Source organism: Lactobacillus sp. ESL0703 (assembly GCF_029433435.1).
GTDB lineage: Bacteria > Bacillota > Bacilli > Lactobacillales > Lactobacillaceae > Lactobacillus.
The window spans coordinates 346029-403699 of record NZ_JAQTIB010000001.1 but is presented as its reverse complement, the minus strand read 5'-3'; the positions used below and the strand labels follow the sequence as shown (position 1 = coordinate 403699).

The window sequence follows — 57671 nt, the reverse complement described above, 5'->3', positions numbered from 1 at the left end:
GCGCGCACGATTTACGAACAAATTCCAATTCCTGATAGAAGTGCCAAAGTTAACTTTTTGCTGGGAATTACGGTTTTAGAAGATGACCGCAAAAAGGCCCAACAATTTATGCAAATAGCGAAAAAACAGGACCCTAAATATTATCAGCAAGCACTCGACCAGTACGCATCAATTCTTAAATTAGTTGAGGATAACGGTAATGACTGAATTTGTAGGCAAGATTAACGGTATTGTTTTTGAAAATAATCAGGACCTATACAAAATTCTTGATGTGACAATTAACGGTAAGTTAGATGATTACGACCGTGATGAGATTAAAGTCACTGGCAATTTTGGCGAGGTACAGATTGGCGGGACCTACCAATTCTCAGGCAAATTGGTGGTTCACAACAAATTTGGATTGCAGTTCCGCTGTGATAGCTACCAGCAGGCCTTACCACATGAAGAGGGAAGTTTAAGCCGCTACTTGAGCTCAAATAAGTTCCCCGGAATTGGTAAAAAGGCTGCTAATACAATTATTGCTGAACTGGGCGTTAATGCCTTGGCAGTACTCAAAGAAAATCCGGCTAAGATTGCGACGCTGCCTTTGACCCAGAAGCAAAAAGATAGTTTGCTTGCTGGCGTGAATTCAATGGATTCTTATTCAGAGATTATTTTGAAGCTGACGCAATTTGGCTTGAATAAAAAAGTCGCCAGTCGTCTATATCAAATTTATCATGGTGAAACGTTGACCAAGCTGCAGGAGGATCCGTATGCTTCAATTGATGAAGTCACAGGTTATGCCTTTAGGAGTGCTGACCGCATGGGGCAAGAACTGGGGATTTCAGTTGATGACCCACGCAGAATTAACGGTGCAATTTTTCAGGTTTTGCTTGATGAGTTAAGTAAAGCCGGGAACACCTATATTAACTTAGCCCAATTATTGACGGATACCAGCAAGCTTTTGCAAATCAATCAGTTTGATCCAATTGCTAATTGTGTGAATCAGCTCCAGCATGATGGCAAGGTAGTTGTTTCTGGTGAAAATGCGGCCTTGCAAAATATTGCCCAAACAGAAAATGATATTGCCTTAACCATGAAAAACTTGATTGAACGACGCAATGAGCAGGATGAAGATGAGCAATACAGTGATCGCGCGGTTAAAAAAGCAATTAAAAAGGCCGAAAAAGAATTAAAAATTAAGTATGACGATACGCAAAAAGCGGCCATCAAAAACGCTTTAACTAATCCGATTTCAATTTTGACAGGTGGACCTGGTACTGGTAAAACGACAATTATTAACGGAATTTTATTGGCTTTGCGTGATCTGGCAGAGATACCTTCTTCTGCTCTATACAGCAGTGATCCGCCATTTTTATTAGCTGCTCCAACCGGTCGTGCCGCTAAGAGAATGGAAGAGATCACGGGCATTACTGCTAAGACAATTCACCGCATGTTAGGAATGGGAATCGGCGAAAATGATACCGCTGACCTCAATGAACTTAATGGTGAGATTTTAATCATTGATGAAATGTCGATGGTTGACATGTTCTTGTTCAAGCAGCTTATTTCTAGTATTAATCAAACTAAGCACGTTGTCTTTGTTGGTGATAAAGATCAGCTGCCGTCAGTTGGACCGGGGAATGTCTTCAGTGATTTAATTAAGTCGCAAGCATTACCAACAACTGTTTTAACCCAAATTCACCGCCAGGGGGATGACTCAAGTATTATTACCTTGGCACATGATATTAATGAGGGCACCGATCAAGATGCCATGTTTCAAAAAACCAAAAATTATTCGTTCATTTCTTGTCCGCCGCATGAGATTGGCCATGTTGTCAGTCAAATTGTTGAGCGGGCCTTGCAAAAGTTTAATCCGGACGACATTCAGGTTCTTGGCGCAATGTATCATGGTGAGGGCGGCGTCACCAACCTGAACAATTTAATCCAGGAAATCATGAACCCAGCGAAGCCTGATAGCAAGTATCTTGAAGTTCATGATGAAATCTTTCGGATTGGCGACAGAATTTTGCAGCTGCAAAATAATCCGGAAAAAGATATTTATAATGGTCAGATTGGGAAAATTATTTCACTTGATACCAAAAATTCTCAAAAATGTATGACAGCAGACTTTGATGGGCGCGAAGTTAACTTTAGTAAGAAGGATTTGTTTGACCTAACGCGGGCTTATGCCATTACAATTCATAAGTCGCAGGGGTCAGAATTTCCGTTGGTCATTTTAAACTTAACGATGCAGAATTATGTGATGCTTAAGCGAAATTTGTTATATACGGCAGTGACGCGGGCAGAGAAGAATTTGGTTTTGGTTGGTGATCCGCGTGCCTACGTAATGGCACTCAATACTTCGGGTAATGACCGCAAAACGGGTTTGACTGCCAAATTGCAAAAGTTACTTGGACAAGAATTAGGTAAGGATGAAGTCGTTGATGAATTAGCGCCAGCGGCGGAAACTAACGGTGAACAGAATAAGCAGCCGCAAGATTATATTTTGACGCCAGAATTGATTTATTCTGGTGAAATTGATCCGATGATTGGGATGCAGGGCATTAAATTAACATCACGAACATAAAAGAGGTAAATAATGGTAAAAGAATTAGCGAACCAGTTACAACTTAACCAAGCAATTGGCGATTGGGTGGCAGCACACACTGGGGTGACAGCTGTTAGCAGTGACACTTTGGAGGTGGCAACAACGGCGATCGACTCTTATGGTGATACAGTATATTGTTTCGTCCAGCAAGTTGGAGAGCAATATATAGTCACCGATGATGGTCGGATGCTGTTTAAACTTGATCCTGGGATCGGTGATGCAGATTTATATGAAGCAACTGCTGAAATTGCTTTAGGTTCAGGTTATGATTTTAATGAAGAAAATTGTGAAATTTCTGTCCAGGTTGAACAAGAAAATTTGGCTCAGGCAATAGTTAAGTTAGCTCAGCTGCAAGTTGCAATTTCATATTTAGGTTAAAAAGTGGTGACCATTCAGGTTGCCATTTTTTGATTGGTTGCGGTTACCTTAATTCTTCTACTTGACATTTATACTAGAAGGGGCAAAATTAATTTTATGAAATGGGGTAATAAAAATTAAAAAACAGAAAATTGGGTTGGTATCACTGACTCTTTTATCATTAGGCTCGATTATTGGCTCGGGTTGGCTATTTGGTGCCGGAGAAGGTGCGCATTTAGCGGGACCCGCGGCCATTTTTTCTTGGTTAATTGGTGCAGTTATCATGGGCTTTATTGCTATTGTGTATACTGAAATGGGCACCATGTTTCAACAGAGTGGGGGCATGAGCCGCTTTGCCCAATACACGCATGGGTCACTGCTTGGCTTTATTGCGGCATGGGCTAATTGGGTTTCGCTTGAAACGATTTTGCCGATTGAGGCTGTGGCGGCAGTCCAATATTTGAGTTCTTGGCCATGGCCGTGGGCGAGAAGTTTTCACCAATTAATGCATCACGGACAAATCACAGGCATTGGCTTGTTAGTCGTTTTTGCTTTTATGGGGATTTTTACCTGGATAAATTATTATTCCGTTAACTTGATGGCGCGCTTTTCTAATACTATTACGTGGTTTAAAATTATTATTCCAACGTTAACCTTTATCTTGTTGTTGGTGTCAGGCTTTAATGGTCATAATTTGGCATTAACGACAACTAATTGGTTTCCTAACGGGACAGCGCCAATTCTGACGGCAACTACTAGTGCGGGAATTATTTTTTCTTACGATGCCTTTCAGACGGTTATTAACCTTGGCAGCGAAATTGAAAATCCGCAAAAGAATATGCGACGGGCAATTATTATTTCGCTAGCAATCAGTGCCTTGCTATATACATTGTTGCAATTCACTTTTGTAGCCAGCATGCCGCATCATTTAATTCAGGTAAAAGGCTGGTCAGGAATTAATTTCAGTTCACCATTTGCCCAGTTAGCAGTGTTATTGGGGCTTAATTGGTTGTCAATTTTGCTCTATATTGACGCCTTTGTTTCCCCATTTGGGACAGGAATTGCTTTTATGGCAACTACGAGTAGATCACTTGCCGCAATGGCTGAGAACAAGCACTTGCCAAAATTTTTGACGAAGCTGGATTCTAAATATCACACGCCGCATAAGGCAATGCTGGCAAGTTTAATTGTTAGTATCATTCTGGTAACCTTATTTCCTAATTGGGGGCAATTGGCAAGTGTGATTGCTACCTCAACGTTAATTGCATATTTAACCGGTCCGGTTTCAACAGCGGCTTTACGTAAGTTGGCGCCTAAGTTTTACCGTCCGATTAAGTTACGTAACTTAAATATCTTAGCACCGGTAACCTTTGTGTTAACTAGTTTGGCAGTATATTGGGGACAGTTCCCAACTACTTGGGAAGTAATGTTAGTCATTTTGGCTGGCATGCCAATTTATGCTTACTATGAGTGGAAGAACAATGACCACCAGTTTAAACAGGCGCTGCAGGGCAGTTGGTGGCTCATTAGTTATTTGATAGTTATGGCAGGATTATCCATCTTGGGCGCCAAGGAATTTGGCGGCTTAAATTGGCTGCATTATCCTTGGGACTTGGTAATCGTTGCTTTAATTAGTATTGGCTTTTACTATTGGGGCGTCCGCAGTGCTTATGCTGGGCCCGATTTGGAAGAAGCAGCTAAAATTAACCAAAAGGCCCAAATAGAAGAATAAATAAAAAACATTATCGTAATTACTAGTTACGATAATGTTTTTTTACTTTAATAAATTAAAATGGCTGACCTTTAGTTTTAAATTAAAAGTGCGCTGATTAATTTCTTCACCATCCACTTGAGCAAACTCCTTTTGTTTGGTTTTAACAATGATTTCCTTGGCTTCAATATAATGAAATTGGGGATCGTTGATGTGCGAACCATCCTTGAGCAGGTGATAGAGCAGCTTAAGCAGTTTAGGGATACTGAACTTTTCAACGACAATCGTATCAATACGGTGGCTTGTCAGACTGGCACTTGGCAATAGCGGGAAGCCGCCGCCGAAGTATGGTTGGTTAGTTGTTGTCACTAAAAAGGCATCATCAAATTGCATTTTTTGGTTAGCACTACGAACTTCAATGCTAAAAGTATCTTGACTGCGTAATGCACGCAAAATGTTGGCGCCGTAAATCAATTTGCCTTCATGTAACTTATTTAGCATTTCTTTTAATTTAGAATGATTACTAAAATGATTAACAGAAGCATCAAAACCGATGCCGAAGCTGTTGGCAAAATAACTTGGCTGATCCTTATATCCAGCTAATTGAAATTTACCGCAGTCAATCTGCAGGGGCACAGGGCTTTTTTGTAAGCTATGCAATAATTTTTCTGGATCAGTTGTTAGTTCAGCCGCGCGGGCAAAATCATTGCCGGTACCAGCAGGCAAATAGGCAAACGGCGTCTCAGGATTAGCGGAACGCTTGATACCATTTAGTACTTCGTTGAGCGACCCGTCGCCGCCGATAATTAGTAAGACATCTTCAGCTTCATGCTTTTGATTACTGTAATCTTGGGCTAATTTAATTAATTCACCAGCATAAGTGCTTTTTTGAAAGCTAAAATTAATGTTGGCATCAACTAATAGTTGTACGAGGCTAGTAAAACTTTTCTTGCCTTGGCCATTACCAGCTGTTTCATTAACTAGCAGGTGTAATTTCATTTTATTACTCATCTTTATATACTAAAAAAGCCCCTTAGGGCTTTTTATTATTTCTTTTCAATAATCATTGGCAGGATCATTGGCCGTCTTTTGGTTCTTGAATATAAAAAGTCAGAAAGATTTTCAACAATTGCCTTACGGATAACACTGTCCTTAGGATGATCGGTCTTATCCATTTCTGATTTAAGCACATGGTAAATGTGCTTCTGAGCCTGACTAATCAGGTCCGTTGATTCACGCATATAGACAAAACCACGACTTAAAACATCGGGTCCAGCGAGAACGCGCTTGTGCTTGTAATCAACAGTTGCTACAGCTACCACGAGACCTTCTTCAGACAGAACTTGGCGGTCATGAACCACGACATTGCCGACATCAGCAGTACCTGACGTATCAACATAGACATCGCCTGCTGGAACATGACCAGCAATTCTGGAACCTTCTGGACTAAAGCAGAGCACCTCACCGTTTTCCAAAACAAAAGTATGGTCTGCAGGAACCCCAGCAGCTTGCGCCAATTCTGTATGAATAACTTGCATACGGTATTCGCCGTGAACCGGAATCATATATTGTGGATGGGTCAAGCGCACCATCATTTTTAGTTCTTCTTGACCGCCGTGTCCGGAAGTATGCACGTTGTTAACCCGGCCGTGAACAATATTAGCTCCGCCTTCCATCAACTTGTTAATTAAGTGGTTAACACTCAAAGTATTACCAGGAATTGGATTAGAGGAGAAGATAATTGTATCTCCCGGCTGCAGACTAATTTGTCTGTGGGTACCGTTGGCAATCCGCGAGAGGGCAGCTAATGGTTCTCCTTGCGAACCGGTACATAAAATCATCGCCTTATCAGCAGGAGTGTGGTTAATTTCATTGGCATCAACAATCAGGCCCTCAGGAACATTTAAGTAGCCGAGGTCAATCCCGTTTTGCACGCCATTTTCCATACTACGACCGAAGATAGCGACTTTACGTCCCGTGTCAATTGCAGCTTGAATGGCTGTCGATACCCGATAAAGATTGGAAGCAAATGTGGCAAAGATAATTCGCCCATGAATTCCAGTAATAATATCGTGCAGTGACTTAGCCACAAACCGTTCGGATTTAGTAAATTGAGTAACTTCCGCGTTAGTTGAATCGGAAAGAAGGGCTAAAACTCCTTCTTTGCCTAACTTAGCCATCTTTTGGAAGTCTGGTGCTGGTTGGTTCATTACGGGTGTTAAGTCGAACTTAAAGTCCCCAGTAAAGACAACTGCACCTAGTGGCGTATGAACAGCAATTCCTAATGTATCAGGAATTGAGTGGGTAGTCCTAAAGAACTCAACAGATAACTTCTTGAATTTTAGAACAGTATCTTCATGTTCTTCGTGAAGTTCAGTAGTTCTTAGAATACCGTGTTCTTCAAGCTTGCCCTTGATTAAGGCCAAGGCAAATGGGGTGGCGTAAACCGGAATTTCTGGAATTTTTTCTAGTAAAAAGGGAATACCGCCAATGTGGTCTTCGTGCCCGTGACTGACAACTAATGCCTTGATTTTTTTGCGGTTCTTAACTAAGTAAGAATAGTCTGAAATGACATAGTTGATTCCTAATAAATCATCTTCTGGAAACTTAATCCCACAATCCATGATGACAATTTCATCTTGGTATTGGACACAGTACATATTTTTGCCGATTTCATGCAACCCCCCGATTGCAAAAACGGCAACTTCATTATTTTTAATGCGCACGGAAAACTACTTCTTGTTCTCAAACGACGTTAATTTAAAATCAGCGTGTTCTTTTTCGTAATCTAATGAATTACCTGCAAGTTCTTGGATGAGTTCAATGTTGTAGGGGGTATTTTCCTCAACCAATGTTCTGGCACTAACCAAGTTGTCAGCTTCCATGTAAAGAGTTTCGGTTGTTTCTCTTCTTGGGTTAACAACCTTGTCTTTTTGATACAAAACTTTGTAGATCATCTTTGTATTCTCCTATTCAGTTATAAAAACGTTCTTAAGATGAATATTTATGAAAATATTCAATAGCTAATAAAAATTCTACCATAATTGCAATAGCAAGTATAGAAACAAGTTCCAATTAATTAAGCAAAAAAGCCGTCAAACAGGCATTGGCGGCTCCTTGTCTTTTAACTTAACTAATAAATAACAACTGTATCTTCATCTAATTTAAATGGATCTTGCTTGTCGATACGGTCATAAAAGAGGTGACCGCGTAAGTGTTCAATTTCGTGGGAAGCAACAATTGCTGGGTAATCCTTTAAGCGGATTGTCTTTTCTTCACCGTCAACAGTGTAGTAATGAATCTTTAACTTATCAGGACGAGGAACATAACCATCGATTACCTTGTCAACACTGAGGCAGCCTTCGCCTTCACTAAGGCAAGCTTGGCGAACAGATTCAGACAAAATTTCAGGATTGACGAAAGTCTCCTTAAAAATAATTTCGCCTTTTTCATTTGGCACAAGCAAGGAAGCCATTTGGACACTTTCACCAACTTGCGGTGCAGCAAGACCAACGCCAGCACGCAATTGGTGCTTTTTGGCAATCTTAGGATCTTGCGAATTAATCAGGTATTCCATCATCTCGTCAGCTAACTTGCGATAATGGTCACTAAGCGGAAAACTCAACGGTTGCGCTACTTTACGCAATACAGGATTACCATCGCGGGTAATATCTTTCATTAAAATCAATTAAATTCACTCTTTCATCTAAAAGTTCTATATCTATTTTTACCATAAATCTGGTTTAATTGTCTGACTTTTATTCTATACTATTTTTCAATTTTGAAAAAGAGGGATAAACGTTGACCTGCATATACTTAGGTGGTAAAATCAATGAGCGTAACTACACAGATATTAAAAACACTTCGATCAGCATGTTTTTTAGCGTGCCGCCGAAACTGTGACCAAGTCACAGTTTTTTTATTGAGGAGTGGAGGAGGAATACTTTTGTCAGAAAAAAGAAGAGACGATATTAGAAATATAGCTATCATAGCCCACGTTGACCATGGTAAGACTACTTTGGTTAACCAATTATTGAAGCAATCCGACACTCTGCCTGAGCATATGGCTTTGGAAGACCGGGCAATGGATTCAAACGATATTGAACGTGAACGTGGTATTACTATCTTATCTAAGAATACTGCAGTTAAATATGGTGATACAACCATCAACATTTTGGATACGCCAGGACACGCCGACTTCGGTGGTGAAGTTGAGCGAATCATGCACATGGTTGATGGGGCATTACTTTTGGTTGATGCCTACGAAGGTACAATGCCGCAGACTCGTTTCGTATTGAAAAAAGCTTTGGAAGCTGGTGTTAAGCCAATCGTTGTTATTAACAAGATTGACCGTCCTGGTGCTCGTCCGAAGCAAGTTATGGATGAAGTATTGGAACTCTTTATCGAATTAGGTGCCAATGATGAACAGCTTGACTTCCCAGTTGTTTATGCTTCAGCTTTGAACGGTACTTCTTCATATGAAGCTGACCCAGCAACCCAAAAAGAAACAATGGATCCAATTTTTGATACCATTATCAAGGCAATTCCAGCTCCACTTGACAACATTGATGAACCATTACAATTCCAAATCACAATGCTTGATTGGGATGACTATGTTGGTCGAATTGGTGTTGGTCGGATTTACCGCGGTCAAGTTAAAGTTGGCGACAACATCACCGTGATGAAGCGTGATGGCTCAACCCAAAACTTCCGCGTTACTAAGCTCTTTGGTTTCTTCGGTTTGAAGCGTAATGAAATTAAAGAAGCTAAAGCTGGTGACATTATTGCCATCAGCGGAATTAACGATATCTTCGTTGGTGAAACAATTGCTTCAGCTGAGAATCCAGAAGCATTGCCATTACTTAAGATTGATCCACCAACTTTGCAAATGGACTTTGTTGCTAGTGATTCACCATTTGCCGGCCGCGAAGGTGACAAGGTTACTCCTAAGAAACTAGAAGACCGTTTGATTAAGCAAACACGGACTGATGTTTCTTTGAAGGTTGAACCAACTGACCAAATTAACGCTTGGACTGTTTCTGGTCGTGGTGAATTGCACTTGTCAATTTTGGTTGAAGAAATGCGTCGTGAAGGCTTTGAATTACAACTTTCACGGCCAAAGGTTATTTACCGTGAAGTTGACGGTACAATGTGTGAACCATTTGAAGCTGTTCAAGTTGATACTCCAGACGAATACGTTGGTTCAGTTATTGACTCATTGTCACAAAGAAAAGGCGAAATGCAAAACATGACCTCAACTGGTAATGGTCAAACTCGTCTTGACTTCTTAGTACCATCTCGTGGCTTAATTGGTTACAACAACGAATTTATGTCACAAACTGGTGGTTATGGTATCATGAACCACAGTTTTGATTCATACAAGCCAGTTGTTAAGAACTGGGAACCAGGCCGGGTAAACGGTGCCTTAGTTTCAATCAGTCAAGGTAAGTCAACTACTTACTCATTGCAGACTGTTGAACAACGTGGTCAATTGTTTATCGGTGCTGGTGTTGAAGTTTATGAAGGAATGATTGTTGGTCAATCTTCTCGTGATCGTGACATCGCAGTTAACGTTATTAAGGGTAAGAACTTAACTAACACTCGTGCTGCTGGTAAGGACCATGCCGCTGCTATTCATGCACCTAAGAAGTTAACTTTGGAAGAAGCAATTGAATTCTTAAATGAAGATGAATATTGTGAAGTAACTCCTGAATCAATCCGTCTTCGTAAGAAGATCTTGAACACTTCAGAACGTCAAAAGGCTGACAAGAAGCGTAAACGTAACTAATTAAAGTTTAATAAATTCAAAAAAAGAGCATTCACTTGATGAAGTGGTGCTCTTTTTGCTTTATAATAAAAACAGGTTTTTTACCCTAAAGGAGAGGCTATCCGTGCGTGAAAAAATACACCATTTAGATTACAAAATTTTAGTGCCATATTTGTTGCTGATTGTCATTGGGATCATTATGGTTTATTCGGCTAGTTCTGATATTTTGCTGGTAAATGGTTTTAAGCCATCAGTTTATGGTGTCAGACAGGCAGAATATGCGATTGCGGGATTAATTTTTGCCTTCTTATTTTTTAAATTAAAACTTGAAAATGTCAAGAGTGCTAAGTTTGTTGAGTGGTTTTTAGGCATTAGCACGATCATGCTGCTTTACTTAATTGGTTTAAAAGTTATTAAGGGTTCAGCTGCCGCCGTTAACGGTGCCGTTGGCTGGATTGATCTGAAGGTTATCAAAATCCAACCGCTGGAAATTGCCAAATTAGCTCTCGTAGTTTACCTTGCGTTTATTTTAGACAGGCATGATGGTGCCTTTCGGCGCGGCCATATTATCGAAAATTTATCGCGGCCGGCAATATTAGCTGGAATTATGATGTTTTTGGTATTACTTGAACCTGATTTTGGGGGGACGGCAATTTTAGCAATGATCGTAATTGTGCTGTTTTCCATGTCGGGGATGCCTGCTAAGACAGCACTGATCTGGTTAATTGGCATTGGTGTCAGCGTCTTTTTGCTGGTAACATTGGTTGTTCATTGGAATCCTAAATTTTTGCAAGATAGCTATCAGTATCAACGGTTTATGTCCTTTCTGCACCCGTTTCAGCTGCAGCAAAAGGGTGGCGCCCAGCTGGTTAACTCTTATTATGCAATTCATAATGGTGGTCTGTTTGGTGTAGGTCTTGGCAACAGTATGCAAAAGCGTGGCTATTTGCCGGAACCATATACAGACTTTATTTTGTCAATTGCTGCTGAAGAACTTGGCGTAATTGGTGCAATCGTAATTGTAGGTCTGCTCTTTTACTTAATGTGGAGCATTATGGAAGTGGGCATTCATGCCGATTCGCAATTTAATGCCTTAGTTTGCTTTGGTGTAGCTACAATTATTTTTACGGAAACTTTATTTAATGTTGGTGCGGTATTAGGGCTGCTGCCGATTACTGGGGTTACCTTGCCGTTTATTTCTTATGGTGGGTCGTCAATGATTGTCCTTTCGGCATCAATCGGTTTAGTGCTCAATGTGGCAGCTAACGAACGAATGGAAAAGGAGAGTGAAGAATGAGTGTTAATCAGGACTTACAAGACACCCCGATAACTAAGAGACAGGGCCTAATTGTCTACCTTGATTCAGCTAGTAACCAGTACAAGCTGCGGCACTATGGCGATATTGTCTATTTTTCTAAAAAAATGTGTTACTGCGTTTTATATACCGATCAAAAAGAAATCGATCAGGTAATGCAAAAGTTAACTGCACTTGATTTTGTTAAAAAAGTTGAAAAATCGAGTGAAGAAAATTTGGATTTGTCCAGCAGTCATATTGAACAACAAATTACAGAGATGGCTCAGGCCGCAGAAGATAAACTATTAAAAGAACAGGAAAAACTAGAACATTTATCATGAGAATTATTTCTGGCAAGTATGCCAAGCGCAACTTATTTACGTTAAAAAGTCAAAAGACAAGACCAACCAGTGATAAGGTTAAGGAATCACTGTTTAATAGTTTGGGGCAATTTTTTTCAGGTGGACAGGTGCTGGACCTATATGGCGGCAGCGGTGCCTTGGGCATTGAAGCCGTATCGCGCGGCTGTGACCATGCAACAATCGTTGATATTAATTATGCAGCGGTAGAAATTATCCGTAAAAATGTTGCGCTCACTAAAGAAGAAGAGCGGTTTTTAATTTATAAGATGCCCAGCAATAATGCACTTAAAAAGTTGGCTCAGGATAAGCAGCAGTTTGATTTGGTATTTTTAGATCCGCCTTATGCTAAACAGCAAATTGTCAAAGATATGCAAAAAATGCTGGCATTAGATTTATTAACGCCAAATGCGATAATTGTCGCTGAAACTGATGATGAAACTAGGTTGGGCGATATTGCCGACTTTACACTGCTTAAAGAGCATCATTTAGGCAAAACAATCGTTCGCTTCTATCGGAGGGCAGAGTAATGACAGTTGCGCTATTTCCAGGGAGTTTTGACCCGATTACGAACGGCCATGTTGACGTTGTCAGACAGGCTGCAGGGATGTTTGACAAGCTGTATGTGGTCGTAATGACTAACACTTCTAAAGAATATTTATTTACTGTTGATGAGCGGGTTGCCTTTGCCCAAGATGCGTTAAAAGACTGTCCAAATGTTGAAGTCTTGAAAAGACCGGAAGACTTAACAGTTAATGTTGCGCGTGAGTTACATGCTCAAGCGATTGTTCGCGGTGTCCGCAACAGTTCCGACTTTTTATACGAGCAAGAAATTGCGGCAATGAATAAAAAAATGGTACCAGAAGTGGCGACAGTTTTGTTATTTACCAAGCCAGAAGATAGTTTTGTTGCCTCGAGCATTATTAAGGAAGTTGCTCATTTTCATGGTGATATTAGTGCTTTTCTGCCTCAAAAGGCAGCTGAGGCCTTAAAACAAAAGTTGGGATAATTTATGGCACAAGAGCAGCAAAACAAGCGACAGGGTAAAAAACAGGCACGAAATTGGCTATTATTCATTATTGCCTTGGTTTTAGTAATTGTTGGTTTAAGTTGGCCAACGAATTATTACTTAGAAATGCCGGGACAGGCGATTTCTACCGGTCAATTTGTGAAAAGCAAGAAACCTAAGCCTAATAATCTATATTTGGTGACGGTAAGTGAAACCAGTCGGCCGGCGACGGTTTGGCAATATTTATGGAGCTACACGCAAAAATATACAACGCGAATACCAAGTTCAGAATTATTGGGCGGCGAAACTAACAGCCAGTATGAGGAACTGCAAAACTGGTACATGGAAACCAGCCAGCAAAATGCAATTTACTATGCTGCTAAACAAGCAGGCCTAAAGCCCCGGCTGGATTACAAAGGCGTTTATGTAATGCAGGTGCAGAAGCATTCGAGCTTTAAGAATAAATTGCAAGTCGGTGATACGGTTCTAGGGGCTAATGGTCATCGGTTTAAGTCAACTGAAGAAATGATGCGGTATTTACAAAAGCAGCCGCTTCATGCGCGAGTTAAGATTATGGTATTGCGTGAGGGTAAGCAGCAGTTTTTTACCGGTAAGATTGTGAAAGTTGCGGGAACCGGTAAGCCGGGAATTGGTATTCAGCTGGTTGAACATGTTCAGGTCACTACGAAACCGCGATTAACCATTAATGCGGGCGAGATTGGCGGACCATCTGCTGGGTTAATGTTTACTATAACCAGTTATGAGACGTTTACTGGGCGCCAATTGGCACGGGGGCATAAGATTGCCGGTACAGGGACAATTGCTCCGGATGGCAAAGTTGGCATTATTGGCGGTGTTGACAAAAAAGTTGTTGCCGCGGATAAAGTTGGCGCTGAGGTTTTCTTTGCTCCAACGGATACAACAGGTGTCAAAAAATCGGCAAGTAATTATGCAATTGCCAAGAAGACTGCCCGGGCAATTCATTCAAAGATGAAAATTGTTCCGGTAAGAACGTTCACTGATGCCCTCAATTACTTAAAACAGAATTATTAATTAAAAAAGTCCAGAAAAATTTCTGGGCTTTTTTCGTATTTAATAATTGAGGTGAAAAACGTGAACTGGGAACAAATCAAAGATTTTATTTTAGACCACAAGCAGTATTTTTTAGTTGGCTTAGTTGTTATTGGAATTGTTCTTTGGACTCATCAGGGCAGCAGTCAAAATGATACTGCCACTGAATTTACTGAAGAGCAACATTCAGCGCAAAAAGAGACACCAGCTAAAGAAACGGCTAATGAAGTTAGTAGTAAACAAGATCCAGAGCCAGCAAAAGCTAAAAGTGTCACCTGTGATATTTCGGGAGCGGTTAAGCATCAAGGTGTCTATACTTTGAAGTCTAGTGCAAGGCTGCAGGAATTAATTGAAGCGGCTGGGGGCACTACAAATAATGCAGAGTTAAAGCAGGTTAATCGTGCCTTAATTTTACAAGATCAGGATAAGGTCCATATTCCTTATCGGGGCGAAAAAATTAAGGCTAATGAAATTGTAACTTCGGTAAGTGGTAGTTCGGCTGCAACTCCAGCAGATGGCACGAGCAGCACAACTTCTGCAGCCGATGCTACTGACCATGCAAAAGTTAATTTGAATACAGCCGATGCTCAAGGATTACAAAAGCTTAATGGAATCGGGGAGAAGAAGGCGGAACAGATTATTGCCTACCGACAAAAAAACGGTAGTTTTAAGAAAATTGAAGATTTAAAGCAAGTTTCAGGAATTGGTGATAAAACTTTTGCGGCGCTTAAAGACCAGTTGGCAGTCTGAACTGCTAGCTCCCGGCTTTTTCTTATTGTTGGCATTACTAGGCGTTGATTTAAGTTTTGGTATTTATCAGAGCCACGGTTATTTACAGCAGTTAGTTTGTATTTTATTGGCAGGTTATTTGGTCTGCCTACTTTTGAAAAAGTTTGGTCGCTTGAAGTGGCTTGTTGTTGCCTTTTTGGTAATTGGGACGATTAATGTTGTCTTACATAACCATCAAACTCATTTTACGTTGACGGAAAACGCGATAATCAAAGTTTATCCCGATCAAATTAAGGTTGATGATGATTGGCTGTCTGGTATTGGCCATGTGAAAACCGGACAAATTCTGGTTGCGGGAACAGCAACTAAGCAGCAGCTTAGGCAGCTTAATCAGGGAAAGCCGGTATATCTATCTAGTTTAGTAGGTGATGCTAAGTCAATTGAACCAGCGACTAATTATGGTCAATTTAACTTGCGGCAATATTATGCTGGTAAAAATATTTGGCAGCAGGTTAAACTTAAAAGTTGTCAAATGCAGGTTCGAGCTGGCAGTTGGAGCGATTATTTTCATTACTTAAGGTTTAAATTGCAGTCTTATTTTCAAAAAATGCCCCGAATTTTAGGATTTTTTAGCAGCGAATTAATATTAGGAGAAAATTCCAACCAGGATAATCAGCAAATTTTAAATAATTACCGTGATCTGGGAGTAATCCATATTTTAAGTATTTCGGGTCTGCATGTTGGTATCTATGCGTTGGTAATTAGCACACTTTGTTATTATCTAAAATTTACCGAAGAAGAGACCTTTGGCTACTGCCTGATTATCTTAGTGGCTGGGGTATTTTTAAGTAATGGTCAAGCTGGTTTTGTACGTGCTAGTCTAACTTATCTGTTAGGGAAAATATTCAGTTTCAAAGGTTGGCAAATAAAGCATTTTGATTTGTTAGGCTTAACTTGTCTGGTGCATTTATTGCTCAATCCACGTTTAATGATGGGCACTAGCGCCATTTTGACTTATACGCTGGCTTTCGGGTTAGAGATGACTGATAAAATGCCGAACTTGAAGCAGTCAGCAATGCTTAATTTATTATTAACTCCATTATTGCTGGTTTATTTTTTTCAGTTCAATCTATTAACAGTTCTTTTTAACTTGTTAGTTGTACCATATTTTAACTGGGTAGTAATGCCGCTAACATTTATTAACTTAGTGGTATTTAGCTGGAATCAGCATCTGTCTACAATATTTGAGCATCTTTTGAATTACGGCGAACAGATAATTGGTAAATTATCGGCAACCAAAATTGGTTTATTAACTTTTGGCAAAATTAATTGGTGGCAGTGTCTCTTTTTGTTGATTTTAACAGCAGCCTTATTAATTAATATTAATGAAAAAGGACAAATAATTAAATTAAGCCGTAATTTAGCAATTGGACTTGGCGTAACTTATCTATTGTTGCTGCTTACGATTCATTTTCCGCTTACTGGACAAGTAACTTTTATTGATGTTGGGCAGGGGGATAGTATTTTAATTACAACACCGCTTTGGCGGCGCGTATACATGATTGATGTGGGTGGCAAATTAAATTTTGGCGGTAAAAAATTAAAGCCGCAAGTCAATAAGATAACCATTCCGCTGCTTAAAGCTGAGGGCATTAGTCAAATTGATGGGCTCTTTGTTTCGCATCAGGATGCCGATCATGTTGGTGATTTAGGGTCGCTCTTAGAACAAGTAAAAGTCAAAAAGTTATATATGGCGCAAGGATTAATTAATAATCCGTCTTTTCAAAAAAGAATTAATGGCCGAATTACTCGCGAGCAGATTGGACAATTATTGGCAGGGATGACGGTTAAGGGACCAGTGACTTTTCATGTTGTGTACCCGTTTAAACCGGGATTAGGAACCAATGATGATTCGCTATCCTTAACCTTTACATTGGCACATGAAAGTTGGCTTTTTACTGGCGACTTGGGTCAGGCTGGTGAACAGAAAATTATGTCTAGGTATGGCCTTCATGCTGATTACTTTAAATTAGGACATCATGGCAGTAGGACAGCATCTAACCCGGAATTTTTACAGAAATTACACCCAGCAATGGTCTTTATTTCTGCTGGTCGAAATAATCGTTTTGGCCATCCGCATCCAGAGACTTTGGCGACATTGCAAGCGCAACATATACCATGGGCTTCAACTCAAGACTGTGGTATGATTACATGGACTTATGGCATAGCTAAGCCTAAACTAACACGTTTTATCACGGTGAATAACAAATGACATTACTTTCTTTATTTAAAAATTCCAACAGCAATAATCTGCAAACCTTAATCTTGGGTGAAGATAGCTTCTTAAATGATTATCTGGCCCGTTCTTATACGCATGAAGAGCGTTTTAATGACTTTGAACGGGTTAATGTTGATTGTGAAGGTGAAGGCCTTGATGAATTAATTGCAGACTTAACTGAATCAAGTTTATTTAGCCAGCAAAAAATCATCACGGTCAAAAACCCGTTCTTCTTGACGGCAAAAGCACCTAAAAAAGTGCAGAAGCAGATGGATCAATTGCAAGAAATCTTTGCAAATTTACAGCAGTTGGATGACATTGTTGTGCTGGTGGCTTCTTATGACAAGGTTGACCGTCGTAAAAAGTTAACTAAAACAGTCATGCAGCAGTTCAACGTTGTTGAAACCAAGGTCAAAACATACGAGGTTGCTGCAGTAACTAAAAATTTGATTGCCGCAGAAGGTTACCAAATTTCGCGCACAGGCTTGCAATTATTACTGCAGCGCAGCGATCAGGTTTTGGACACGATTTTAGGTAATTACAATAAACTGAAAATGGTTGCGGTTGATGGGAAAATTACTGAACAGGCAATTGCGCAGAATGTTGACTTATCGCTTGCGCAAAATGTTTTTGCCATTTTGGAGTCCGCATTAAAGCATAACTACCAAGAAGCGATTAGCCGGCTTGATAACCAGCTGCGTGAAGGGAGCAATCCAATTCAATTATTAGCCGTTTTTGAAAATCAGTTAGAATTAATTTTAGCTGCAAAAATTTTACAAAAGCGGGGAAGAAGTGAGGCTCAGATTGTTAAGGCACTTGGCGTTCATCCTTACCGCGTAAAGTTAGCTCTAGGTAATCGTTTAGCACTTGAAGACCTAATGCGTTTATTGGAAGAGGCAATTAAGCTAGACTTTAATTATAAAAACGGTCAGTATCATGAAGATAACTTTCTGAAATTATTTATTTTGAATGTATAAAAAAAGACAAGAACCAAAATGGTCCTTGTCTTTTTAATTGTTAGTCAATAAAAATTAGGCTAACTATTTAGCCAATTTAGCCAAACGACTCTTGTCACGGCTAGCCTTGTTCTTATGAATAAGACCCTTTGAAGCGGCCTTGTCCAAAGCACGAGCAGCAGCAATGTGTAATTCGGAGGCGTCTTCAGCACCGGCTGCTTGAGCAGTCTTGAACTTCTTAACAGCAGTTCTTAACTGGTTCATTTGAGCGGCGTTACGCTTTCTAGCAGCATCTTGAGTTTTAACACGCTTAATAGCTGATTTGATTTGTGGCATGAGATTCACCTCCATTGATCGTAATTTTACTTAATTGATTATACTGGAGAATAATCGCAGATGCAAGATAATTTATACTTGCTTTTTAAAAAAATAATCTGTATTATACTATTGTTGTGAACCGTTAACGCTGTTTGCACGCTCACACCTGACGGTTAACGTTGTTAACGGCAATTATTTTAGTGAAAGGTGAAAAAATATTATGGCAATTTCAAAAGCTGAAAAAGACGAAATCATTAAGAAGTACGCAACTCACGAAGGCGATACAGGCTCAACTGAGGTTCAAGTTGCAATCTTGACTACAGATATCAACAACTTGACTGAACACATGAAGAGTCACTCACACGATCACCATTCTTACGTTGGTTTACTTAAGAAGATTGGTCACCGTCGTAACTTACTTCGTTACTTACAAGATAACGACATCAATCGTTACCGTGAATTAATCAAGAAGTTAGGTTTACGTCGTTAATTGCAAATATGATAAAAAAGTCAGCTCGTTTCGAACTGGCTTTTTTATTTTTGTCATCATTACTTTTTATGCTAAAATTAACAAAGATACTTTTTACGTTGTGATCGCTATGATCCATAAAATAACAACTGAATAGAAATAGAAAAGGAAGTATAATGGCTGATCAAGTTAAAATAATGATTTTGAGCGGCGTCCGTGAACAAGGAAAAGACATGTTCGCTGTTCAAGTCAACGATGAAATTTTTGTCCTTGATGCAGGATTGAAGTATCCTGATAGTTCTTTGTTTGGAATCGATTTGGTTATTCCAGATCTTGATTTCTTTGAGCAGTATGGCGATCAGGTTGTCGGCATCTTTTTGACGCACGGACACGCTGATTCTATTGGTGCCTTACCGTATATTCTGCGAGACTATGATATTCCAGTCTTTGGCTCACAATTAACAATTGAACTTGCTAAGATCAAGGTTAAGCGGGTTAATAAGCGTTGTAAGAATAGCTTGTTCCACACAATTGATGCGGAAACCGAAATTGATTTTAAGAATGCGAATATTTCGTTCTTCCATACAACACACTCAATTCCAGATTCATTAGGGATCGATGTTCATACACCAGCCGGTGAAGTTGTTTATACGGGAGACTTTAAGTTTGATCCGTCAGCAGCGCCAAATTATCGCACTGATATGGATCGACTCGCTGAAATTTCGCAAAAGGGTGTTTTAGCGCTTTTAAGTGATTCGTCGAATGCAGAAGCTTCATTGCCAAATGTTTCTGAACAAAGTATTGGCGACTACGTTACCAATGTCTTTCGTAATACTGAGGGACGCATTATTGTTGCTGCCAAGGCATCTAATATTATTAGAATGCAGGAAGTGTTTAATGCCGCTCAAAGAACTGGCAGACGCGTGTTATTAACTGGCCGTGATGTAGCTAAGATTGCTCGAACAGCAATGGAATTAGGTTACTTAAAGGCGCCTAAGGGCTTATTGATGCGGGTCAAAGACCTGAAGACAACTCCTGATAATAAGACGGTAATTTTAGAAACCGGCCAGATGGGTGAGCCGCTTAATTCTTTACAGAAAATGGCGCAAAATCGGCACAGCATGATTACAATTCATCAGGGCGATTTGGTCTTTATTTCGACAACACCGTCTCACGCGGTTGAAACAACACTCGCTCAGACAAGTGATATGGTTTACCGCGCTGGGGGAACTGTAATTCAATTAGGTCATGCCAAGCATACTAGCGGTCATGCGACTGGGCGCGACTTGCAGTTATTAATTGACACCTTAAAGCCGAAATTCTTAATTCCAGTAATTGGTGAATATCGCTTGCTTGAAATTCACAAGGATTTAGCAATAAGAACTGGCTTGAAGAAAGAAAATATTTTTATTACTAAAAATGGTGATTGCTTGAGCTACGACTTTAAGCAAAAGAAATTGTACTTAACTGACCCAGTACCTGGCGAGGATACAATGATTGACGGTTCAGGTATCGGGGACGTGGGCAACATCGTTTTGCGCGACCGGGAAGTATTGTCTGACGATGGTATCTTTATTGCTGTTGTTACAATTGACCGCCGCAAGAAGAAGATTATTGCCGAGCCCCAGGTTACCAGCCGTGGATTTGTCTATATTAAGGCTAATCGTAAGCTAATGCATGACAGCATTGAGTTAATCAAAGAAACCATCAACAATAATTTCGCTCATAAAAAGTTTGATTGGACCGAGATTAAACAAGATGTTCGTAACGACCTTGAGAAGTTTCTGTACAAGCAGACTAACCGTCGGCCTGTTGTCCTTCCAGTTGTGATGGAAGTTAATCAAAATCGTCATCGAGCAATGCAAAAGCGCAATAATAAGCAGGATGCCGAACAACCAGCACCAGCTAATAAAAAGTCAAACCAAAAAGCTGAGCAAAAGGACTAAAGATGACCTCATTGAGTCAACAGAATTTAATTAATTTAGCCCAAAAAAGCGCTGCAGCTGGTGACTTTGAGCAAGCAATTCAATACTTGGAAGAAGCATTGCGCAGCGGCCGAACAACTGAACTAGTAACAAATCTTTGCGATTTATACTTAAAGGACGGGCAAGAATATGCTGCTTTTGCGTTAATTAAAGAAGAACCTGATCTTTTTTCTGACCAAGCCATTTTTGCGGAGTACAGTAAAGTTTTACAGGCAAATCATTTTTTAATTGAAGCACTCGAAGTCCAAAATTTAAGTAAAAATAGGGTGAAAATTACCGTTGCGCCAATTGCTCTAGCTCAACAGCAAGAGGTAATGCAAAATTTTAAGCAAAAAAAGCAGGTTACCCAGTTTGATTATGAGCAGTTATTCAAATTGGATTTACCTAATTTTGTTAATTTTGCTCAAAGTCTTTTGCTTGATCCGAGCTTAAACTTTGCCGTGAGGATTGCTTTGTGCGAAGATTTAGTTCGTCTTGGCGTCAAGGATAAAATCCGGGTCTTGGTCTTAGGCCAGACTGAAGAATTTATTCCCCAAGAGACTGAATTACTAGAAAAGGGTACAGTTTACCACGAAATTATTTCGGCAATTGGCTCGCGATATTATCATCGCCCCAATCAATTACCAACGGTTTTGGGTGAAGTAAACTTGATTTTAGGCAGTCTTTATCCTAAACTAGCTAAGTACGTTGATGAGCCAGACAGCTTTGCTAGTGATCTTGCATCGTATATTGAACATCACGATGGTCGAGGTCACCACAAGCTGTTTGAGCAAATTTATGCTAATTTGCCTAAATAATTTTGAATAAAAAGACTTTACTTTTCGAAAGTATTTAGTATAATAGCAAAGGACGTTTTCATTAGGCATGGCTCTATGCATTAAAATACTAGGCATTTGCCAATGAAAGTAGTACAATATTCAACAGAGAATTATCCGTTACTTACTCAACGGACTTCTTGCAAAATTACAGGAGGGTCATTTTAATGGCAGAAAAAGAACATTACGTTAGAACGAAGCCACACGTAAACATTGGTACTATCGGTCACGTTGACCATGGTAAGACCACTTTAACTGCGGCTATTACTAAAGTTTTATCAGAAAAAGGCTTAGCAAAGGCTGAAGATTATTCAGAAATCGATGCTGCGCCAGAAGAAAAGGAACGTGGTATTACTATCAATACCGCCCACGTAGAGTACGAAACTGAAAATCGTCACTACGCTCACATGGACGCTCCAGGTCACGCCGACTACATCAAGAACATGATTACCGGTGCTGCTCAAATGGATGGTGCTATCTTAGTTGTTGCCGCAACTGATGGTCCTATGCCACAAACTCGTGAACACATTTTGCTTGCTCGTCAAGTTGGTGTTAACTACATCGTTGTCTTCTTAAACAAGACTGACTTAGTTGACGACCCAGAATTGATCGACTTAGTTGAAATGGAAGTTCGTGACTTGTTAACTGAATACGATTACCCTGGTGACGATATTCCAGTTATCCGTGGTTCAGCTTTGAAAGCTTTACAAGGTGACAAGGAACAACAAGACGTTATCATGAAGTTAATGGACACTGTTGACGAATACATTCCAACTCCAGAACGTCAAACTGACAAGCCATTCTTAATGCCAGTTGAAGATGTCTTCACTATTACTGGTCGTGGTACTGTTGCTTCAGGTCGTATCGACCGTGGTACTATCAAGACCGGTGACGAAGTTGAAATCGTTGGTTTGGTACCAGAAGTTCTTAAGTCAGTTGTTACTGGTTTGGAAATGTTCCACAAGACTTTAGACTTGGGTGAAGCCGGAGATAACGTTGGTGTATTGCTTCGTGGTATTGACCGTGATCAAGTTGTTCGTGGACAAGTTTTGGCTGCACCTGGCTCAATTCAAACCCATAAAGAATTTAAGGGTCAAGTTTATGTTTTGAAGAAGGAAGAAGGAGGACGTCATACTCCATTCTTCTCAGACTACCGTCCACAATTCTACTTCCACACCACTGATATCACTGGTGAAATCGAATTGCCAGAAGGTACTGAAATGGTTATGCCTGGTGATAACACAGAATTTACTGTTACTTTGATTAAACCAGCTGCCATTGAAAAGGGTACTAAGTTCACTATCCGTGAAGGTGGTCGTACTGTTGGTGCTGGTCAGGTTACTGAAATTCTTGACTAGTTTCTAAAGAGACAGTTAAAAAAGATGTACTTCTTCATAGAAGTACATTTTTTTTGTCTAAATTTGTTTTTTGCGCGCGTTTAATGTAAGATAATTTAGTACGCAACAAAGCGATCGAACTCGACATTGGAGGTATTTAATTAATGTCTGTAAAATGGAATAAGACCGGTAAGACTACCGGAGAACTTACTTTTGATATTTCTCAAGCTGAGGTTAAGCGTGGCTTGGATCAAGCTTTTAAAAGAGTAAAGAATAGTTTACGTGTTCCTGGCTTTAGAAAAGGTCATGTTTCTCGTGTTATTTTTGACCAATACTATGGTGAAGAAGCATTATATGAGAATGCTTTGAACCTTGTTTTGCCAGAAGCATATTCAGCTGCTGTAGAAGAAGCTGGTATTGCTGCTGTAGGTCAACCAGAAATCCAACCTTTAGCAATGGATGCTGACAAGGATTGGACAATGAAGGCTATTGTTTCAGTTGAACCTGAAGTTGAATTAGGCGACTACAAGGGTATTGAAGTACCTAAGCAAAACACACGTGTTTATGCTAAGGATATTGATGCTGAACTTGAAAAAGACCGTGAAAAGAACGCTGAACTTGTTCTTAAGAAGGGTGCTTCTGAAAAGGGCGACACTGTAACAATTGACTACAAGGGTACAATTGACGGTACTGCCTTTGATGGTGGTTCAGCTGACGATTACTCACTTGAACTTGGTTCTAACACATTTATCCCTGGCTTTGAAGATCAACTTATTGGTCACGAAGCTGGTGATGATGTTGACGTAGTAGTTACCTTCCCAGAAAACTACGGTGCTAAAGATTTAGCTGGTAAAGAAGCTCACTTTGCAACTAAGATTCATGAAATCAAGTCAAAGCAAATGCCTAAATTAGACGATGAATTTGCTAAAGACGTTGATGATTCAGTTGAAACTCTTGATGAATTAAAAGATAAGATCAAGAAGAACCTGAAGGAACAAAAAGAAAATACTGCTAAGGATGCTATTGAACAAGCAGCTATTGAAGGTGCTGTAGCTAACGCTACAATTGACGAAATTCCTGATGCCATGATTCAAGAAGACGTTAATACCCAAATGAACCAATACTTGGGCAACATGCAACGTCAAGGTATTAGTCCAGAAACTTACTACAAGTTAACTAATACAACTGAAGATCAATTGCGTGCTCAATTCAGCAAGGACGCTGCAGAAAGAGTTAAGACTAACTTAGTTCTTGAAGCAATCGTTAAGGCTGAAGATCTTAAAGCTTCAAAAGAAGAAATTGACAAGGAAGTCAAGGATCTTGCTAGTGAATACAATATGGATGAGAAGACTGTCCGTGGTACTTTGACAGATGAAATGCTTGCTCATGACATTAATGTTCGCAAAGCCATCGATCTTGTAGCTGACAACGCTAAACAAGTTGCTAAGTCTAAGATTAAAGAAGACGACAAGTCTGACAAAAAATAGAATTTAATTTCTAACAAAAAAGGTGGTTTGTGATAAACCACCTTTTTTTATGTTCTACAAGCAAATAGTTCTGGTACTTTTTAAAATTTATGATACCCTTATTCTTGTAGATTACAGGAGGAATAGTATGGCAACACAGTTTACTGATCAGGAAGAAATTAAATGCTCTTTTTGTGGTAAAACACAAGATCAAGTTAAAAAGATGATTGCTGGCAACGGCGTATATATCTGTAATGAGTGTGTTGATTTATCTAAGAAGATTATTGACGAAGAGTTAAAGTCGGACTCACTAAAAAAAGCCCATGACCTGCCAAAACCAATGGAAATCAAGAAACAACTTGACCAATACGTGATTGGGCAGGAGCGGGCTAAAAAAGTTCTGTCAGTGTCTGTTTACAACCATTACAAGCGAATTAGTCAAATGGATGTTGATTCATCCACGGAACTACAAAAATCAAATATTGCCTTAATTGGGCCAACTGGCTCTGGTAAAACCTATTTGGCCCAGACCTTGGCCAGAATTTTAGATGTGCCCTTTGCAATTGCTGACGCAACTACATTAACCGAGGCAGGTTACGTCGGTGAAGATGTCGAGAATATTTTACTTAAATTATTGCAAAATGCTGATTACGATATTGATCGGGCAGAACGCGGCATTATTTATATTGATGAAATTGATAAAATTTCTAAAAAAGAAGAAAATGTTTCAATTACGCGTGATGTCTCCGGTGAAGGCGTACAGCAATCATTACTGAAAATCTTAGAAGGAACCATTGCTTCGGTTCCACCACAAGGTGGTCGTAAGCATCCACAACAAGAGATGATCCAGATGGACACCACTAATATTTTGTTTATTGTTGGTGGTGCCTTTGACGGCATCGAACAAATTGTTAAGAATCGTTTAGGTAAAAAGATTATCGGCTTTAGTGCTGAAAATGAACTTAATCAGGCGCAAGATGACGCTTGGACGCAGCATTTGACAACTGCTGACCTGGTTAAATTCGGCTTGATTCCAGAATTTATTGGTCGAATTCCGATTATTGCAACTTTAGACAAGCTCAATAATTCTGACTTAGTCCGGATTTTAACAGAACCAAAAAATGCGTTGGTTAAGCAATATACCAAGTTATTAGCACTTGACCAGGTAAAATTGAAGTTCACCGACGGTGCATTAGAAGCAATTGCTGACATGGCAATTGAACGCAACATGGGTGCCCGGGGTTTACGGACAATTATTGAAAATGCAATGATGGGTATCATGTATAAGACGCCAAGTGAACCAGATATTGAAGAAGTCGAAGTTACTAAGGACGTCATTACACATAATGCCGAGCCTAAGGTAACTCGCCGAGCAGATGACGATGAAATGAAGGTAACCGTAAATGATCATTAGAAGTAGTGATTATGCGATTAGTGCTGTTCGTGAAGATCAGTATCCCAAAGATAATTTGCCTGAAATTGCACTTGCGGGCCGATCTAACGTTGGTAAATCAAGCCTTATCAATTCGCTGTTAAACCGAAAAAATCTTGCTAGAACTTCATCACAACCGGGTAAAACGCAAACGTTGAACTTTTATATTGTCAATGAGGAATTTTATCTAGTTGACGTTCCCGGTTATGGCTATGCGAAAGTTTCAAAATCGCAACGAGCTAAATTCGGTGAAATGATTCAGGATTATCTTGAAACACGAGAGAATTTAAGGGGCTTAGTCATTTTAGTTGATTCGCGTCATGAACCAACTAAGGATGATATTGCCATGTATAATTATGCGCAATACTTAAATTTACCGATTTTATTAGTTTGTACAAAAATTGACAAGGTCAAAAAAAATCAAGTTAACAAGGTACTTGCTAACTTGAAAAAGACATTGGATTTATCCTATGACAATGTTACTGTTCTGACATACAGCTCAGTTAAAAAACTGCATGTTAAAGAATTAAGTGACTGGATTGAACAACATTTACAGTAAATAAAAATGACTCTAATTAGAGTCATTTTTATTTATCTTCAGTTTTCTTTTTAGTGTCTTTAGCTAATTTTTTCTTTTTATCTTCCGGTACAGTTGCAAACTTATCGAATAATCTTTCTAATTCATCTTGTTTTTTAAAAGTTAAGCCCATAAGTATCTTCCTTTCATTATGCTCATTATAATAAAATTTGATGAAGAGGGCTAGTATTAAATTATATTATTTTAAATAATTTTAATTATGTAAAATATATAGTGAGGATAGAATAAAACCGATTTCAGTTGAGTTATGTTAAAATTAATAATACACTTTGGGGGAGTGATTTTTTGGCGACAGAATTAATTGAAAATAAATTGAAGTTATTACCCGCGCAGCCGGGCTGTTACTTAATGAAAGACATCAACGGGACAGTTATTTATGTCGGTAAGTCAAAAAATTTAAAAAATCGGGTACGTTCATATTTTAAAAGCAAACAAGTTGGCCGGCGTGCTGAATTAGTAAGAGAAATCCGTGATTATGACATTATTACGGTGTCGACTGATAAAGAAGCATTTTTACTTGAAATTACTTTAATCAAAAAATATCAGCCTTATTATAATGTGCAATTAAAGCAAGGCACAGGTTATCCCTATATCGAAATCACCAATGAGCGTGATCCGCAGACGAAGTTGACGAGTATTGTTCGGCGCGATGGGGGCTATTATTTTGGCCCGTATCCTAATGTCTATGCTGCTCAGGCAACTTTGAAATTCATTCAAAAAGTTTTCCCGCTTAGGCACTGTCATGGTAAAGAGGGGCGGCCGTGTCTGTACTATCACATGGGGCAATGCTTAGGCGCCTGCTTTAAGACTGTACCCAAGGCAACCTATGATGCCCAAATTAAGAAAATCAAAAGTTTTCTTAATGGTGATATTGCCGCGGTTAAGCAGGACTTGAACCAAAAGATGCTGGAAGCATCGCAGAATCTTGAGTTCGAGCGGGCAGCAGATATTCGCGATCAGTTAAAATATATTGAAGAAACCGTTGAAAAGCAAAAAATTATCTCGAATGATAATAAGCAGCGCGATATTTTTAATTTTTACGTTGATAAATCTTGGATTTCGATTCAGATTTTCTTCTTGCGACAGGCAAAATTATTACGCCGCGAAACGCGGATGTACCCGTTAACAGATACCAGTGATCCAGAGGATACTTTTGCATCGTTTATCGTGCAGTTTTATGGCCAAAAGAACCGGATTTTACCAAAAGAAGTACTGGTACCCAAGGGACTAGATAATGAAGCACTGGCCGAAGTGTTGACCGTACCGGTTAGAACACCGCAGCGCGGACAAAAGCGGGCGCTATTAGATATGGCTAAGGATAATGCCAAATTAAAGCTAGACGATAAATTTAGGCTGTTAGAATTAGGTAATCGTAAGACCAAGGGGGCACAAAAAGAAATTTTTGCGTCATTAGGTTTACCCTATGGCCACGTTATTGAAAGTTTTGACCACTCACACATTCAGGGAGCTGATCCAGTCTCGGCGTTAGTCGTATTTAAGGATGGTGAGCCTGACAAAAACGCCTACCGGAAGTATAAGCTCAAGGGGGAAGTTGAACACCAAAATGGTGGCGATGAAGTCAGAAATACGCGTGAAGTTGTTAGACGCCGCTATGGAAGGCTGTTGCGTGAACACCAGAAGATGCCAGACCTAATCCTGATGGATGGGGGACAAATTCAAGTTGAGGCGTGTGAAGACGTTCTGCGTAATGAGTTAAACCTTAACATTCCGGTTGCTGGGATGGTTAAGGATGATAAGCACCGCACCAACCACTTGCTTTTTGGCGATCCAATCAATGGCGTGCCCTTAAAGCTGATCCCGCTTGATCCAAAGTCGCAGGGCTTTTACTTAATGACTAGAATTCAGGATGAAGTCCACCGGTTTGCGATTACCTTTCACCGTAAAACGCATGCCAAAAATGCTTTGTCGAGTAAATTAGATTCAATCAAAGGAATTGGTCCCAAGAGTAGAAATAAGTTGCTGCGGCAGTTCGGTTCTCTTAAAAAGATTAAGGAAGCATCAATTGATGAATTACGAGCTGTTGGCCTGACCTTGCCGCAAGCGCAAACAGTTAAGTTAACCCTGTAATTGTAAAGTTAACGGGTGATAACAGTGGTTTTTATGTTATAGTAATGTATTAGAGTTTAGAAGACGGAAGGAGAATTGACATGCCTACATTTGTCGATCAAACTAAGATTGAAGTCCAAGCCGGTAAAGGCGGCGATGGCATGGTTGCTTTCCGCCATGAAAAGTACGTTCCAAATGGCGGTCCAGCCGGTGGTGACGGCGGTCGTGGCGGCAGTATTATTTTTGTTGCGGATAGCGGATTAAGAACGTTGATGGATTTTCGTTATCGGCGGAAATTTAAGGCGGAGTCCGGTGAAAATGGACGCATTAAGTCCCAATATGGGCACGGTGCAAAGGACCTATACTTAAAGGTACCGATTGGTACAACAGTCTATGACTTTGATACCAATGAAGAAATCGGTGATTTAACCGAAAATAAGCAGGAATTAGTTGTTGCGCGCGGTGGTCGCGGTGGTCGCGGTAATATTCACTTTGCTACAAGTGTCAATACGGCACCGGAAATTGCTGAAAACGGCGAACCAGGAGAAGACCGTGTCTTGCGGCTAGAATTAAAAGTGTTAGCCGATGTCGGTTTAGTTGGCTTTCCATCAGTTGGTAAGTCGACCTTACTATCGGTTGTCACTAAGGCTAAGCCAAAGATTGCAGCCTATTCCTTCACTACATTAACGCCTAATTTGGGTATGGTTATCTTGCCTGATGGCCGTGACTTTTCAATGGCTGACTTACCCGGCTTAATTGAGGGTGCTAGTCAAGGTGTTGGTTTGGGAATTCAATTTTTGCGCCACATTGAGCGAACTAAGGTCATTTTGCACCTCGTCTCAATGGATCCAGCTAATGGCCGTGATGCAATGGCTGATTACAAGGCGATTCGCAAAGAATTGTTAACCTATGATGATAGTCTTGAAAACAAGCGGGAGTTAATTGTTGCTTCGCAGATGGACATTTCTGGTTCAGATGAAAAGCTTGCTGAATTTAAGCAAAACTTGCAAGAGGCAGGAATTAATGAACCTGTTTATGCAATTTCGAGTGTGGCTCATCAAGGCGTTGACGTCTTGATGCAGGATACCGCCACAATAGTTGCTGAAGTTGAAAAGCAGCAGGCTGAAGAAGCTCCTAAGCAGGTTGAGGAAACCAAGGAATACAAGTTTACTGCTCCTAAGAAGAATGAATTTACAATTGAAAAACTTGAAGATCATGTCTTTGAGATTAAAGGTGAAAGTTTGCTTCGGTTGGTTGAACGTACCAATATTGATCACCATGATGGGATTATGCGGTTAGCTCGTAAGCTGAAGAATTTAGGGGTTGATGACGCTTTACGCGAAAACGGAGCTGTAGACGGCGATGACGTAATAATTGGTACATTCAATTTTGAATTTGTCCAATAGAATCATTAAATAGAAAAGTTTGACAATATGACAAAAAATCGGTTTATTACAGGATATTCTGGACTTAGAGCATTGGCAGTGATTGGCGTGATTTTATATCACCTGAATCCTAATACTTTCGTCGGCGGTTATCTTGGGGTGCCGATCTTTTTTGTGTTATCGGGATATTTAGTCACGGATCATATGTTTAAGGCGTACCGTGAGCAGGGGTATTACGATCAACGCAAATTTTATTTAGGTCGGATTAAAAAATTATACCCGCCGTTAATTGCTGTTTTGTGGTTATCGGCCGCTTATATCTTTTTGTTTCAACGCAATTTACTAGTTAAATTGGCCCAAATTGTGGTAGCTAACCTGCTAAATGTTTATAATTTTTGGCAGATTTTAAATGGTCAAAGTTATTTTGAGCGGTTTGCTACTAATGAATCACCGTTTACGCATTTATGGACAATGTCAATTAACGGACAATTCTATCTTTTATGGCCAATCGTAATTTTTTTGCTAGTTAAATTCGCTAAAAAACGCAAAACAAGTTTTTGGATCTTATTCGGTGTGTCTCTTGCTTCAGCGCTAGAGATGGCAGTGATGTATCATAGCGGTGTCGACATTAATCGAATTTATTACGGTACAGATACGCGCTTTTTCTCGTTAGGGTTAGGTGCAGCTTTGGCAGTAATCTGGCCAATGGAAAAATTACGCAAGAATGTTACTAAGGTTGACACTTGGCTGCTCGACGGCGTGGGTTTAGTATCATTATGCGGTTTGATTTGGTTATTCTTTAGTTCACAGATGAATCCAGAACAAGCATTTCCTTATTACGGTGGGATGCTATTATTTACGCTGTTAACGACTATCTTGGTCGGGGTTATTGCTCATCCTGGCAGTCATTGGAATGAGTGGCTGACCAATCCTGTGTTTAATTGGATTGGTTCACGCAGTTATGGAATATACCTCTACCAATTCCCCGTGATGATTTTCTTTGAAGACAAGGTAACCAACATGGCGGATCATGTTTTTCTGTATCCGCTAATTGAAGTGATTTTGATTTTACTGTTAAGTGAAATTTCTTACCGCTTAATTGAACAGCCGCTAGGCAAAATTACGTGGGTAAAATTTAAGAACTACTTTAGACAATTATTTAAAAAGTCAACCAAAAATTATTTAGGTAAATTACAGGCAATTGTTGGTTATTTGTTATTTTTAATTGGTACCACAGGAATTTTGGTTTCACCAGCAGTCAAAGCGCAAGATTTTAATAAATCACAATTGGCGACCCGGATTAGGGCAAATCAGGTACAACAGAAAAAAGATAATCAAGTTTTAATTACTAAATTGCAAAAAGCCAAGAAAAAAACGCGGCAAAGGACTAAACTAGTTAATGAGGCACAACGTACGGCAAAAAGTCATCCAGTTAACCGGTCATTCAAAAAATATGGCATTTCACAAATAGACCTACAATTAGCACAAAAGGTGCAGTTGACGGCGATTGGGGATTCCGTAATGGCGGGTTCAAGCAACATGCTTGCGCAGTTGATGCCTAAGGCAGTAATTGATGCTGCAGTCTCACGTCAATTAAGTGTGGCTACGGGCTTAATTAATCAGTATCAGTCCCAAAAGGCTTTAGCTAATAATGTTTTAATTGGCCTTGGGACTAACGGACCATTTTCAATGGGTGATTTAGACCAATTAATGAAGCAGATGGGACCCAAGACGCAAGTCTTTTGGATTAATACGCACGTGCCAGCTAAGCCATGGCAAAATCAAGTTAATAGTTTGCTGAAAACGGCAGTTAAAAAATATCCGAATTTAATTATTATTGATTGGTATAATTATTCAAAGAAGCATTCCAACTGGTTTTATCAGGATAATACACACCCAACACCAGTAGGATCAAAGTATTATAGTGTTTTGATTGCGAAGACAATTGTCAAGCACGCAAGATTTTAGAACGGGAAAGATATGGAATTACAATTTCTAGGTACAGGAGCGGGCCAACCGTCCAAAAAGCGTAATGTTTCAAGTATTGCACTGAAGATGCTTGATGAAATAAATGAAATATGGTTATTTGATGTTGGGGAAGCTACGCAGCACCAGATATTGCGGACAAATATCCGTTTACGCAAGGTAACTAAGATTTTTATTTCACATAATCACGGCGACCATATTTTTGGGCTGCCAGGCTTGCTTGCTACTAGATCCTTTCAAGGTGATGTTGGGCCACTGACAATTTATGGTCCAAGTGGGCTAGAACAGTTTGTGCGCACAGCTTTGCGAGTATCACGCACTAAGGTTACTTACCCAATTAAGTTTGTTGTTTTAGACCAGGGCGGCTTGATTTATCAAGGCCAGGGCTTTAAGGTTTATGCTGAAAAGTTAGTCCACCGTGTGCCTAGTTTTGGCTATCGGATAGTTGAAGATTCACATCAAGGTGAACTTTTAATGGATAAATTAGCGCAATATAATGTGCCAAACGGCCCATTACTTGGTAAACTAAAGAATGGTGAAAAAGTTTCGCTGGCTGATGGTACTGTTTTGGACGGTAAGGACTTCCTCGGTCCTGATAAACCTGGTAGAATAGTAACAGTTATTTATGATACTCGTTCAACACCAACAATTGCTAAATTGGCTCAGAATGCGGATGTTTTAGTCCATGAATCAACGTTTGCCGGCAATGAAGCTGACTTAGCGCATTCTTATTATCATTCAACTGCAGTTGAAGCAGCCAAAATTGCGCGCGATAATGGTGTCAAGAGTTTATATTTGAACCATATTTCGGCAAGATATTTGGGTGCTAAGGCTAAGAATTTAGAAAAGCAGGCACGAAAAGTATTCCCGAATACTAATTTGGCTAATGATTTTGACCGAGTAGAGATTCCAATGAAAGGTGAAAACAATGAGTGATTCGTTAAGAAATAAAGTAGTAGTTGTAACTGGTGCTTCTAGCGGCATTGGCCGTTCAATTGCATTAGAGAGTGCTGGCCGCGGGGCAACGGTCATTTTGATTGCCCGCAGTCGCAGCATGGATAAGCTTAAGCAGATTGCTGCTGAGGCACGGGAACTTTCTGGCGCGGCATCCTATACTTTCCCTACTGATATGGGGAATAATGACCAAATTGACGCTACTTTTAAAGAAATAATCAAGGTAACTAAGCACATTGATTATTTGGTTAACTGTGCAGGCTTTGGCAAATTTGAGCAATTTGTTGACACTGACCGGCGAGAAACAGCAGCGATGTTTCAAGTTAATGTCTTGGGATTAATGTACTTTACCAGACTAATTGGTCGGGTGATGATCGAGCAAAAGACCGGTCAAATCATTAACTTTGGTTCAATTGCGGGTAAGATTCCAACAGCTAAGTCTGCCGCATACAGTGCAACCAAAGCGGCGGTTATCCAATTTTCTAACGTTTTACGGCTGGAATTGAAGCCATTTGGTGTCAAAGTCATGACTGTTAATCCGGGACCTGTTTATACTAATTTCTTTAATATCGCTGATAAGAGCGGTAAGTATGCTAAAAGCGTAGAAAAATTCATGCTTGATCCTGATGACGTCGCTTGGCAGGTTGTCCACTACTTTGGCAGTAATAAGCGTGAACTTAATTTACCACTTAGCCTAGCCGTTTTAGCTAAACTATATAATCTGTTCCCAACGATTGGTGATAGTTTATCTTTAAAATATGCTTCTAGAAAGTAGGGCCTAACATGAAAGGCAAGATGCAACAGGCCAAGTTAGTTTTTAGTTTAGTTCTAATTCTATTGGCTGTAATTTTTGTTGTGCTTAATACTAAGCCAGTCGCAATCAATTTTGGCTTCTTTGATGTCAAATTGCCATTAATTATTGTACTAGTAGTTATGATAATTATTGGAGTTTTAATTGGTTGGTTCTGGGGGTCAAATAAACATAATCAAGCTAAGAAAAGCTAATAAATCTTGATTTATTTATCATTCAATAGTATCATTAACACACGTGAGGTAATTTAGGCACTTTTATTAGTGTCCTAAAACTTAAATCTACAATAAAGGAGATCAATTTAAATGGCAGTTCCTAAGAGACATACTTCTAAGCAAAAGAAACGTTCACGTCGTGGCCATATCAAGTTAGCTGTTCCAGCAATGCATTATGATGCAACTACTGGTGAATACCGTTTGAGTCACCGCGTTTCACCTAAAGGTTATTACAAGGGTCGTCAAGTGGTTAACGAAACTAGCGCTAGCGACAACAACTAATTAAAGGACACCGAAATTTTGGTGTCTTTTTTTTGCCCAAATTTTGTAAAAATGATAGAAAGAAAAAATTATGAAATTAGTATTTTTACATTCTAGTGATATCCATGGGTATTTACTGGCAACAGATTATCAAGATAGGGCTAATTATCATGCTCCCTTTGGTTTGAGCCGGGTTGCCAGCGTCATTAAAAAAGAGCAGGCTAAATACGGTGCTGAGCACGTGATTGTTACTGATGCGGGTGATTGTCTTCAGGGAGCGCCATTAGCGTCGTATGTCCACGCTGCAGGGACAAAGGATGCCCTGAAAGAGTACACTGCTAGCTATAATGCCATTGGGTATGATGCGCGCGTTTTAGGAAACCATGACTTTAATTACGGCCAAGATTACTTGAAGTATTATCTTGCGCAAAATACGGCGCCAATGTTAAATGCTAATATTTTAAATGAGCAGACTGATGAACCTGCCTTTGGGCAAGCTTATCGCATAATTGAAAAGCAGGGAATTAAGGTCGGCATAATTGGCATTACGACTCAATACATTCCCCATTGGGAACCAGATGACCATCTTACCGGTCTGAAATTTGCTTCAGCTTTTGCGCAAGTTAAGCACTACGCCCAAATTTTGCGGCCACAAGTTGATGTCTTAGCAGTTGTTTATCATGGTGGTTTTGAAAATGACCCGCAGACTGGCAGTGAACTCCTGCCGCATAATGGTGAAAATGAGGGTTACCAGATCCTAACCCAAATTCCCGAAGTTGATGTCTTTTTAACTGGTCACCAGCACCAAAAAATGCAGCTGGTAGCTAAGAAAACGGCGATTGTGCAGCCGGGTTATCGCGGCGAAGCTGTTGGCAAGGTCGTGCTTGATATTGACGAAGCAACTAAACAAATCACGTCAATGACAACTGAATTGATTACAACTAAGGATTACGCAGAAGATCCGGCTATTACTAAGCTGACTAAACCGTTAAATCAGGCAACGCAAAATTGGTTAGACAAGCCAATTGCCACATTAAATGAGCCAGCGCCAATTGGTAATGCTACTAGAGCAAGGCTAGAAGGAGCGCCATTTATCAACTTGCTGCAGTCAATGCAGCTGCATTTTACCGGTGCTGATATTTCGGCAACCGCAGTAATGAGTGAGACTGCCAAAGGCTTTGGTAAGCAAGTTACGATGCGCGATTTGGTGCTTAATTATCCGTATTCTAACCAGTTATGTAAGGTAAAATTAACCGGTCGTGAGTTACGCCATGTAATTGAGCATAGTTTGGCATTCTTAACCAAAGATGCCGCAGGTAAAGTTGGATTTTTACCAGAAAAACAGGATTTTCTCTTTAACTTTGATGTTTTTTATCCTGTAAATTATGAAGCCGACATTGCACGGCCAGTAGGTCAACGGTTGACCAAACTAGAATTAAATGGACGCCCGCTTCAGGACGAACAGACTTATTACTTAGCCGTTAATAATTATCGTGTGATGGGCGGCGGCTTTTATCCTGAATATAGCCCCGATAAAATTCTTGAAATTTCTGACAAAGATTACGTGCAAATGTTCCAAGAGTTTTTGACAAGCAACAAAGTTAAAGTTGATTCGCAAACTAATTATCATTTTTATTAAACATAAAAACCGCTAGCCAAAACAGCTAGCGGTTTTTAAATTCAAAATTATTTAAGCTTGGTAAAATTGCTTTTATCTTTACTTGAATGAGCGGTAATTGTTGGTATGATTGCCGCAAATAAAATACCGAAGATTACGCCAACGATGACGGCATCTTGTAAATTAAAGACGTTCTGTGTTAATGGTGCGGCAATAAAACCCACGATTAACATGTAGATAACGCTCCAACAGATAGTCACGATATAACGACCCATAGTAGTACCCTCTTTCATACATAGTAGAATTTTAGCAAAGTTCATGTGCTTTTTCAAACTAAAAAGTTAGTTTTTGGTATACTAATTTTAGAAGAAAGGTGGCTCTCAAAGATGAAAATCGCCGCATTACAAAATATTAGCACGTTTACGCTGCTGGAAAGTCCCACTAAAGTTAAAGATTTACTGCAAACGGCAAAAGCTCAGGGCTATGAGGCTGTTGCACTAACCGATATTAATTTTACTTATGGGTTGGTTAATTTTTATGAATTAGCCCAAAAAGTCGGGATTAAACCGCTGCTGGGAATGCAGCTGAGGCTTAATGGCCTAATTGACAGTGCCCACCAATATGATCTAATTGCGCTGGCAAAATCAGACGCTGGTTATCGTAATCTTTTGCGGTTATCGAGTGCAATTAACTTGTTAACGGAAAACGGGACTAACCAAAAGATACTGACGTTAACTGAATTAAAAAAATATTTAGGTGAATTGGTCTTGATTGTACCTGCTAATACAAATAGTGAGCTGGTCCACTTACAAGAAGAGCAGGAGCAGTTAGGGACTGAGTTTATCCGGCAGCTGCTCAAATTAGTGCCGCAATCTAGTTCATTATATTTAGGTGTATATGCCGCGCACCATCAAGAAAATTATCTGGCTTACGTCCAAACTTTGGCAAGGCAATTTGAACTATCCTTGGTCAGTGTAGAAGATACCCGTTATCTAAAGCCTAATGACCAGTTCCTGAGTAAGACATTGCAGGCAATTAAATCAGGAACTGTTTTGCAGGATACCGAAGCGCTGGCTAAGCAGAAAGGGTCGCATTTTTTAGCATCAACGCAAGAGTTGAGTAATCGCTATCATGAAATGGATTTGGATGAGGCATTATCTAATACTTGGCAGATTGCCCAAGAATGCAATGCCAAGGTGGTTTTTCGCACGCCGGTTTTGCCGCGATATAAGCAGCAGCAGTTCCCAACTTCAAAGGAATATCTAAATTATTTAGCCCAAAAAGGATTACAGGAACGGTTCTTAAATCGCCAAGTTCCGAATGATTATCAAAAGCAATTAAATTACGAATTAGGGGTCATTGACCAGATGGGCTTCAATGATTATTTCTTAATTGTCTGGGATGTAATTAATTATTGTCATCGCTCAGGAATTACGACTGGTCCAGGTCGTGGGTCAGCTTGTGGGTCGCTAGTATCTTATTCCTTACGGATTACAGAAGTTGATCCTATTGAGTATCATTTATTATTCGAACGTTTTTTAAATCCAGCAAGGCACGAAATGCCGGATATTGACTTGGATATTCCAGATAATCGCCGTGATGATGTGATTAAGTACATGTTTCAAAAGTATGGCATGGATCATGCGGCGCAGATTCTGACATTTGGGACACTGGCTGCTAAGCAGGCATTGCGTGATACGGGCCGCGTGTTTGGTTTAAGTGAAGCTGAATTAAATAAGTGGTCGAGCAGTGTGCCTTTTGCTAAGGGAAAGATTACATTGCAGGAAGCTTACCAGCAATCAACGAAAATGCGGTTATTAGTTGAGGCTAGCCCTAAAAATAAATTGCTGTTTCAAACGGCTAGTGGCTTAGAAGGTCTGCCGCGGCATTATTCAATCCATGCTGCCGGACTGGTAATCAGTGATAAATCAATTGCGGGAATTTCTGGTTTGCAGACAGGACAATTGGGGATTCCTGTTACCCAGCAGACTAAAAAATATGTAGAGGCGCTGGGTTTATTAAAAATTGACTTTTTGGGCTTGCGTAATTTAACCATTCTGGGTGATACCCTCGAGTTAATTGCACGTCAGGGTAAAAAAATTGACCCTAACCAAATTCCGTTGGATGATTTTCAGACAATGAGAGCCTTCCAAGAGGGGAACACTGACCTAGTCTTTCAATTTGAATCAGGTGGAATTAGGCAGGTATTGCGAGAATTGCATCCAGATAATTTTGAAGATTTAGTAGCTGTGAACGCACTCTATCGTCCGGGTCCAATGCAAAATATCCAAACTTTTATTGCCCGTAAAAAGGGGAAGCAAAAGGTTACTTATCCTGATCCAACACTGAAAACAATTTTGGCACCAACTTACGGTATCTTGGTCTACCAGGAGCAAGTTATGCAGACGGCACAAGTTTTGGCAGGCTTTTCGTTAGGCGAAGCCGATATTTTGCGGCGGGCAATGTCTAAAAAGAAGCAGGATGTCATTGAGCAGGAGCGGACAAAGTTCATTGCTGGCGCGGTTAAAAAAGGTCATGCTAAAGAAGTAGCCGAGCGCGTTTACAATTATATTGAACAGTTTGCCAATTACGGCTTTAACCGGTCACATGCGGTAGCTTATACTAAGATTGCCTTTTGGCTGGCGTATTTAAAAGTTCATTATCCAGCTGAGTTTTATGCGGCGATGCTTAATTCCAATAGTGGCAGTCGCCTGAAACTAAGTGACTACGTGATGCGTGCCCAAGAAGCCGGTACTAAGATTTTGCCGCCTGATATTAATCATAGCAGCTTAGATTATCAGGTAATTAATGGCAAAATTCTGGTTAGTTTAAAGGCAGTTAAGGGTGTGCGGTTAGATTTACTAACGGAAATTATTCAGCTTAGGAAGCAGAAGCCATTTACGTCGCTTGATGACTTTTTGCGCCGAATTGATGTTAAGTTTATTAAGGTAAAGGTTATTCAGGCGTTAATTCAGGCTGGGTGCTTTGACCATTTGTATCACAACCGCAAGGAGTTATTGGCAAACAGTCAGGAAATTATTGAAAATGTTCAATTAACGGGACAGAATTTGGCGCTTTCCGAAAGTTTAGGCGGGGTGCCAATGAAGGAAATTCCTGAAGCTACCAAAGGGGAACTAGCAGAAATGGAGAATGAGGTACTCGGCTTTTCAACAATGACCTCGCCGCTAGTTGCCGCGCAAAAATATGCCGAACAGTTCAATGCTCGATCACTAAGTGACTTTGCGATTAATGATACGGGGATTGCTGTTGGTAAATTAATGACCCTCAAGTTAATTAGAACGAAAAAAGGCAGCACGATGGCTTTTGCCAGTTTTGCGGATTCAACCAGTCGGCAGGAAATTGTGATTTTCCCTAATATTTATGAAAAAGTGCAAGATAATCTCAAGGAAGGCAATGTTTATTTGCTCGGGATTAGAATTCAAAATGACCGCTATGATTCAAGTAAAAAACAGTATATTTTAACCAATTTAAAGACGATTAATTTTAAAGGCTAAATTATTTTTTTGCGCAAACCTTAACAATTAAGCTTTGATAGCGCTGACATTTTAAAAGGCTGATAAAGCGGGAAAAATAATCGTTTTTTGTGAGATTTTTTACCAAAAAAATGTTAAAATCTAAATGATGTGAGAAATTACACAATAAATCTTGATGAGGTGAATTCATGAAACGAATTGGTATTTTAACCAGTGGCGGGGATGCTCCCGGAATGAACGCGGCCATTAGGTCTGTAACTAAGACCGCAATTCATAATGGACTCAGCGTCGTTGGTATTCGTTATGGTTTTGCTGGGTTAGTTGCGGGTGATTTTATTCCGCTTACTGCGGAAGATGTTGACCACAAAATAAGTTTAGGTGGCACATTCCTTTATAGTGCTCGCTACCCTGAATTTGCACAACAGGAAGTGCAACAAAAGGGTGTTGAGCAGCTAAAAAAGCATGGAATTGATACTGTTATCGTTATCGGCGGTGACGGTTCATATCATGGTGCATTAGCCTTAACTCGTCTCGGTATTAATTCAATTGGTCTTCCGGGAACAATTGATAACGATATTCCGTACACTGATTATACGATCGGTTTAGATACCGCATGTACAACTGCGATGCAAGCAATCGACAAGATTCGCGACACTGCTAGCAGCCACCACCGTGTGTTCATTGTTAATGTGATGGGCCGCGATTGTGGCGATATTGCGATGCGTGTTGGCCTAGCCAGTGGTGCTGATGCAATTGTGATTCCTGAACGTGAATATGATGTTCAGAAAATTGCTGAAACACTCAAGCGCGGTTTTGCAGACGGTAAAGACCATGGTATTGTTGTGTTAGCTGAGGGCGTAATGAATGCCAATGACTTTAAGACTGAACTCTTAAAGTATGGTAATTTTGATGTTCGAGCTAATATTATTGGTCATATGCAACGTGGTGGTTCGCCAAGCGTTGTTGACCGAATTAATGCCACAAAGATGGGCAATTATGCGGTTAAGTTACTTCTTGATGGTCAAGGCGGTTTAGCTGTCGGCATGGAGAATAACGAATTAAGTACGCATAACATCCTTGATTTGTTTGATGAAAAACACCACAGTGATGAAACACTGCTAGATATAAATGAAGAAATGACTAAGTAATTAGCCGATTTTTGGGGAGATTTTTACATAATGAAGAAAACTAAAATTGTTAGTACGTTAGGGCCAGCTTCAAATGATATTGAAACAATCACAGCTTTAGCTAAAGCTGGTGCGAATGTATTCCGGTTTAACTTCTCGCACGGTGACCATGCAGAACACCTTTCACGGATGAAGATGGTTCGTCAAGTTGAAAAAGAAACTGGCTTAGTACTTGGTATTTGTTTGGATACTAAGGGTGCTGAAATCAGAACCACTGACCAAGAAGGCGGCAAATTCACCATTAATACTGGTGATGTTATCCGTGTTTCAATGGATGATTCCCAAGAAGGTAATAAGAACAAGATTCATGTTACTTATGAAGGTCTTTTCGATGATACTCATATTGGCGGCCACGTTTTAATTGATGATGGGTTAGTTGACTTATTGATTACCGATAAGGATGATGAACATCGCGAATTAGTCTGTGAAGCACAAAATACTGGTGTAATCGGCTCAAAGAAGGGTGTTAACGCACCTGGCGTTGAAATTCGGCTTCCAGGAATTACTGAAAAAGACGCTGACGATATTAAATTCGGTTTAAAGCATGGCATTAACTTCATCGCTGCTTCTTTTGCTCGTAAGGCTCAAGACATCTTAGATATTCGTAAATTATGTGAAGATGCTGGTTGTGACTACGTCAAGATTTATCCTAAGATTGAATCTCAAGAAGGTATCGACAATGTCGATGAAATTTTACAAGTTTCAGACGGTTTAATGGTTGCTCGTGGCGACATGGGAGTTGAAATTCCATTTATCGATGTTCCATTTGTTCAAAAAGACTTGATTAGACGTGCTAATGCACTTGGTAAGCCAGTTATTACTGCTACCCAAATGCTTGACTCAATGCAAGAAAACCCACGTCCAACTCGTGCTGAAGTTTCAGACGTAGCTAACGCTGTTCTTGATGGTACTGATGCCACCATGCTTTCCGGTGAATCTGCTAACGGTCTTTACCCAGTTAAAGCTGTTAAGGCAATGGCAGAAATTGATGAAAGAACTGAAGAACAATTACTTAAGCGTAATACTTTGGCTTTGCAACGTTTTGAAGAATACAAGGGTTCAAATGTAACTGAAGCAATCGGTGAATCAGTTGTTCGGACTGCTCAAGAATTGGGCGTTAAGACAATTATTACTGCAACCAACTCAGGTTATACTGCTAGAATGATTTCTAAGTACCGGCCAAACGCTGATATTTTAGCTTTAACCTTTGATGAAAAGATTGAACACTCATTAGGTATTACTTGGGGTGTTCAACCAATGTTAACTGAAAAGCCAACATCAACTGACGATATGTTTACAGTTGCTGCTAAAGTTGCCAAGGAACAAGGTTACGTTAAAGATGGTGACTTGGTAATTATTGTTGCTGGTGTTCCAGTTGGTGATTCAGGTACAACTAATTTGATGAAACTGCAAATTATCGGTAACAAGTTAGCTCAAGGCTTAGGTGTTGGTAATGGCTCTGTTGTTGGTAAGACAGTTGTCGCAAACAGTGCCGAAGAAGCCAACAGCAAGGTTAAGGAAGGCGACATTTTAGTTGCTAAGACTACAGACCCTGATTACATGCCAGCAATTAAGAAGGCATCTGGTTTAGTAGTTGAGGCATCTGGTTTGACTTCACACGCTGCGGTTGTTGGTCTGTCACTTGGCATTCCAGTTGTTGTTGGGGTTACTGACGCAACAGAAAAGATTGCCAGTGGTATCACCATTACGGTTGATGCACGTCGTGGTGCCATTTACCAAGGTGAAATTTCTAACCTGTAATAATGCTTAAAATTAAATAAAATAGTCAGCTTGAGTGCTGGCTATTTTATTTTGCACGATTTTCTTTTATACTTAATAAAGATAGAATTATGTAAAATTAGGAGAAGTGACTATGTTAGGCACGATTGAAACAGGTAAAGTAATTGATCAAAATGAAGACGCGTATTACGTGCAAATTGACGGCATTACTTATGAATTAAAGCGTAAGGAAATTACCCAAGAGGAAAAACCAAAGATTGGTGATGAAGTTCGCGGCTTTTTGTATGATGATAAGCAGCACAATCGTGAAATGACACAGTTTTTACCATTTGCGCAGAAAGACCAGTATGGTTGGGGCAAGGTTACTGAAGTCAAGTATAACCTAGGTGTTTTTGTCGATATCGGTTTGCCGGATAAAGATGTCGTTTTGTCGGTTGATGACCTTCCTTTTGATAAGGATCGCTGGCCTCGCAAAGACGATCAGCTGTTAGTTCATTTGATAACTGACGAGAAAGACCGTGTTTGGGCCAAATTAGCTGATGAAAATATTTTTGAGCAATTGTCAGCACATTTTCCTAATGATATGGAAAATAAAAATATCTTTGGTACGGTTTATGCTAGTCGGGAACTAGGTGCCTTTGTAATTACTAAGGAATATTACCTAGGTTTTGTCCATTCATCACAGATGGCGCGGCCATTGCGGTTAGGTGAACAGTTTAAGGGTCGTGTTGTTGGCATTAGTCAGTATGGCCGGCTTAATTTGAGTAGTTTACCGCGGGCTTTTGAAGAAATTGACGATGATGCCCAAATGGTCTTGATGAGTTTGCGCCGAATGAAGACGAAAACCTTACCGTTTTACGATAAGTCCGATGCCCAAGAGATCAAGAATTACTTTGGCATTTCTAAGTCTGCTTTTAAACGTGCTTTGGGCCACCTATTAAAGGGAAGATATATTACTGAAGACAAGGTTAGTGGAACAATCAGCCTAGTCAACGATCCAAATGATGACCAAAATGAGTAAATTGCAGGAACAGATTGAAGATTATTTACGTTATAGTCAAATTGAACGTGGTCTGAGTGCCAATACGATTACAGCCTACCGCCAAGATTTAACGGAATTTCTTGCTTTTTTAACGCAGGAAAATTTCACATCTTGGCCAACTAAGGCATTAGATATTGATGCCTTTTTGGCCCAGCAGCGCGACTTGAACAAGGCGACTAGTTCGATTAGCCGGATGATCTCAAGTTTGCGCAAGTTCTACCAGTGGTTAGCACGGCAAAACATTCAAAAATTAAATCCCATGCTGGAAATTGACCCACCTAAAAAGGAGCAGCGGTTGCCGGTAGCTTTGACAGTTGATGAAGTTGAAAGTTTGCTGGCACAACCTGATGTTCACCAAAAGTTGGGTTTACGTGACCGAGCTTTACTTGAGACACTATATGCGACAGGAATTCGGGTCAGCGAGTTAATTAATTTGAAATTTGATGATTTGCATGAAGAATTAAAACTGCTGAAGGTTTTGGGTAAAGGCTCTAAGGAGCGGTTAATTCCGATTAGTACGGTTGCTATTTCGTGGATTGAAAGTTATCAGACTAAGGTTCGTGAACCACTACTCCTAAAAACCGGGAAGGCTAACGATTATATTTTTCTTAATAATCGCGGCGGCTCATTAACTCGCCAAGCTGTTTGGCAGATTATTAAACGTTATTGCCAGGTGGCGGGAATAACTAAAGACGTGACACCACATACTTTGCGACACACTTTTGCAACGCATTTATTGGAAAATGGTGCTGATTTGCGGGTTGTACAGGAAATTTTGGGTCATTCTGATATCAGCACCACCCAAATTTATACCAATTTATCGCAAAAGCATATTTTACAAGTCTATGCCAAAACGCATCCACGAACTTAGGTGATTAAATGTTAATTGAATGTAAAAGTGACAAAGAAAAGGTTGCAATGGGCCTCTTGTCTTACTTACCGGATTTTAAAAATCTTGCCAATTTAAAAGAAGAAATAAATTTGAATAAGACTAGTTCGGAGTTTCAGCTTTACCTATATCGCGGAGATGAGGCTAACTTTGTTGGGGTTATTGGCACGCAAAATGATGCTAATTTTATTATTATTCGTTATCTGTCATTTGCGCCGGATTATCGTAATGCCAAGTGCGAATCTGCGGCAGTTCGCGAATTAGCAGCCACGAACCCGAAGAAGAAGGTAACAGCTTTGCCTGAATGGACCTACTTACTTAAATATTTAATAGAAGATAAACATCATGAGTGATAATTTAACTTTAGAACTGCCTAACTTTGAAGGACCGCTGGATTTACTGCTGCACTTGATTAAGTCGCAAAAAATTGATATTTATGATATCCCGATTGCCCAAATTACAAGTCAATATTTAGCTTATTTGCAGCAAATGCAGCAATTGAACTTGCAAATTGCCGGCGAGTATTTTGTAATGTCATCAACTCTCTTACGCATTAAGTCACAGTCATTGTTGCCTCAGAATGATTTTATCGCCGATGAGCCTGAAGACGATCCAAGGGATGAGTTAGTTCAACAATTGGTGCAGTATTCAGTCTTTAAAAAGATATCGGCATATTTTAAGAAGCGCAACGAAATGGTACCAATTACAGCGGCTAAGGAAGAAAGTATTCCGCAGACTAAGAAGGTCCAGCCATTGCCAAGTGGTCAGATTACGGCAACAGAATTAACGAATACTTTTATTGCTGTATTGCAGCGGCTGAAAATTAGGCAGCCCGATATTGCATCAGTAGAAGTAAAAGAAACGCCGATTACAGAAATGATTAATTTTTTGCAGGAAAAAACTGCCGGCCGCAAAAAGGTCAGCTTTTTTGCGTGCAGTGACCAAATGCGTAATTTGTCAGATATAATTGGTCTATTCTTGGCACTATTGGAATTATGCAAAAAACAAAAAATCAAGGTCAGTCAGGCGCGAGCATATGGCGATTTAGAATTAGAGGGAATTGATGTCGATGCCAAGTAAGATTGCGCAATTAGAAGCCTTGCTGTATGTGGCAGGCGATAACGGGATTGCTGATGATAATTTATGTGAATTATTAGCGGTAGGTCAGTCAGCTTTACGCGAATTAACTAAAGATTTGGCTGATAAGCTGCAGGAGAATTCCGATTCGGGGCTGCAATTATTACATATCAACCAAAATTACAAGTTAACAACCCGTCCTGAGGTTGCCAAGACGGTAGAAGGTTATTTTCAAAAAGATTTAACTAAGACATTAAGTCAATCGGCTTTGGAGATTTTGGCGATTGTTGCTTATCGCCAGCCAATCACTCGGGTTGAAATTGATGATATTCGCGGGGTTAATTCATCTGGTGCATTGCAGACTTTAATTTGGCGCGGACTGGTTAAGGTTAACGGGAAAAAAGAAGCACCGGGGCATCCTAACTTGTATGTTACTAGTGACTACTTTTTGCAGTATTTTGGTTACCAAAGTTTAGCAGATTTGCCATTAATTGAAAACTTTGAAGATGATAGTATTAATGCGGATGGCGAAATAGATTTATTTGCGGCTAAGGGTCAGGCTGACAAGAACTTGGCCAGCATGCAAAAGGGAGAAAAATAATGACGTTACAACGTTTACAAAAAGTAATTGCTGAGGCAGGAATTGCCTCAAGACGTAAGGCTGAAAAAATGATTACGGAGGGTCGCGTCACTGTAGATGGTGAAATTGTCACTAAGCTTGGAACTAAAGTAGAAACTTTTAGTAATATTACGGTTGATGGTGAACCAATTGAGCGCGAAAGCCTGCATACTTATTTATTTTATAAACCGCGCGGGGTTATTTCGACAGCCAGTGATGATAAAGGGCGAAAAACGGTAGTTGATTATTTTAGTGATTTACCATACCGTTTATACCCAGTAGGTCGACTAGATTATGATACGTCGGGTTTATTATTAATGACTAACGATGGCGAACTGGCTAATTTATTGATGCATCCGCGCAATAAGGTAGCCAAGGTTTATGTTGCCCGTATTGAAGGCCAATTATTACCCGAAGAAAGCAAAAAGTTGGCACGCGGGGTCGAATTTGACCACCATAAGAGTGCCCCAGCTAAGGTGAAAGTTATTCGCACAGATAAGAAGCGTAACCGCCAAATTGTCCAATTAACGATTCATGAGGGTCACTACCACCAAGTTAAAAACATGTTTAAGGCAGTTAATCATCAAGTTGAAAAGTTAGCCCGAGAAAAATATTCGTTCTTAACACTTGATGGGCTTGTATCTGGCAAATATCGCGAATTGACTCACGAAGAAGTTGACAGATTAAAGCACGTGGACTAATATATTGATAGAATTAAATACAGAGTTTGTTGTCTTCATGGCAGGGTGAAAATCCCGACCGGTGGTGCAAGTCCACGACCCACGTAAGTGGTGGAATCTTTTGAGATACCGATAGTTAGAGTCTAGATGAAAGAAGACAGACTAAACTAAAAGAAAAGTAAATTAAAAACGCTTACTTTTAATAGGTCTGTTGCTGGGGAGCAACAGACCTATTCTTGTTTGGAGGTAAGTTTTTTGAAGAGTAAGAGTACGAGTAATTTGGCATTATTAATCGCTTGTGCGATGTTTGGTGCAGTAGGGTTTGTCATTATTAAATTTACAGGGATTCCTATTTTACCAAATGCGAATTTCTTAAAGTTTGATTTTTCTGACGTCATCGTTACAATTGGAATGTTTCTGTTTGGCATTTGGCCGGGGATTTTCATTGCGATTATCAGAATGTTGTTAAGTTTAATTTATAGTGGTTTTAATTTGGCAAGTATTGTTGGCCAATTAGCAGCTCTAATTGCATCAGTTTGTTACGCCTTACCATTCTATTTTGTTACTAGACACGTAAAGCGTGATGAAACCAGTGGCATGAAGCGGCACGTGAAGCCGATTATTGGTTTGATTTGCGGGACAATTGCGATGGCAGTAGTTTTGGCAACCCTCAATGCGTTGATTTTGACGCCAATGTATGCCGTAACTACGGTACCTAACTTGCCAGCAATTCATGGTTATTCCGGTTTATTGGGCTTCACCGAAAAGGTCTATTTGGGACAATTACTGCATATTCCATCAATGGGGACATATATTTTTGGCATAATTGTTCCGTTTAATCTCTTAAAGGGATTAATCAACAGCATTGTTGTTTACCTACTATTTGAAGCAGTTTTACGTAATTTAAAACCTTTTGTTCAAAAGAATTTTAATTTAAAGAGATAATTTAAAAGGTCGGTCATGTAAATGGCCGATTTTTTTATCCAAAAAGATTGATAAATATGCTAAAATTAAACAAGTTAGGTGAATCGAGGTATTTTGATGAATCAGAAACAGGAAAAACCATATAAACATTATGCACGTCCAGATGAACCGAGGACTGTAACTTATAGGTCGCATTCTAAGGGCTGGCTGGCAACAATGGCAATTCTTGCCATTGTGATTGTTGCTCTTGTTCCTGTTGTTCATCACTTGGCTTCAAGTGGTCAGACCACGGAACAGGCTGTCGAACTACAAAAAACGACTAAAAAGCCCGCTAAGCATGCAAAGAAAAGAAAGACTAAGATTAAGGTTAAGAAGTCCAAGCATAAAAATAAGTTGACTACTAAGAAGAAATCTACAAGTCCAGCTAAATCAGCAGCTAAGACCAAGACAAAGAAGACCCAGACTAACCAAAAGACTGACCAGGCTGACCAATATGTCGTTCAAGATGGTGATACTTTAAATAGCATTGCTAAAAAGAATAATGTTTCGCCGCAAACATTAACTCAGCTCAATGATCTTGATGCTGATGGACATGTGAATGCTGGTCAAACACTTAAATTAAAATAATTATTGAGAAAGGAGAGGGACTAAGACGTCCCTTTTTGATTGAATGCAAGTAGCAATTGATGGACCAGCTTCAGCTGGCAAAAGTACAGTCGCAAAAATTATTGCGCAAAAATTAGATTTTATTTATATTGACACTGGAGCGATGTATCGCGCATGTACGGTAATTGCCAGAGAGCAGCATCTTGATTATGGGGATGAAGCTGGAATTTTAACGGCAATTGACCAGGTTGGCATCGAACTCAAGGTTGTTAACGGTGAACAAAAAGTATTTGTCGGCAGCCAAGATATTTCTCAAGAAATTCGCACCCCCGAAATTTCGGCTAATGTGTCGCAGGTATCTGCTTTAGCTGGCGTGAGGGCTAAAATGGTCAGTCTGCAGCGGCAAATGGCCGGCAAGGTTAATGTGATTATGGATGGCCGGGATATTGGAACAACGGTTCTGCCTAATGCTGAAGTTAAAATCTTTTTAGTGGCAACTCCAGCTTCTAGAGCCAAAAGGCGGATGCTTGACTTGCAGGAACGGGGCATTAAGTCTGACAAGACGGTTGCTGAAATCGAACAAGACATTGCCAGTCGTGACTATAAGGATTCACATCGTGAAGTTTCACCCTTAAAAAAGGCAGCAGATGCAGTCGAAATTGACACAACATCGATGTCAATCGACCAAGTAGTGGCCGCAATTTTAGACGAAATTAAAAAAAGTCAAAAAAAACTATAAAAAAGGGGCTAAAACAGTAGAAAAATATCTCACTTTCATTTAGAATTAGATTATGATATTGGGAGGTAAATAATGTCAGAAAACAGTAATCAATTTTTAGATGCATTGAAACAAATGCAAGGAGTTGAGGTCGGAGATATCGTCGATGTAGAAGTATTAGACGTTGAAGACGGCCAAATCGATGTCGGTGTTGAAAATGCCGGTGTCGAAGGTGTAATCCCACGTCGTGAATTCACTTCAGACCGCAACGCCGATTTACGTGACCTTGTTAAGCCAGGCGACAAGCTTAAGGCTTTAGTTTTGAGAAAAGCCGGCGGCGACAAGGAAAACGGTGAGTTCTTCTTCTCAGTAACTCGTCTTAAGGAAAGAGAAGCTTATGACGAATTACAAAAAGACTTCGAAGCAGGTAAAACTATCGAAGGTACTGTCACAGCTTCTGTTCGTGGTGGTTTATTAGTTGATGTTGGTACTAGAGGATTCTTACCAGCTTCACTTATTTCTAACCGTTACGTTTCTGATCTTAAGCCTTACATTGGTAAGACAATGAAACTTAAGATTACCGAAATTGATCCAGGTAAGAATCGTCTGATTCTTTCACACAAGGATTTAATTGAAGAAGAACGTGAAGAAGCCTTTGATAAAGTAGCATCACAATTAGTTGTTGGTGATGTTGTTGAAGGTAAAGTTTCTCGTTTGACTAACTTTGGTGCCTTTGTTGATGTTGGTGGTGTTGACGGTTTAGTTCACATCTCAGAAATTTCATACAAGCACGTTGATAAGCCTAGCGATGTATTAAAGGCTGGTCAAGATGTTAAGGTCAAAGTTATTGGTATTGATGATGACAGACATCGCATCTCCCTTTCAATCAAGCAAACAGAACCTTCTCCATTTGAACAAGCTACTTCAGAATTACATGAAGGCGACATTTTTGAAGGTGAAGTTAAGTCATTGACTAACTTTGGTGCTTTCGTTGAAGTTGCTGATGGTATTCAAGGCTTAGTTCACGTTTCAGAAATTTCATACAAGCACGTGGACAAACCTAGTGATGTTTTGGAAGTTGGCCAAACTGTTAAGGTTAAGGTTTTGAACATTGACCCAAGTGAACGTCGGATTTCACTTTCAATGAAGGCAGCTGATTCTAAAGGCTCTGACAATGAAGGTTCTCGTTCACACAGTTCATACAACAACAGAAACAACTCTGTTAACAAGAAGTACATGAACAACGAAGACAGCGGTTTCGCTTTAGGTGACATTATTGGTGACCAATTAAAGGACCGTCGTTAATCATAATAAAAAAGCCGACTGAATAGCCGGCTTTTTTTATTTTATATTATAAAGGAGGCTGAAAGATGGTTTTACCAGTAGTGGCAATTGTTGGCCAACCAAATGTTGGTAAATCAACGCTTTTCAACCGGATTATTAATGAGCGTTTGGCAATTGTTGAAGATAAGCCCGGCGTAACTCGTGACCGTAATTATGCCCAAGCTGAGTGGATGGGGCAAAAGTTTGACCTAATTGATACTGGTGGTATTACGTGGGAAGACGGGCGCATTGAAGATGAAATTCGTGCTCAAGCAGAAATCGCGATTGATGAAGCTGACGTAATTGTAATTTTGACTAGTGTCGCTAATCATTTAACCGACTTAGATGAGCGAATTGCACATTTACTTTACCGCACCAAAAAGCCGGTTATCTTAGCCGTAAATAAGGCTGATAATCCCGAGCAGCGAGCAGATATTTATGACTTTTACAGTTTGGGATTTGGTGACCCAATTCCCGTATCTAGTGTTCATGGTACTGGGATTGGTGACTTACTTGACCGGATTGTCAGTGAACTGCCGAAAGACTTAGATAAAAAGGACGACGACCAAATTTCTTTTAGTGTTATTGGGCGACCAAACGTTGGTAAATCATCAATTGTTAATCAATTAGTTGGTGAAAAGCGAGTTATCGTCAACAATGAAGAAGGAACGACCCGTGATGCGGTTGATAGTCCATTCGTCTCAGAAGATGGTACCAAATTCAGAATTGTTGATACGGCCGGAATCAGACGTCGTGGTAAGGTTTACGAAAAGACGGAAAAGTACTCAGTCATGCGGGCGATGGGAGCAATTGAGCACTCAGATGTTGTCTGCCTTGTCTTAGATGCCAGTACCGGAATTCGCGAGCAAGATAAGCACGTTGCCGGCTATGCCCATGATGCTGGCCGCGGGATCATTATCATCGTAAACAAATGGGATTTGCCAAAGAAAAACAGTACTAGTGCTAAAGAGTTTGAGCAAACAATTCGGCAAGAATTCCAGTATCTTGATTATGCGCCGATTTTATTTGTTTCGGCTAAAACTGGCCAGCGGCTTGACCAAATACCTAAGATGGTTAAGCAAGTTTACCAAAATCAAAACCAGCGGATTCAGTCTAGTGTCCTCAATGACTTACTACTAGAGGCAAGTAAACTAGTCCCAACGCCAATGATTAAGGGTAAACGTTTAAGAGTTTACTATATGACCCAGGTTTCAACTAACCCGCCGACGTTTGTGGTCTTTGTTAATGATGCGGAATTGATGCACTTTTCTTACCAACGTTTCTTAGTAAATCAATTAAGAGAAAATTTTGATTTTACAGGTACACCAATTAAAATAATTGCACGTAAGCGAAAGTAATTTGTATATTACAAATATATAAAAATTAATCTTTTTGGCAAAAAAGCTTGTTGTAGTAAGGCTTTTGTGCTATTTTGGGTTCATGGAAACAGTGATTAAATCAGAATCATTATTTCTCGTTCTTCAGTTTGAAGAATAGGCTTTGGGTTTAGTTAAGTGGACCCAAATTTTGGGAGGTGAAGTCCAGATGGCAAATAAAGCAGAATTAGTTTCTGAAGTAGCTTCAAGAACTAAGTTAACTAAGAAAGACGCAGCCACTGCTGTTGATGCAATTTTTAGCTCAATCCAAGATGATCTTGCAAAGGGTAACAAAGTTCAATTAATTGGTTTTGGTACTTTTGAAGTTCGTGAACGTGCAGCTCGCAAGGGTCGTAACCCACAAACTGGTGATGAAATTAAAATCCCAGCAAGCAAGGTTCCTGCATTTAGACCTGGTAAGGCTCTTAAAGAAGCTGTTAAATAGCTTAATAGTTTTATCCTAAAAGATGGTAACATGATCGTTACCATCTTTTTTGATCGGGATAAATAATTCAGGATGTTTCTTGTTCTACTGATTTTATGGCATAATTAAGGATATTGGAGGGACTAAATGTATTCTGAACAATTACTTGATTCAATTGAAAAACAAGATTTTTCGCAGGAAAAAGTCTTACTAAAAAAGGCCTTGGATAATGATGACCCAGAAGTCTTGGCATCTTTAGCCGAAAATTTAACTGGCTTGGGTTTTACTAACTTGTCAAAAGAAGTTTATCGGAGTTTGATTGCCCAATTTCCAAAGGAAGACTTATTTAAAGTCTACTTAGCCGAAATTTTGTTAAATGATGGCGAAGAAGACGATGGTTTGTCATTACTCTACAACATTGATGAAGATTCTTCTGCCTATCTTGACAGTTTGTTAGTTCAAGCTGATTATTATCAAACTAACGGCTTGCTCGAGACAGCCCATAGCAAGCTGATGAAGGCGGCTAAATTAGCTCCAGACGAAGATGTCATTAAGTTTGGCTTGGCTGAATTAGATTACCTGAGCGGCCATAATGAGCAGGCTTTGGCTTTGTATCAGGATTTATTAACGCGTCATAAGAATATTAGTGAAGTTAACTTGACTGACCGGCTGTTTCAAACTCTGGCTAAGTTAGGCCGTTATGAAGAAGCCAGCAAGGTAATTGAAGAGCATAGCGGCGATATTTTGGATATTGACAGCAAATATCAAGCTGCGCTGATTATGCTTAATGTTAATAAGGACGATCAAGCTATTACTTATTTAAATGACGTGATCGATCAAAGTCCGGATTACGTGAATGCTTATCCACTCTTAGCTACCGCCTATGAACACAAAAATGATAACGAACAGGTTTTGCGTTCCAGTCAGGCAGGACTGGCTTATAACGAACTTGATCCGATATTGTATTCTAAGGGTGCCCGTGCAGCAGCCAATTTGAATGACTTAAAGACCGCTGAGGATTTGTTGACGCGGGGCTTAAAGGTTGAACCAGAAAACAATGATTTGCGGCTGCAATTGTCCAATCTTTACTTACACGAAAATAAAGACGAAGCAAACCTCAAATTGTTTGCCAAGCTTGATGAGAGTGATTTGGAGCCGCAAGCTCATTGGAACATGGCTCTTTCTTATGAAAACTTGGATAATAGCGACAAGGCCAAGAGTGAGTTCTTGCTGGCATATCCAGAATTTCAAAGTAATCCCTCTTTTTTGAAGCAAATGATTCGTTTCTTTAATACTGAGGCTAATTCTACTGAAATCGTCCTGCAGCTGTTAGAGCGCTATTTAAAGCTGGAACCAGAAGACGGCGATATGCAGGAATTATACAATCAGTTAGCTGATTAATTAAATTTTTTAACACAAAAAGACCATAATGTGGCCTTTTTTGTTTGGCAATTTTTCGAGATGATACAAGAGAAGTCGTGTTCTGCCCGTAAATAGGCTATAATATGCAGTGACACTATTATAAATTAAAATAATAATGTTTATTTAACTAACAAAAATTAAAAATAAAAACAAATGAGTTGATTATTAATGATGAAAATAACTGAATTACCCGCGATTTTTACAGCGGCGCTGCCGGTTCTTAAGACATTGGAAGAAGCAGGTTTTGAAGCCTACTTTGTTGGCGGCTCCGTTCGTGATCTATTATTGGGTCGGCATATCCATGATATTGATATTGCAACTAGTGCATATCCAGAAGAAGTCAAGGAATTGTTTAACAGGTCAATTGATACTGGGATTAAGCACGGAACTGTAACTGTCCTATATGATGGCGAAAGCTACGAAATTACTACTTTTAGAACCGAATCTGGCTATCAGGATTATCGCCGGCCCGATCATGTAACGTTTGTGCAGAATTTGAGTGAAGACCTTAAACGGCGCGATTTTACAATCAATGCCTTGGCAATGAATACAAATGGTGAAATTATTGATTTGTTTGATGGGCTTGGCGACCTGCAAAAGCATGTGATTAGGGCGGTTGGCGACCCTGAAAAGCGCTTTAACGAAGATGCCCTGCGAATGATGCGTGCCGTGCGCTTCATGAGCCAGCTGCAATTTAATTTAGAAACAAAAACAGAGCAGGCAGTTAAGGATAACCACCAGCTCTTACAAAAAATTTCGGTAGAACGGATTCGTGATGAATTTGTTAAGATGGGTATTGGCCCGCACTCACGCCAAGCATTTCAGGTCTTTTTAGAAACGCAATTAAGCGAGGATGTTCCTGACTTTGGCGGTAAGAGTGACTTATTGGCAATCTATCCCAGTTTGGAATTTAATCCGGATATGGAGACCAGTCTTTGGGCAATTGTAATAATTTTGCTGAAAATTCCTAATGAGCAAATCACAAAATTTATGCGTGATTGGAAGAATTCAAATGCCATGACCAGCGAAGTTGAAAAAATTGTTGCCCTGTTTGATTTGCTTTCGGAGCGGACACCAACCGATTTTGAGCTTTTTGAAGCAGGAAAAGAAATCCTGTTAAACGCCATTGATGTTGCTCATATTTTGGGGCAGCCAGTTAACTCTAAGGCGTTAGTTGACCGCTACGTTGCCTTGCCGATTAAGTCCACAGCCGAGCTTGCTATTGATGGCCGCTTTTTAATTGATTCGGGAATTGCCCCAGGACCACAATTGGGCCAATTGTTGACCGAAATTAAGCAAAAAATAATTTCTGGTAAACTTGAAAACACGGTAGAGGCCGTCACTGCTTTTTTGGCAGATAACTAAACGTAGAGTAAGACGGAAAAGTACATTAACCCTGACCCGAGCATTACAAACAAGTGCCAGATGACATGGATAAAGGGAATGCGCCGCATCGTGTACAATAGAGCACCGACAGTATAAGCAACCCCGCCGCCGACAAGCAGCCAAAAGCCGACTGGGCTGAGACGGATATAGAGTGAATGTCCTGAAAAAATCACCAGCCAGCCCATGGCAACGTATAAGACGGTATCAAGGATTGTGTGTTTGCCGCGGTTAAAAATATAGTAAATGATGCCAAAAATGGTTAATGCCCAGATAAGGATGAACAAAATCCAACCCCACATGCCACCAATGGCAACTAGGGAATATGGCGTGTATGAGCCAGCAATTAACAAAAAGATTGATGAATGATCAAAAATTTGAAAAACATTGCGTGCCTTGGTAAAGATTAGGCTGTGAAAAAGGGTCGAGAACAGGTATAAAAAGACTAAACAAGCTCCATAAACACTGAAAGTAACGATCCGCAAGGCATTACCAGTAGCTGCGGCCCTAATAATTAACATTACTAATCCGGCAACAGCTAAGCCAAACCCAATTCCGTGGGTAATGGCGCTAAAGGTGTTGTCGAGAATGTAATATGTTTTTGATCTTGTTGTTGGCTCTTGCCAAAGTTGTTTTAATTTCATTATCAAAATAGTCCAATCATTTTCTTCTGCATTAAGTTTTTTTGCTATAATGCTTGTATTGATATTGGTAACATTTTATCATAAATGTAACGCGAATTAGAATTGAGGGCGAATACGTTGTCAGAGATAAAAATCATGACAGATTCTTCAGCGCAGCTAACGCCAGAGGAAATTGAAAAATATCATATCACAGTTATTCCATTACTGGTAACAATTGATGACCAAACATACGTTGATGGCGTAGATATTACACGACAAGAGTTTGTTGAAAAAATGACGACAGCAAAAGAATTACCGAAGACCAGCCAGCCGCCAATTGGCCAATTGGTTGATACAGTCAACGAGTTAACTGCTGACGGGAGTCAAGTTATCGGCATCTTTTTAGGTAAGGGCTTGAGCGGAACAATTGACGCAACCAGCCAAGCTGTCAAAATTGCCGGTAAGGATGACCAAGTTAGTTTGGTCGATTCAGAATTGACTGACCGTGCTGAAGGATTGCAAGTTTTAGAAGCTGCTCGTGGGGCTTTGAAAGGACAGACTGTCCAAGAAATCTTAGAGCATCTAGAGCATATTAAAAAGACGCAGCGCCTGCGCATGATGATTGTTAATTTAGAAAATATCGTCAAGGGTGGACGACTAGGACCTGTTTCTGGTAAAATTGCTACTCTGCTGAACATTCGCCTTGAGCTGCAAATGCCAGGTGGTCATTTAAAGGTGGCTAAAAAAGGCCGCGGCAAAAAATTCTCATCAGTCTTTGATAATCGGGTGTTAGCTGATATCGAAGCTAACAAGGATAAGATTAAGGAAGTAGGTATTTCTTACGTTTCCCTTGATGGTGTGCCGCAAAAGTTAAAGGATTTTGCCCAAAAAATCAGGGAAATTAATCCTGAGATTGACGTGTTGGTACGAGAGACTAGTCCAGTGATTGCGACGCATGCGGGACTAGGCGCTTATGCAATTTTGTACTATACGGAGTAATCATGGCTTATCGAGAAAGTTTTTATCGTTATTTAATGACGCAGCGCGACAGTGATTCGAATGATGAAATCGCGCAGTTTGCAAACAATGCTCAGAATGATCAAACTTTTCCTAAACAGGAACAAGATTACGAAAAGCTATCTGATTATCTTGAACTAAATGCCGGTTATTTATCCAGCATGAGTATTTTTGATCGGGCCTATGAGATGTATCAAGAAAAGATGGCGTATTAAGTAAAGCTCCTAACCTTTGGGGCTTTTTTAGTGTTAAAGAGGACAAAAGATGGCGACAATTCAATGGTATCCGGGACATATGAACAAGGCGCGCAACCAGCTTGAAGACAAGATGGGGCTGATTGACGTTCTAGTTGAGGTCTTGGATGCCCGTATCCCGCAATCATCAAGAAATCCAATGATTGAGGAATTAGTGGGTAATAAACCGCACTTAATAATTTTAAATAAGGCAGACTTAGCTGATCCGGTATTAACTAAAATTTGGCAAAAGAAATTGACCGGTAAAGGCAAATTTGTCATGGCGATGGACTCACTGCATAATACCAACATGCAGGTGCTAGTTCGCATGGTTAAAAAAGCCGCGGCGGCTAAAGTAGAAAAGCTTGAAGCCAAGGGGGCTTCTAATCCGGTGATTAGAATTGCCTTAGCCGGCATCCCTAACTGTGGTAAGTCAACAATTATTAATCGTTTGGTTGGCCGCAATGTGGCTGCAGTCGGAAATAAGCCAGGCGTAACTAAGGGTCAAACATGGCTTAAAACCCAGACTAATATTCAAATTTTAGACACACCGGGAATTTTATGGCCTAAATTTGACGACCAAGAAGTCGGCTACAAGTTAGCTGCCTTTGGTGCCATTAAGGACAGTATCTTTCATGCCGATGACGTGGCGCTGTTTTTAATGAAGAATTTGCGTAAATATTATTTGGCTAATTTGGCAAAATTTGCCCGTACACCTAAGGACGAAATTGCTAAGATTAACGATACTGACCTATTGCTGGCAATGACCGAATCTTACGGGATGCGGGATGATTATGACCGCTTTTCACTTTACTTACTGCAGCGGCTGCGTAAGGGTAAAGTTGGTCGAATTACGCTGGATCGCCCATGACAATTAAAGAAATAAAAGAGCTGCTTACAACTGAGGTTAGTGAAGCAGAATTAGCCTCGTTAAGCGCTGATCCACGTGCAGGAGTCCAAAAGTTATTAGCCAGTTATTACCGTCGTAAAGAAAAGCTGGCGCAAAAAAAGGCCGACTTTTTAACTAGAATGCAGTATGAACAGGAATTTTGGGCT

57 protein-coding genes and 1 riboswitch (2 of these 58 cut by a window edge) are annotated in these 57671 nt (G+C 39.9%); of the genes, 49 read left to right on the top strand and 8 right to left on the bottom strand.

The features are described 5' to 3' along the window. The 4 genes from PT278_RS01745 to PT278_RS01730 form a co-directional block, all read left to right on the top strand. Positions 1-207 carry the end of a tetratricopeptide repeat protein gene (locus tag PT278_RS01745; RefSeq protein ID WP_277129728.1) on the top strand. It extends 426 nt beyond the left edge of the window, so 207 of the gene's 633 nt are visible here — the last part of the coding sequence; its start codon lies off the left edge, out of view; the stop codon is at positions 205-207. Then, positions 200-2569, top strand: a complete 2370-nt coding sequence (locus PT278_RS01740) for an ATP-dependent RecD-like DNA helicase (RefSeq protein ID WP_277129726.1) — start codon at positions 200-202, stop codon at positions 2567-2569. The genes PT278_RS01745 and PT278_RS01740 overlap by 8 nt, the downstream gene beginning before the upstream one ends. A 12-nt stretch (positions 2570-2581) precedes the next feature. After that, complete coding sequence (locus PT278_RS01735; RefSeq protein WP_277129725.1) at positions 2582-2968, top strand: DUF1828 domain-containing protein; 387 nt, start codon at positions 2582-2584, stop codon at positions 2966-2968. 136 nt (positions 2969-3104) lie between these two features. Continuing rightward, positions 3105-4679: an APC family permease gene (locus PT278_RS01730; protein ID WP_277129724.1), complete on the top strand. Its 1575-nt coding sequence runs from the start codon at positions 3105-3107 to the stop codon at positions 4677-4679. Between the two features lie 42 nt (positions 4680-4721). Here PT278_RS01730 and PT278_RS01725 read toward each other — a convergent pair whose 3' ends face one another. The 4 genes from PT278_RS01725 to def form a co-directional block, all read right to left on the bottom strand. Continuing rightward, positions 4722-5657: a YegS/Rv2252/BmrU family lipid kinase gene (locus PT278_RS01725; protein WP_277129723.1), complete on the bottom strand. Its 936-nt coding sequence runs from the start codon at positions 5655-5657 to the stop codon at positions 4722-4724. 47 nt (positions 5658-5704) lie between these two features. After that, the gene (locus PT278_RS01720) at positions 5705-7384 is read right to left on the bottom strand and encodes a ribonuclease J (protein ID WP_277129722.1); all 1680 of its coding nucleotides are present in this window, start codon (positions 7382-7384) and stop codon (positions 5705-5707) included. A 6-nt stretch (positions 7385-7390) separates the two neighbouring features. After that, the gene (locus PT278_RS01715) at positions 7391-7615 is read right to left on the bottom strand and encodes a DNA-dependent RNA polymerase subunit epsilon (protein ID WP_277129721.1); all 225 of its coding nucleotides are present in this window, start codon (positions 7613-7615) and stop codon (positions 7391-7393) included. A 176-nt stretch (positions 7616-7791) separates the two neighbouring features. After that, positions 7792-8346 carry a peptide deformylase gene (gene def, locus PT278_RS01710; RefSeq protein ID WP_277129720.1) on the bottom strand — a complete coding sequence of 185 codons (555 nt, stop codon included), beginning with the start codon at positions 8344-8346 and terminating at the stop codon, positions 7792-7794. A gap of 258 nt (positions 8347-8604) precedes the next feature. Between def and typA the strand changes: the two genes are divergently transcribed. From typA to holA, 9 genes are all read left to right on the top strand, one after another. Further along, a complete protein-coding gene (typA, locus tag PT278_RS01705) occupies positions 8605-10446 on the top strand; it encodes a translational GTPase TypA (protein WP_277129719.1) in 1842 nt (613 codons plus the stop codon). Positions 10447-10549: 103 nt separating this feature from the next. After that, the gene (locus PT278_RS01700) at positions 10550-11722 is read left to right on the top strand and encodes an FtsW/RodA/SpoVE family cell cycle protein (protein ID WP_277129718.1); all 1173 of its coding nucleotides are present in this window, start codon (positions 10550-10552) and stop codon (positions 11720-11722) included. Next, complete coding sequence (locus PT278_RS01695) at positions 11719-12060, top strand: YlbG family protein (RefSeq protein ID WP_277129717.1); 342 nt, start codon at positions 11719-11721, stop codon at positions 12058-12060. Before PT278_RS01700 ends, PT278_RS01695 begins: the two co-directional genes overlap by 4 nt. After that, positions 12057-12608 carry a 16S rRNA (guanine(966)-N(2))-methyltransferase RsmD gene (rsmD, locus tag PT278_RS01690; RefSeq protein ID WP_277129716.1) on the top strand — a complete coding sequence of 184 codons (552 nt, stop codon included), beginning with the start codon at positions 12057-12059 and terminating at the stop codon, positions 12606-12608. Before PT278_RS01695 ends, rsmD begins: the two co-directional genes overlap by 4 nt. Further along, the gene (gene coaD / locus PT278_RS01685) at positions 12608-13087 is read left to right on the top strand and encodes a pantetheine-phosphate adenylyltransferase (protein WP_277129715.1); all 480 of its coding nucleotides are present in this window, start codon (positions 12608-12610) and stop codon (positions 13085-13087) included. The genes rsmD and coaD overlap by 1 nt, the downstream gene beginning before the upstream one ends. Before the next feature lie 3 nt (positions 13088-13090). After that, positions 13091-14140, top strand: coding sequence for a SepM family pheromone-processing serine protease (locus tag PT278_RS01680; protein ID WP_277129714.1), 1050 nt, complete (start codon positions 13091-13093; stop codon positions 14138-14140). Between the two features lie 60 nt (positions 14141-14200). Further along, positions 14201-14908: a helix-hairpin-helix domain-containing protein gene (locus tag PT278_RS01675; RefSeq protein ID WP_277129713.1), complete on the top strand. Its 708-nt coding sequence runs from the start codon at positions 14201-14203 to the stop codon at positions 14906-14908. Further along, positions 14877-17159, top strand: coding sequence for a DNA internalization-related competence protein ComEC/Rec2 (locus PT278_RS01670; RefSeq protein ID WP_277129966.1), 2283 nt, complete (start codon positions 14877-14879; stop codon positions 17157-17159). Before PT278_RS01675 ends, PT278_RS01670 begins: the two co-directional genes overlap by 32 nt. Then, complete coding sequence (gene holA / locus PT278_RS01665; protein WP_277129712.1) at positions 17156-18142, top strand: DNA polymerase III subunit delta; 987 nt, start codon at positions 17156-17158, stop codon at positions 18140-18142. The genes PT278_RS01670 and holA overlap by 4 nt, the downstream gene beginning before the upstream one ends. A 63-nt stretch (positions 18143-18205) precedes the next feature. Here the strand turns inward: holA and rpsT are convergent, their stop codons facing one another. Continuing rightward, positions 18206-18457: a 30S ribosomal protein S20 gene (rpsT, locus tag PT278_RS01660; RefSeq protein ID WP_277129711.1), complete on the bottom strand. Its 252-nt coding sequence runs from the start codon at positions 18455-18457 to the stop codon at positions 18206-18208. Positions 18458-18659: 202 nt separating this feature from the next. Here rpsT and rpsO point away from each other — a divergent pair, with 202 nt between their 5' ends. The 7 genes from rpsO (at position 18660) to yihA (ending at position 26502) form a co-directional block, all read left to right on the top strand. Beyond that, entirely contained in the window at positions 18660-18929 is a 270-nt protein-coding gene (gene rpsO / locus PT278_RS01655) for a 30S ribosomal protein S15 (protein ID WP_277129710.1), read from the top strand. Between the two features lie 155 nt (positions 18930-19084). Further along, a complete protein-coding gene (locus tag PT278_RS01650; protein WP_277129708.1) occupies positions 19085-20854 on the top strand; it encodes a ribonuclease J in 1770 nt (589 codons plus the stop codon). Between the two features lie 2 nt (positions 20855-20856). After that, the gene (locus PT278_RS01645) at positions 20857-21690 is read left to right on the top strand and encodes a tetratricopeptide repeat protein (protein ID WP_277129707.1); all 834 of its coding nucleotides are present in this window, start codon (positions 20857-20859) and stop codon (positions 21688-21690) included. Between the two features lie 185 nt (positions 21691-21875). Further along, complete coding sequence (gene tuf / locus PT278_RS01640) at positions 21876-23066, top strand: elongation factor Tu (protein ID WP_277129706.1); 1191 nt, start codon at positions 21876-21878, stop codon at positions 23064-23066. 143 nt (positions 23067-23209) lie between these two features. Then, complete coding sequence (gene tig / locus PT278_RS01635) at positions 23210-24532, top strand: trigger factor (RefSeq protein ID WP_277129705.1); 1323 nt, start codon at positions 23210-23212, stop codon at positions 24530-24532. A 127-nt stretch (positions 24533-24659) separates the two neighbouring features. Next, entirely contained in the window at positions 24660-25925 is a 1266-nt protein-coding gene (clpX, locus tag PT278_RS01630) for an ATP-dependent Clp protease ATP-binding subunit ClpX (RefSeq protein ID WP_277129704.1), read from the top strand. Then, positions 25915-26502 carry a ribosome biogenesis GTP-binding protein YihA/YsxC gene (gene yihA / locus PT278_RS01625; protein WP_277129703.1) on the top strand — a complete coding sequence of 196 codons (588 nt, stop codon included), beginning with the start codon at positions 25915-25917 and terminating at the stop codon, positions 26500-26502. The genes clpX and yihA overlap by 11 nt, the downstream gene beginning before the upstream one ends. A gap of 28 nt (positions 26503-26530) precedes the next feature. Here the strand turns inward: yihA and PT278_RS01620 are convergent, their stop codons facing one another. Beyond that, a complete protein-coding gene (locus PT278_RS01620) occupies positions 26531-26653 on the bottom strand; it encodes an SPJ_0845 family protein (RefSeq protein WP_277129702.1) in 123 nt (40 codons plus the stop codon). Between the two features lie 173 nt (positions 26654-26826). On the opposite strand from PT278_RS01620, the gene uvrC reads away from it, so the two are divergent. The 8 genes from uvrC (at position 26827) to PT278_RS01580 (ending at position 35859) form a co-directional block, all read left to right on the top strand. Then, on the top strand, positions 26827-28629 hold the full coding sequence (gene uvrC / locus PT278_RS01615; protein WP_277129701.1) for an excinuclease ABC subunit UvrC: 1803 nt from the start codon (positions 26827-26829) through the stop codon (positions 28627-28629). Between the two features lie 80 nt (positions 28630-28709). Then, entirely contained in the window at positions 28710-30014 is a 1305-nt protein-coding gene (gene obgE, locus PT278_RS01610; RefSeq protein ID WP_277129700.1) for a GTPase ObgE, read from the top strand. A 27-nt stretch (positions 30015-30041) separates the two neighbouring features. Then, positions 30042-31961 carry an acyltransferase family protein gene (locus PT278_RS01605; protein WP_277129699.1) on the top strand — a complete coding sequence of 640 codons (1920 nt, stop codon included), beginning with the start codon at positions 30042-30044 and terminating at the stop codon, positions 31959-31961. Positions 31962-31973: 12 nt separating this feature from the next. Continuing rightward, complete coding sequence (gene rnz, locus PT278_RS01600; RefSeq protein ID WP_277129698.1) at positions 31974-32915, top strand: ribonuclease Z; 942 nt, start codon at positions 31974-31976, stop codon at positions 32913-32915. Next, positions 32908-33708, top strand: coding sequence for an SDR family oxidoreductase (locus tag PT278_RS01595; protein ID WP_277129696.1), 801 nt, complete (start codon positions 32908-32910; stop codon positions 33706-33708). Before rnz ends, PT278_RS01595 begins: the two co-directional genes overlap by 8 nt. A gap of 8 nt (positions 33709-33716) precedes the next feature. After that, entirely contained in the window at positions 33717-33938 is a 222-nt protein-coding gene (locus PT278_RS01590) for a lipopolysaccharide assembly protein LapA domain-containing protein (RefSeq protein ID WP_277129695.1), read from the top strand. A gap of 111 nt (positions 33939-34049) precedes the next feature. After that, positions 34050-34241, top strand: coding sequence for a 50S ribosomal protein L32 (gene rpmF / locus PT278_RS01585; RefSeq protein WP_277129694.1), 192 nt, complete (start codon positions 34050-34052; stop codon positions 34239-34241). Positions 34242-34311: 70 nt separating this feature from the next. Then, a complete protein-coding gene (locus PT278_RS01580; RefSeq protein ID WP_277129693.1) occupies positions 34312-35859 on the top strand; it encodes a bifunctional UDP-sugar hydrolase/5'-nucleotidase in 1548 nt (515 codons plus the stop codon). A gap of 47 nt (positions 35860-35906) precedes the next feature. On the opposite strand, the gene PT278_RS01575 is transcribed toward PT278_RS01580, so the two are convergent. Then, entirely contained in the window at positions 35907-36113 is a 207-nt protein-coding gene (locus tag PT278_RS01575) for a YjzD family protein (RefSeq protein ID WP_277129692.1), read from the bottom strand. Positions 36114-36224: 111 nt separating this feature from the next. Here PT278_RS01575 and PT278_RS01570 point away from each other — a divergent pair, with 111 nt between their 5' ends. From PT278_RS01570 to PT278_RS01490, 17 genes are all read left to right on the top strand, one after another. After that, entirely contained in the window at positions 36225-39353 is a 3129-nt protein-coding gene (locus PT278_RS01570) for a DNA polymerase III subunit alpha (RefSeq protein WP_277129691.1), read from the top strand. Positions 39354-39520: 167 nt separating this feature from the next. Further along, positions 39521-40480: a 6-phosphofructokinase gene (gene pfkA, locus PT278_RS01565; protein ID WP_277129690.1), complete on the top strand. Its 960-nt coding sequence runs from the start codon at positions 39521-39523 to the stop codon at positions 40478-40480. 30 nt (positions 40481-40510) lie between these two features. Then, on the top strand, positions 40511-42280 hold the full coding sequence (gene pyk, locus PT278_RS01560; protein WP_277129689.1) for a pyruvate kinase: 1770 nt from the start codon (positions 40511-40513) through the stop codon (positions 42278-42280). A 112-nt stretch (positions 42281-42392) separates the two neighbouring features. Next, on the top strand, positions 42393-43280 hold the full coding sequence (locus PT278_RS01555) for a S1-like domain-containing RNA-binding protein (RefSeq protein ID WP_277129688.1): 888 nt from the start codon (positions 42393-42395) through the stop codon (positions 43278-43280). Further along, entirely contained in the window at positions 43264-44172 is a 909-nt protein-coding gene (gene xerD / locus PT278_RS01550) for a site-specific tyrosine recombinase XerD (RefSeq protein WP_277129965.1), read from the top strand. Before PT278_RS01555 ends, xerD begins: the two co-directional genes overlap by 17 nt. A gap of 8 nt (positions 44173-44180) precedes the next feature. Beyond that, positions 44181-44543, top strand: coding sequence for a reductase (locus PT278_RS01545; RefSeq protein ID WP_277129687.1), 363 nt, complete (start codon positions 44181-44183; stop codon positions 44541-44543). Further along, entirely contained in the window at positions 44533-45270 is a 738-nt protein-coding gene (locus PT278_RS01540) for a segregation/condensation protein A (RefSeq protein ID WP_277129963.1), read from the top strand. Before PT278_RS01545 ends, PT278_RS01540 begins: the two co-directional genes overlap by 11 nt. Next, positions 45260-45868 (top strand): SMC-Scp complex subunit ScpB, encoded by a 609-nt coding sequence (scpB, locus tag PT278_RS01535; protein ID WP_277129962.1) that lies wholly within the window; start codon positions 45260-45262, stop codon positions 45866-45868. Before PT278_RS01540 ends, scpB begins: the two co-directional genes overlap by 11 nt. Beyond that, complete coding sequence (locus tag PT278_RS01530) at positions 45868-46587, top strand: pseudouridine synthase (protein ID WP_277129686.1); 720 nt, start codon at positions 45868-45870, stop codon at positions 46585-46587. The genes scpB and PT278_RS01530 overlap by 1 nt, the downstream gene beginning before the upstream one ends. Positions 46588-46614: 27 nt before the next feature. Further along, a riboswitch (FMN riboswitch) is annotated at positions 46615-46729 on the top strand. A 92-nt stretch (positions 46730-46821) separates the two neighbouring features. Beyond that, on the top strand, positions 46822-47511 hold the full coding sequence (locus PT278_RS01525; protein ID WP_348636154.1) for an ECF transporter S component: 690 nt from the start codon (positions 46822-46824) through the stop codon (positions 47509-47511). Positions 47512-47607: 96 nt separating this feature from the next. Continuing rightward, the gene (locus PT278_RS01520; RefSeq protein WP_277129685.1) at positions 47608-48117 is read left to right on the top strand and encodes a LysM domain-containing protein; all 510 of its coding nucleotides are present in this window, start codon (positions 47608-47610) and stop codon (positions 48115-48117) included. A 43-nt stretch (positions 48118-48160) separates the two neighbouring features. Next, positions 48161-48835 (top strand): (d)CMP kinase, encoded by a 675-nt coding sequence (gene cmk, locus PT278_RS01515; RefSeq protein WP_277129684.1) that lies wholly within the window; start codon positions 48161-48163, stop codon positions 48833-48835. A 72-nt stretch (positions 48836-48907) separates the two neighbouring features. After that, entirely contained in the window at positions 48908-50119 is a 1212-nt protein-coding gene (gene rpsA, locus PT278_RS01510; protein WP_277129683.1) for a 30S ribosomal protein S1, read from the top strand. A 65-nt stretch (positions 50120-50184) separates the two neighbouring features. Next, positions 50185-51495: a ribosome biogenesis GTPase Der gene (der, locus tag PT278_RS01505; protein ID WP_277129682.1), complete on the top strand. Its 1311-nt coding sequence runs from the start codon at positions 50185-50187 to the stop codon at positions 51493-51495. A 187-nt stretch (positions 51496-51682) separates the two neighbouring features. Further along, on the top strand, positions 51683-51958 hold the full coding sequence (locus PT278_RS01500) for an HU family DNA-binding protein (RefSeq protein WP_277129681.1): 276 nt from the start codon (positions 51683-51685) through the stop codon (positions 51956-51958). 126 nt (positions 51959-52084) lie between these two features. Further along, entirely contained in the window at positions 52085-53338 is a 1254-nt protein-coding gene (locus PT278_RS01495) for a tetratricopeptide repeat protein (protein WP_277129679.1), read from the top strand. 189 nt (positions 53339-53527) lie between these two features. Then, positions 53528-54724 carry a CCA tRNA nucleotidyltransferase gene (locus PT278_RS01490; protein ID WP_277129678.1) on the top strand — a complete coding sequence of 399 codons (1197 nt, stop codon included), beginning with the start codon at positions 53528-53530 and terminating at the stop codon, positions 54722-54724. Here PT278_RS01490 and PT278_RS01485 read toward each other — a convergent pair. Further along, positions 54721-55386 (bottom strand): hemolysin III family protein, encoded by a 666-nt coding sequence (locus PT278_RS01485; protein WP_277129676.1) that lies wholly within the window; start codon positions 55384-55386, stop codon positions 54721-54723. The genes PT278_RS01490 and PT278_RS01485 overlap by 4 nt on opposite strands. 117 nt (positions 55387-55503) lie before the next feature. Between PT278_RS01485 and PT278_RS01480 the strand changes: the two genes are divergently transcribed. The 4 genes in view from PT278_RS01480 to PT278_RS01465 are tightly spaced (at most 49 nt apart) and all read left to right on the top strand, a layout consistent with a single transcriptional unit that may run on beyond the window. Then, positions 55504-56364 carry a DegV family protein gene (locus tag PT278_RS01480; RefSeq protein WP_277129675.1) on the top strand — a complete coding sequence of 287 codons (861 nt, stop codon included), beginning with the start codon at positions 55504-55506 and terminating at the stop codon, positions 56362-56364. Between the two features lie 2 nt (positions 56365-56366). Next, positions 56367-56597: a YozE family protein gene (locus tag PT278_RS01475; RefSeq protein WP_277129674.1), complete on the top strand. Its 231-nt coding sequence runs from the start codon at positions 56367-56369 to the stop codon at positions 56595-56597. A gap of 49 nt (positions 56598-56646) precedes the next feature. After that, positions 56647-57486 carry a ribosome biogenesis GTPase YlqF gene (ylqF, locus tag PT278_RS01470; protein ID WP_277129673.1) on the top strand — a complete coding sequence of 280 codons (840 nt, stop codon included), beginning with the start codon at positions 56647-56649 and terminating at the stop codon, positions 57484-57486. Beyond that, positions 57483-57671 carry the beginning of a ribonuclease HII gene (locus PT278_RS01465; RefSeq protein ID WP_277129672.1) on the top strand. 564 nt of this gene lie beyond the right edge of the window, so 189 of the gene's 753 nt are visible here — the first part of the coding sequence; it begins with the start codon at positions 57483-57485; its stop codon lies off the right edge, out of view. Before ylqF ends, PT278_RS01465 begins: the two co-directional genes overlap by 4 nt.

Bases quoted from the DNA above. Each gene is read 5' to 3' on its own strand.
- rnz (WP_277129698.1), top strand. From the start codon at position 31,974: ATGGAATTACAATTTCTAGGTACAGGAGCGGGCCAACCGTCCAAAAAG.
- scpB (WP_277129962.1), top strand. From the start codon at position 45,260: ATGCCAAGTAAGATTGCGCAATTAGAAGCCTTGCTGTATGTGGCAGGC.
- ylqF (WP_277129673.1), top strand. From the start codon at position 56,647: ATGGCGACAATTCAATGGTATCCGGGACATATGAACAAGGCGCGCAAC.
- rpsO (WP_277129710.1), top strand. From the start codon at position 18,660: ATGGCAATTTCAAAAGCTGAAAAAGACGAAATCATTAAGAAGTACGCA.
- PT278_RS01580 (WP_277129693.1), top strand. From the start codon at position 34,312: ATGAAATTAGTATTTTTACATTCTAGTGATATCCATGGGTATTTACTG.
- PT278_RS01530 (WP_277129686.1), top strand. From the start codon at position 45,868: ATGACGTTACAACGTTTACAAAAAGTAATTGCTGAGGCAGGAATTGCC.
- yihA (WP_277129703.1), top strand. From the start codon at position 25,915: ATGATCATTAGAAGTAGTGATTATGCGATTAGTGCTGTTCGTGAAGAT.
- PT278_RS01735 (WP_277129725.1), top strand. From the start codon at position 2,582: ATGGTAAAAGAATTAGCGAACCAGTTACAACTTAACCAAGCAATTGGC.
- der (WP_277129682.1), top strand. From the start codon at position 50,185: ATGGTTTTACCAGTAGTGGCAATTGTTGGCCAACCAAATGTTGGTAAA.
- PT278_RS01680 (WP_277129714.1), top strand. From the start codon at position 13,091: ATGGCACAAGAGCAGCAAAACAAGCGACAGGGTAAAAAACAGGCACGA.
- obgE (WP_277129700.1), top strand. From the start codon at position 28,710: ATGCCTACATTTGTCGATCAAACTAAGATTGAAGTCCAAGCCGGTAAA.
- holA (WP_277129712.1), top strand. From the start codon at position 17,156: ATGACATTACTTTCTTTATTTAAAAATTCCAACAGCAATAATCTGCAA.
- xerD (WP_277129965.1), top strand. From the start codon at position 43,264: ATGACCAAAATGAGTAAATTGCAGGAACAGATTGAAGATTATTTACGT.
- rpsT (WP_277129711.1), bottom strand. From the start codon at position 18,457: ATGCCACAAATCAAATCAGCTATTAAGCGTGTTAAAACTCAAGATGCT.
- PT278_RS01620 (WP_277129702.1), bottom strand. From the start codon at position 26,653: ATGGGCTTAACTTTTAAAAAACAAGATGAATTAGAAAGATTATTCGAT.
- PT278_RS01545 (WP_277129687.1), top strand. From the start codon at position 44,181: ATGTTAATTGAATGTAAAAGTGACAAAGAAAAGGTTGCAATGGGCCTC.
- cmk (WP_277129684.1), top strand. From the start codon at position 48,161: ATGCAAGTAGCAATTGATGGACCAGCTTCAGCTGGCAAAAGTACAGTC.
- rpsA (WP_277129683.1), top strand. From the start codon at position 48,908: ATGTCAGAAAACAGTAATCAATTTTTAGATGCATTGAAACAAATGCAA.
- PT278_RS01575 (WP_277129692.1), bottom strand. From the start codon at position 36,113: ATGGGTCGTTATATCGTGACTATCTGTTGGAGCGTTATCTACATGTTA.
- PT278_RS01590 (WP_277129695.1), top strand. From the start codon at position 33,717: ATGAAAGGCAAGATGCAACAGGCCAAGTTAGTTTTTAGTTTAGTTCTA.
- rpmF (WP_277129694.1), top strand. From the start codon at position 34,050: ATGGCAGTTCCTAAGAGACATACTTCTAAGCAAAAGAAACGTTCACGT.
- PT278_RS01740 (WP_277129726.1), top strand. From the start codon at position 200: ATGACTGAATTTGTAGGCAAGATTAACGGTATTGTTTTTGAAAATAAT.
- PT278_RS01650 (WP_277129708.1), top strand. From the start codon at position 19,085: ATGGCTGATCAAGTTAAAATAATGATTTTGAGCGGCGTCCGTGAACAA.
- PT278_RS01595 (WP_277129696.1), top strand. From the start codon at position 32,908: ATGAGTGATTCGTTAAGAAATAAAGTAGTAGTTGTAACTGGTGCTTCT.
- PT278_RS01520 (WP_277129685.1), top strand. From the start codon at position 47,608: ATGAATCAGAAACAGGAAAAACCATATAAACATTATGCACGTCCAGAT.
- PT278_RS01715 (WP_277129721.1), bottom strand. From the start codon at position 7,615: ATGATCTACAAAGTTTTGTATCAAAAAGACAAGGTTGTTAACCCAAGA.
- coaD (WP_277129715.1), top strand. From the start codon at position 12,608: ATGACAGTTGCGCTATTTCCAGGGAGTTTTGACCCGATTACGAACGGC.
- pfkA (WP_277129690.1), top strand. From the start codon at position 39,521: ATGAAACGAATTGGTATTTTAACCAGTGGCGGGGATGCTCCCGGAATG.
- pyk (WP_277129689.1), top strand. From the start codon at position 40,511: ATGAAGAAAACTAAAATTGTTAGTACGTTAGGGCCAGCTTCAAATGAT.
- PT278_RS01605 (WP_277129699.1), top strand. From the start codon at position 30,042: ATGACAAAAAATCGGTTTATTACAGGATATTCTGGACTTAGAGCATTG.
- PT278_RS01645 (WP_277129707.1), top strand. From the start codon at position 20,857: ATGACCTCATTGAGTCAACAGAATTTAATTAATTTAGCCCAAAAAAGC.
- PT278_RS01555 (WP_277129688.1), top strand. From the start codon at position 42,393: ATGTTAGGCACGATTGAAACAGGTAAAGTAATTGATCAAAATGAAGAC.
- tig (WP_277129705.1), top strand. From the start codon at position 23,210: ATGTCTGTAAAATGGAATAAGACCGGTAAGACTACCGGAGAACTTACT.
- PT278_RS01500 (WP_277129681.1), top strand. From the start codon at position 51,683: ATGGCAAATAAAGCAGAATTAGTTTCTGAAGTAGCTTCAAGAACTAAG.
- PT278_RS01495 (WP_277129679.1), top strand. From the start codon at position 52,085: ATGTATTCTGAACAATTACTTGATTCAATTGAAAAACAAGATTTTTCG.
- PT278_RS01475 (WP_277129674.1), top strand. From the start codon at position 56,367: ATGGCTTATCGAGAAAGTTTTTATCGTTATTTAATGACGCAGCGCGAC.
- clpX (WP_277129704.1), top strand. From the start codon at position 24,660: ATGGCAACACAGTTTACTGATCAGGAAGAAATTAAATGCTCTTTTTGT.
- PT278_RS01485 (WP_277129676.1), bottom strand. From the start codon at position 55,386: ATGAAATTAAAACAACTTTGGCAAGAGCCAACAACAAGATCAAAAACA.
- PT278_RS01490 (WP_277129678.1), top strand. From the start codon at position 53,528: ATGATGAAAATAACTGAATTACCCGCGATTTTTACAGCGGCGCTGCCG.
- PT278_RS01695 (WP_277129717.1), top strand. From the start codon at position 11,719: ATGAGTGTTAATCAGGACTTACAAGACACCCCGATAACTAAGAGACAG.
- tuf (WP_277129706.1), top strand. From the start codon at position 21,876: ATGGCAGAAAAAGAACATTACGTTAGAACGAAGCCACACGTAAACATT.
- PT278_RS01725 (WP_277129723.1), bottom strand. From the start codon at position 5,657: ATGAAATTACACCTGCTAGTTAATGAAACAGCTGGTAATGGCCAAGGC.
- rsmD (WP_277129716.1), top strand. From the start codon at position 12,057: ATGAGAATTATTTCTGGCAAGTATGCCAAGCGCAACTTATTTACGTTA.
- PT278_RS01570 (WP_277129691.1), top strand. From the start codon at position 36,225: ATGAAAATCGCCGCATTACAAAATATTAGCACGTTTACGCTGCTGGAA.